This is a genomic window from Shewanella sp. SW24, from assembly GCF_025653395.1.
Taxonomy (GTDB): Bacteria; Pseudomonadota; Gammaproteobacteria; order Enterobacterales; family Shewanellaceae; genus Shewanella; species Shewanella oncorhynchi.
On record NZ_JAKKSH010000023.1, the window covers coordinates 1 to 57,671 of the forward strand.

A 57,671-nucleotide genomic window follows, 5' to 3' on the forward strand; every position below is an offset into this window, starting at 1 on the left:
GACGAACCGCTGGTGTTCGGGTTGTCATGCCAATGGCATTGCCCGGTAGCTACGTTCGGAATCGATAACCGCTGAAAGCATCTAAGCGGGAAGCGAGCCCTAAGATGAGTCATCCCTAGGAATTTAATTCCTCTAAAGAGCCGTTCGAGACTAGGACGTTGATAGGCATGGTGTGTAAGCGTTGTGAGGCGTTGAGCTAACATGTACTAATGACTCGAGAGGCTTAACCATACAACCCAGATGGGTTTTGCTAAGCGAACTTAGACAGAATATCGACACTTGATAAAGTTAAAGACTCAAAAAATCAGCTTTCCGAATTATTATTAGCGTGAGCCAGCGATGGACACGGTAATAAACAGAATTTGCTTGGTGACAATAGCCTTGTGGAACCACCTGATCCCATCCCGAACTCAGAAGTGAAACGCAAACGCGCCGATGGTAGTGTGGGGTCTCCCCATGTGAGAGTAGGTCATCGCCAAGCGCCTAATTATCTCATTGAGATGCAACGAAGCCAGCTGAATAAGCTGGCTTTTTTGCGTCTGCAATTTGTAAAATCGTCATTTAAAGACCAATGCTATATAGCATTATTCTATTCATTTTAGTTTTGGTTCTTCTGCTAGTTCTTTACATTTTTTCCTTCCTTTATTTCAGACTTTTATACTCTAAGTTGATTATTTACATGAAGATCTCGCTTAGTTTGATAAGTCCTTTTGCTTAGTGGTTAGTTTCCCGTTAGCATACAAAAATATTAATTTTTTTGTTAACGGCCATCTGTTGCCTATGCTTCGTAAGCTTTCGCTCGCGGTACTGCTTCCTCTTTGTATGCTGACCCTATATTTAGTGTTGGTTATAGGCGAGTACCTGTTCGAAAGTGACCAAGTTAGGGCTGAACTTGCGCAGCGACAGTCGGCTTTGATAAAGCAACAGTTGTTCCGCATGCAGAATGTGGTTCAATCGGCGCAAGCTTTACAGGATGTAGAGCGGATTGAGCAGGAAGTTTCCTTAGCTGCGCTGGATATGGGCACTATGGTGTATATCTTGGTTGATGCTGAAAGCCGTATTCGTTTTGCTAATCATACTGTGTGGCGTGATAGCAATGCGACTCAAGTCATCGATGGTTATGATGCAGACCTTCACCGCTCTGTGGTTCAAGCTTTTCTTCCGCAGATACTCGTTAATCTCGAGCGTTTAACTATTCAAGCATATTATCCCGTTCTTCCCCAGTATGGTGGGGCTGTTGATTTGATTTATCTTGAAGCCGATTTAGCCCCTTTAGTTGCCGAAGCTTCTGCTAAGTTGCAGCAACGTTTTATGCGGGTTTGGGGCCTTGGCGGATTATTGCTGATTGGCTTTACCTTTATTTTATATTTCCTGCTGATCCGCCCATTCCAAATGTTGAGCGAGGCAGCTAAGCAGGTAGGTACTTCTTCCTTTTCGACATCGATACCTTGGAGTTCATCTGAAGTTTTATCTTTGCAAGCCAGTTTGCAGCAGGCACATGAGCGTTTAAGTCGGGCAGTTAAACAGCTGAATGACAGTGAATTGCGTTGGTTATTTGCTGTGGAAGGTTCGCGTAACGGTATTTGGGATTGGGACATCAGTACGGGGGAGGTTTTTCTTTCTGATCGCTGGAAAGAGATGATTGGTTATGCGCCTGATGAATTGGCTGGAGTATTCCAGACATGGGAGACGCGGCTACATCCCGATGATAAGCAGATTGTGTTAGATGCTTTGCAGGAATACGTTAGCGGAAAGAGTAAAGAATTTGAAAGTGTTCACCGCTTACGCCATAGAGATGGCCATTATGTGTGGGTGTTAGACCGCGGTATGTTAGTTGATTGGGATCCCCAAGGGCGCCCGACTCGCATGATAGGCATTCATATGGATGTGTCAGAAAGCGCGAAGAACCATGCTGCAATTACTGAGCTTGTAGATCAATCGGTTGTCGGTCGCAAGATGTTGCCCGATGTCTTTATGGGGCGCTTATCGCAATTTTTAACCCAAGGTAATAGTTCGGGGCAATGGGGAGCATTGCTGCTCGTTGAGGTGGATCGCTTAGGATTGGTCGCCACTTTACATTCCCATGAATTAGAGCGCTTGTTAACACAAATCGCGGCCCGTTTATCGAGTTATTTCACTGAAAATATAACGGTCGGTCGATTAGAGTCTGGTAATTTCGTTTTGCTTGCTAAAGATTTAGCGGCAGATGCGTCAGCCGCTGCTCGTCGTGCTTTAGCCCTTGCGAGTGAGTTAAGGCAAGTGATTGCTCGACCATTCCATTACGGTAATCATCACTTTGAGCTTAGCGCGTGTGTGGGGATCTGTTTACTCGATAGTATAGAAACCTTAGATCCTGCTTTAGTCATGCGTCGTGCCGAGTTGGCAACGTTAAGCGCTAAGCAAGCAGGTCAAGCTGGGTGCGCTTTTTACCATGCTGAAATGGACTTTCGCCAGAGCCGTGATGAGCTGTTGCAACAGGAATTACAAACCGCATTACAACAAGATAGCTTAACGTTAATGTTCCAGCCTGTGATCAATGCGACCAGTGAACTTGTCTCTGCTGAAGTGCTCACGCGTTGGTATCGTGCTGATGGAGAGTTTATTCCGCCAGCTGAATTTGTGGCATTAGCAGAACAAGGGGGAATTATTGCTGAGCTTGATCTTTGGGTGGCTAAGCGGGTGTGTCTGTTTATTCAGAAATCGCGGGCTCAAGGAAGAAGTTTGCCTCCTTTGACTCTCAATATCAGTGCATTCTCATTTGGTCAGGCAGATTTTGTTGATGCATTCGTTGGGTTAGTTAAGGAGCATGGTATTGTGGCTAATCAACTGGGTATTGAGCTCAATGAGGCCGCATTTTTAATGCAACCACAGTTTGTGGATGAGCGTGTCTCTAAGTTAGTTGAAGCAGGTGTAGGTATCATCCTCGATCATTTCGGTTCGGGCTTGAGTGCCTTGAGCTGCTTAGCTAATCAGCCATTAGTTGCGGTTAAATTGGATATGAGTTGTATTGATTCATTAACCACAATGCCAACAAAAGTGAATGTACTTATTACCTCTGCGCGGCAATTCAATTTGAGCGTTGTCGCCAAAGGTGTCGAATCATCCCAACAATATCAAGCTTTTGTTGAACTTGGCTGTGATGGCTATCAGGGCTATTTATTCAGTCGAGCCTTAAACCAAGCGGACTTTATCCAGCTTGTTTGTCCTCGTCCTTTATTGCGTAGCGTTTAAAGAAGTCGAGAGCATAGTTTAAGGCTTGGTTTCGGCAGGCGTCTTTTTCCATAAAAATCTCATGGGCGGCCCCAGCGATTACTTTCAATTGGCAATGGGTACTCACGGCGAGATTCTGGGCCGCATTATCAACAATCTTATCTTCACTCGCTTGCAGTATCAGTATCGGAGTGCGAATTTGTGCCGTTGCCAGTACGCAAGTATCTGCCGCATCTAAAGATTCAGTCAACCAACGGTTAGTGGGTGAACCGAGTTGTAACTTAGGAGCAGCATCATACAATTCTCGGTAGGCTTGGTATCGGCTTTGGCTGTGAGTTAGCTCATTCCCTTTGAATGGAACAGGTTTATAGTTTTGTCCTGCAAGTACATAATTAGGCTCGCCACCATTGAGTGTGGTATCGAGTTTACTGGCTAACCAGCGTACGAACGCTTTTGGCATAGGTAATTTAATGCCATACATGGGCGCTGAAAATGCCGCGGCGGTAAAAATATCGGGATGCTGTTTGAGATACAAAGTGCCAATCGCGCCACCCATTGAATGGCCAAGTAGCATGAGTTGTTTGTCGTTTTGTGGTAACACTATCTTCTGCATAAATAGTGCAAAATCATCAATATAATCATTGAATCTTCGCACATGGCCCATGTGTGGATTGATTGTCATACGATCTGACAGCCCTTGGCCACGGTGATCTATGGCATAAACAGAGTAACCTTGTTGGTATAAGTCGAAGACCAATTCTTGATACTTTAAATAGGACTCGACTCGGCCACTGCTGAGAACGATTGCGGTATGCGCTTGGGGATGTTTGACCATCATATAGGCCAGCGTGACGCCGTCGGCAGAGGCTAGCGTGTCTTGAACAACGCTTTGCCAGAAGGCTTGCTGCTCTGAGGTATTTAAATCGTGTTCAGTCGAAAATGTCGCTTTGGCTTGGCTCATACTCAGTCGCAAATCATTTGGCTTGAATGGTTTGTTAGAGTGTAACAGACAACCATGGGAGTCTGAAAATACCGACTCCCATGAATTTCATTAACTTAGCGTGTCGCCTTTTTCGCTTCAATAAAATCATTGATTTGCTGTTCGAGGATCGACATAGGTACAGAGCCATTTTCGAGCACAGCATCGTGGAATGCACGAATATCAAATTTGTCGCCGAGTTCCTGTTCTGACTTGGCACGTAATCGTTTGATTGTTAACTCACCAATCTTGTAGGACAAGGCTTGTCCTGGCCACGAAATATAGCGGTCAATTTCGGTAGTGACATTGTGCAGTGATAGTGCGGTATTGCTGGCCATAAAGTCGATGGCTTGTTGACGACTCCATCCTTGGGCGTGCATGCCAGTATCTACGACTAAACGGGCCGCGCGCCACATTTCATAGGTTAAGCGCCCAAAGTTACTATATGGATCTTGGTAGAAACCCGCTTCTAAACCTAAATATTCGCAATATAACCCCCATCCTTCACCAAAGGCAGATATATAGCCATAACGACGGAAATCTGGGAGTGAGGTTAGCTCAGAGTTGAGTGATATTTGCACATGATGACCAGGTACGGCTTCGTGCAAGGTTAAGGCTTCTAGCTCGTAGAGTGGGCGCTTATCCAATGCATAAGTGTTGACCCAGTAGTAACCGGGTTCATCATCGCTGTTCGATCCTGAATATCGCCCAGTGGTGTATTTCGGTGCAATTTCGGCGGGCACTGGCGCTATACCATAGGGTTGGCGTGGGAGTTTGCCGAAGTACTTAGGTAGCATGGCATCGGCTTTTTTGGCAATAAATGCCGCTTCTTTGAGTAACTGCTCGGCACTGGTGGTGTAGAACTGGGGATCGGTCCGCAGGAAATGTAAGAAGTCGGCAAAGTTGCCTTTAAAGCCAACGGACTTGATGATTTGCTCCATTTCTTGGCGGATACGTTGTACTTCTTTTAAGCCCAGTTCATGCACTTGCGTCGACGTCATATTCAAGGTCGTATAATAACGTACCCTATTCTCATAAAATTCTGCGCCGTTAGGTAAACTACTGGCCGCGATATTTTCCCGTGCATTGGGAATGTACTCTTTAGTCATGAAATCATAAAAGTTTTGGTACAGAGGTAGAACTTTTTGCTCAACTAAAGCGCGGCCTTCTTGGGTCAGCTGAGTTTTTTGTGCCTCAGTGAAATAGCTGGGATATTGAGTAAAAGGTTTGAAATAACTGCTCTTTTCAACAGGGACGATATAAGCACTGATACTGTCTTCAAAGCCATTGAGTGTTACTTTTGGCGGCGTTATTCCCTCGGCTAATCCTTGTTTTAGCCAGTGGGTTTGCTGGGCGAAATAGGTAGGGAGAGTATTGAGTTTGGCAATATAGTTGCGGTAATCCTCAAGGGTGCTGAATCTTCCCTGTGCGATTGACGTGATATAAGCGTGGAAGCCGCTTTCCGCCGTAATGGGCAGGTAATAATCCTTGAAACGATATAGGTCGACATCGTTTTGGATCTGATCTTCCAGTATTTGAGCGTTAATCTTATCTTCTTTACTCAAACTGCTGCGGTCGAGTACTTTGAGCTGCGCTAGTACTGCGATTTGACCTTGATTAAGCTTAGCGAGCGCGGCTGGCGAGAGATCCGCTAATTTTCCTGCTGCACTGGCATCGCCCATGCTGTAAGCCATTTCAGGACTCGCACTGAGCTGTAATTGCCAGCTTTGGTCGATAATCGCTTGCAGCGCGGGAGCGATTGGCTCAACTTGCGACTGTGCTGCTGATATTGTCTGTGCCGATGGGGTTTGAATATTTTTTGTGGTTTGAGTGGCACTGCAGGCGCCTAATGCGCATATCAATAAACTGGGGGTTAAGAGTTTATGCATGTTAGATCTCTGATATTTTCTTTGTTATTGAAGTCATTATGCCTGATGAATGCGGCCGTTCCTTGTATGGATATTAAGCAGAATTGTGACTGAATGTGAATTTAAATGCGTTTAGCGCATAAATGCCCCCGAAAATGCGTGTTAAACTTAGTGTCCGCCCGCGACCAAATAACAAAAGCATTGGCTGGGTAGTTCAAATAGGGGTTAAATATGATTGATACATCCATTCCATTGGTGGATCTGCATCGTCACCTAGACGGTAATGTGCGGGTAAATACCATTTGGGAACTAGGACACCAACACGGCATTGCGCTACCTGCCGATTCTTTAGAGACGCTCGCACCTTTTGTGCAAATTCAGGGGAAAGAAACTAGCTTAGTCGCCTTCTTAAAGAAGCTCGATTGGATGGTTGCCGTACTCGCAGATTTGGATGCGGTTAAACGCGTCGCCTATGAAAACGTTGCCGATGCGGCGTTATCTGGCTTAGATTACGCTGAGTTACGTTTTAGTCCTTACTATATGGCGATGAACCATAAGTTACCGATTGAAGGCGTAGTTGAGGCGGTAGTTGACGGCGTTAAAGCTGGCTTAAAAGACTATAACGTGAAGATCAATTTGATTGGCATTATGTCACGTTCATTTGGTCAAGCTGCTTGTACTCAAGAACTTGAAGGCTTACTCGCCCATAAACAACATCTCGTGGCTATGGACTTAGCCGGTGATGAATTAGGCTTCCCTGGCGAGTTATTTAACGATCACTTTAAACGTGTTCGTGATGCTGGCCTTGCGATTACGGCTCACGCCGGTGAAGCTGCGGGTTCACAAAGTATGTGGCAAGCGATTCAAGAACTTGGCGCAATTCGAATTGGTCATGGGGTGAATGCGATTCACGATCCTAAGCTGATGGAATATCTTGCTAAGCACCGTATTGGCATCGAATCTTGCCCAACCAGTAACTTGCATACTTCTACAGTCGCTTCTTACGCTGAGCATCCTTTCAGAACCTTTATGGATGCAGGCGTGTTGATAAGCCTAAATACCGATGATCCCGGTGTGAGCGCTATCGATATTAATCATGAGTATCGTATCGCCAAATCTGAACTCAAGTTAACCGATGCTGAGTTAGCGCAGGTGCAACGTAACGGCGTTGAAATGGCATTTTTATCGGACAGTGAGCGCAAAGCACTCTATGCCGCTAAGGCATAAGTCGATTCTGAGTCGTTACTAAAAATAGCCAGAAATAAAAATCCGACTCTAGAGTCGGATTTTTTGTGAGCGTTTGCTAGTGCAGCAATAAGCGTTTTAGATCACGCGTGAGAACTGTTGCTGACGCGCTTTTTGACGATAGTAAAGATCGAAGCACATACAGATATTGCGGATCAATAAACGGCCTGTAGGGCTGATAGTGATCTGTCTGTCGACGATTTCAACTAACTTATCATCGATAAATGTCTGCATTAACTTAAGATCTTCCGCGAAATAGGTTTCGAAGTTAATCCCCAGTTTCTCATCAATTTTCGCCATATCCAGTTCGAAGTGGCAAATCAGCTGTTTAATCACTACACGGCGGATTTCATCGTCACGGTTTAGGCTGCAACCTTTCCACAAAGCATGGCCTTCCTTATCTATGGCCTCATAGTAAGGGCGGATATCTTTCTGGTTTTGCGCATAGCAATCGCCAATCTGACTGATGGACGATACGCCAAGACCTAACAAATCGCATTCTTCTTGGGTGGTATAACCTTGGAAGTTGCGGTGCAGTCTGCCTTCGCGCTGCAACTTGGCTAACTCGTCATCGGGTTTAGCAAAGTGGTCCATGCCGATATATTGGTAACCAGCGCCAGTTAAGGTCTCGATAGTTTGGTGCAGCATTTCGAGTTTTTGTTTTGGCGAAGGTAAATGCTCGTCTTTGATCTTACGTTGAGCGGCAAAGCGCGCAGGTAAGTGAGCATAGTTAAATACCGACAGACGGTCAGGCGATAAATCTAAAACGCGCTGCATAGTGACGGCAAAGGTTTCTGGCGTTTGGTGTGGCAAGCCATAGATTAAATCTATGTTGGTCGATACAAAACCCATGGCTTTCGCTTTGGCCATTAAGTCGAAGATAAATTGCTCGTCTTGTTCGCGATTAACGGCAATTTGCACTTCTTTATTGAAATCTTGTACGCCGATGGAGATCCGGTTAAAGCCCGCTTCTTTCAACGTGTCGAGCATTGACAGCTCTATCTCGCGAGGATCGACTTCAATCGAGTACTCGCCTTCTTCCGCAAAGTTAAAGTTAGCTTTAATCAATGACGTAAGTTTAAGAATCTGCTCAGGATTTAAGAACGTAGGTGTACCGCCGCCCCAATGCATTTGGGTCACACTGTAATGTTTGAACAGGGGCGCACGTTTGATAATTTCTTGGCTTAAATATTCAATGTACTGATCGGCTTTGTGTTGGTGGCGGGTGATGACTTTATTACAGCCGCAGTAATAACAAAGCTTGGCGCAGAACGGGATGTGAATATACAGCGACAGTTTATCGCTTTTGCTATTTTCAATGGCCGTCAGCAGGTTTTGTTCGGTGAATGTGTCATCGAACTCTAATGCCGTTGGGTAAGAGGTATAACGGGGACCGCTGTAGTTATATTTTTCGATCATCGACTGATCCCAGCTAATCTGAGTGGGCTGCTTCAAGGCGTGTCCTCCGTGGGTAAATTAGCAACAAGCGAAGTATGCAAGGTTCTTAAGTAAATAACCTTGATCTAGGTTGTAAAAATGACGTCTGTCTTTTTAGAAGTTACGCAATATCTATCAAAAAAGTACGCTTGTCTGTCGATATTTGGTGGTTTTGTGCGCAGGCTCACGGGAGTAAGGAGGGTAAGATTAGTACGGGTTTTATCGAGATGACCTCAAAACCACAATATAAGTGGTCTTGAGGTATAACAATGAGCGGGTTTAATGCATCGCTTTGGCTTGGTAATCCGCCAGCTTTTTCGCATCATCACTAATGCCTTGCTCTAATGCCGCTTCGGACTTCATTCTGATCAAGTCTAACTTCATCCTTTCTTGCTTAGGCAAGGCTTGGCGAGCATCCATGATGGGATGATCTTTAATTAGCTCAAAGTGTTTGAATAATGAAGGGTAATCGGGAGCCACACGCTCACTTAATGACAGGATTTCAAATAATCGCCCAATCCTGACCACGCCTTCAGAGATCTCACAGCGGTCTTCAATCATGGCAGTGGCGATATAGCGGATATCATCTAAAACTTGGGCACGTTTTGCATTCGCCGTGACTTCACGCTCGGTTTGTTCGGCCTGCTGACGCTTTTTTTGCTGCTTGAGTTTTAGGATTAAGAAGGTGGCGTAGCTACTAAGCGCTACTATGATGATAAAACCGAGAATAATGATAGTCGTAGACACAAAGACTCCTTATATGAATGGCATAAGGAGCCACAGCTAAAAACTGAGTTCCCTATGCCTTAGCACTGAGAGGTTAGAACTTGTCTTGATAATCTTTTAGTAAGTCAGCGCCTGATTCGAACTTGTCGAACAACTCATCGTCAGACAAAGACTTAGCAGGTGATGAAGGTGTGTCATCATCCATATCGTCGCTAATGCCCAGTTTAATCATCAGAGCTTCAATCTTATTTAGCTGTTGATCTAACCACTTTTGGTCAACCTCGTTGAGGTCGCGGCCTTCTTCAAGCATATCTAACAGCTGATTTAGTCTTGGATCTTCTTCCAGTTTCAGCAGTTTTTGCTCGTCAGTCAGCTTAGCTTGTTTTACTTTTGGCTGAGCGGCTTTATCTGTTACCACTGCCGCAGGAATTGCTAAAGCCACAGGCTTTTTACTGCCATGACGCGGGTCTTTTTTCTTAGCGGCCTGCTGTTGCGGCGCTTGCGCTAAAATTAAGCTTTCGTTATGACGACTACCTGATTTATTGCCAGAATCTTTACGTTTGCCAGTCGCTACAGCGCGATCTTGCTTCTTCACTCTTGGCTGTAACTTAGGGCTGTTCTCGCCGCCCTTGCGTGTTTTCTTGCTACGAGACATGGTCTTCTCAATTATTTACAACGTATGGCCTTGCAGACTAAGGGTGAGCTTGTCTACAAGGTGCGAAATTAGGCCGAGTGTTATACCAGATTATGATGTTTTTTGCATCAAAACGAGGTCCTTTGCGGCAAATAATAGTTCAAAATCGCTATTGTTTGCGAGGTACTCGAAGGTTTGTCGCTGATAAAAGCTCACATGGGTGAGGTTGTTCTTATAATGCCACTTAGCAAAACCATCTAATTCAGTCAGTAATGGTGTGCTTATCGCTAACCAACCACCAGAATGCAGTAGCCGAGAGAGCAAAGTCCACTCTTTTATAGGGTTTTGAAAATGCTCAAATACCCGATAACAGCAGATAAAATCATACTCTAGCTTTAACACGTCATGATTAGGGGCAAAAAAGGGATCATATTGATTTAACTTGTGGCCCGCATTTTCTATGGTCGTCAGGCTCTCATCATCGAGTATGCGGCCAAAATTCAATCCTAATAAACAGCCCGCTTGTTGCTGCTCTAATTGCGCTAACAGCGGCAAAATAAATTGCGATAACTGTTTTTGCTTCGACGCTATGCGGGAACGACCGTATCTTTGCTTCTCTGCCGCGGGGGGTAAATGGCTATTCGCATCCGCAAAGGTTAACTCACATGTCTTGCAAACATAAAAACTCCGCTTTTTATCTTGATGAAGGAGTCGTGTCTGACTGTTATGACAAAGAGGGCATCTGGGCATTGAGTCTGCTGAAGTGGTTATTAAGGCTTTGATTGTACCAATTATATTGGTTGAGTGCACATTTTAGACACTAATGGGGTGTTACAAAAGAAAAAAGGCGGCAGTTAAACTGCCGCCTTACAAAGGGTGCTTTAGCACCTTATCCTGATTCCAAGTATCCATACTTGCTATGCGACTTTCCCGGTCGGTATCCTTCTTTTTTTTACTGCTTTCCCTGCATTATTTTTGTTAATGGTCTTCCAGACACTTTATTTTTTTCTGTCGCCATCCTGACTACAGTTTCCGTAGATGGTCTCGCGACACATCTTTTAAAGCATCGTCATCATTGACGTCGAGTTAACCATCCATGTTACTTAAGTACCTTCCTGTGATAACAAGCATCCAGCTAGTGCATCCTAAGCTTATCGCTTCCTTTGCTACAGATTACATCATGTAAACTATGTCCTGATGGGGCAAGTTACCCTGAGTGTAAGGTGTTTTGCTAGAAGCAAATTGGCGTTATCGGCCATCCCTTACAAAATTGTGCTGACCTGGATTTCAAGTGGAAATCACGACTCTTGTTATTATTAGAGAGTGGTCTTAAGTATATTATTGTTATTGAGTATCTTTATTCTTATATCTTGAACGTTAATTATACCGAAACCTGTAAGTTATTATTAATCTTTTTGTACAAACAGATGGGTTTATCTCGGTACGGGGCTTATTAAACCGAAATCTGTGATCTATGTCAAGCACGAATCTTTGCAGTTTACGTCCACGTCAACTTTGGGGTGTAAAAAAAGGGTGACAATACACCCTTCTTTTCACTCGCGAAGATTACTTCAGGCTAGAAAGATACTTTGATAGCGCGTCGATATCGCTATCATTTAGTTTTTTAGCCACATCTTGCATCATGCCATTCAAGTCATTATGGCGGCCCGCTTCACGGAATTTTGTCAGCTGGATCTTGATGTAGTTTGCGTGTTGGCCTGCCAGCGTTGGAAAACCTGCAAGCTCAGCGCCTTTACCATCTGGGCCATGACATGCCATACAAGCGGTAATGCCACGAGAAACATCACCACCCTTGTAAAGTTTAGCGCCTAACTCAGGAACATCTTTTGCTTCAGCCACTTGGATTGCTTGGCTAGAAAAATATGCGCTAATGTCGAGAATATCCTGATCGCTTAGAGGCATTGCCATGCCACTCATGATAGGATCCATACGACCATCTTTACCGCCAGTTTGTGCTGCGCTACGGAAATCATGTAGTTGCTTTTGGAGGTAAGTGGCGTGTTGGCCCGCAATTTTGGGGTACATATCGATCATACTGTTACCGTCCATACCGTGACAGGCCGAACAGACAATGATTTTCGTTTTTCCCGCTTCAGCATTACCTTCAGCAATCGCAGGTGAAGATATGGCGGCAATTACAACAGACAGCGCAAGAGCTAGCTTTTTCATGGCGTTCCAACTTCTGGTTAAATTATTATCCTGAGCTTACTAGGGTGACCCGCAAGCGTGGTAAAATATGATTAATGTGATCGGAGTAATATTTTACACGAAAACGTGGGAAAGTAAGTAATTCTTCATAAATTATGGTATTGCGTAGAAAAATTTCGGAGTAAATAGTGACTGAATCTCGTATAGATTTTCGTAGGGCAAAGTTTTTAATCAGTGCACCTGACATTGCACATTTGGATCAATATCTGCCCGGCGATGTTGGAGTTGAGATTGCATTTGCTGGCCGCTCTAATGCAGGAAAGTCTAGTGCACTCAATGCATTAACTGAGCAAAAAAGTTTAGCAAGAACCAGTAAAACACCGGGCCGTACTCAACTAATTAACGTATTTGAGTTAGATGCTCAGCGTCGTTTAGTTGACTTGCCTGGTTATGGCTTTGCGCAAGTCCCACTTGCGTTGAAAAATAAATGGCAGCAAGCATTGGGTGAATATTTGCAAAAACGCGCTTGTTTAAGTGGCGTGGTTGTCTTGATGGATATTCGTCATCCATTAAAAGATCTCGATATGCAGATGATTGAATGGGCAGTTGCTAGTGAAATTCCAGTATTAGCTTTGCTAACGAAATCAGACAAATTAGCCCAAAGTGCTAAGATGAAAACCGTAAATGAAGTGCGTCTCGCACTAAGTGAGTTTGGCGACTGGGTGCAAGTTGAACCCTTCTCATCACTTAAAGGAACCGGTAAGCCTAAAGTGTTGGCAATTCTTAATGAATGGTGTCATCCACAGTGGTTGACTGATGAGTTAGATGCAGCGAATAACGCTGAATAATATCGCCTGTTTTGGTGTACATGGTAGAATTTGACTGTGTATACCTCCTCTTTGTTTTTACTGCAATTTTTTCTCTTTTGTTCAGTCTCATTCCCATCGGTTATTCGTTAATCTCAGGCAAAAAAATAGCCGATGATATTATCATCGGCCAAAAATATTAGCTCTTTTGGGGAGAAGCTAAATTCAACAAGACTCAAGCACCATCAAATTAGCTTCAATGGTTCTCAATGAAACTAGCATACAACCAATTCACTCCTTATTAAAGTAAATACTCTAAAATTTACTTTAAGTCTGAAAAAAGAGCAAAAAAAAGCCTCAGCAAACAAGTTGCTGAGGCGCCAGAATTTGGCTCATCACTATAAGTGAAATAAAGGTCTGAAAGATAGAACATCTTAACCTCTGTACCCTACGCAGAGAATATTACTCTATTTATCTTTAAATGGAAAACAGTTTTTTCAAAAAAGAGGTAATTATGTGCGCTTGATCTCAGGTTGTGAGTGATAAAACATCTCAAATTGATCCTAAAATTTCAGTGAAAATGGTTAATTGGCTGATTTAAAGAGAAAACTCGAAATTTATATACAAAAGTGATCAATATTTGAGATTTGATTTTTTACTCTAATCCTGACCTAAGATTTTGGTGTACGCGTGAGAGAACAACCGTTATGGCATTCTTGAGCATATATGGCTGACTTGAATGCAGTTTCAATTCGAGTAAATCACACCTTTTAATATCCATCTGCTGTGGCAGTGTATCGATGAACTCTACTGCCAAATGTATCAGGTAAAGATTGTTTGGCTGTGAGTGAATCATTTTCTGCCGATGAAGTTTGTCTAACTTAACGAGCTTATTTGTATTGTGAAAGGGTTATTTATGCTGAGTGATGAAAAGGACTCTGTATTGATGTTCTTAGAGGCGATTAAGACGGGAGAGAGCTAATCTGAGCTCAAAATATTGAAGTCAGATTAGCTTTATTTTCAGTTAAATCATATTGATAGTGTTCTTCTGGATATTACTGAGATTAGTGGGCTTCATCCCAGTTATCACCAATGCCTGCTTCGGCAAGCAGTTCAACATCGAGATTAGCTGCTTGCGCCATCAAGGTGCAGATTGTCTTTTTAAGTGCTTCAGCTTTATCCGCATCGACTTCAAACACTAATTCATCGTGAACCTGCATGATCATAGTGATTTCGCCTTGGGTTTCTGTTTTGATCCACTGGGCAATATTGATCATGGCCTTTTTGATGATGTCGGCAGCCGTACCTTGCATTGGAGCGTTAATCGCCGCACGCTCAGCACCTTGGCGGCGCATCGCATTTCGATCACGGATTTCGGGCAAGTAGAGGCGACGACCAAACAGAGTTGACACATAACCTAAGTCAGCAGCACCCGCCCGCGTTTCTTCCATATAACGTAATACGCCAGGATAACGGGCAAAGTAGGTATCGATATAGGTTTGTGCTTCATGGCGTGGGATATCAAGCTGACGCGCCAAACCAAAGGCTGACATGCCATAAATTAAGCCGAAGTTAACCGCTTTGGCACGGCGGCGTTGTTCTGTGGTGACTTCATCAAAGTCGGTACCAAATACTTCTGCAGCAGTGGCTCTATGAATGTCTTTGCCCTCGGCGAAGGCTTTGAGTAAGCCTGCATCTTGGGATAAATGGGCCATGATCCGTAGTTCGATTTGCGAGTAGTCGGCGGCCAAAATTTTACGGCCTGCTGGGGCGATAAAGGCTTGGCGAATACGGCGACCTTCTTCGGTGCGAATCGGAATATTTTGCAGGTTAGGTTCGCTTGACGATAAGCGACCTGTTGCCGCATTAGCTTGATGATAGCTAGTGTGTACGCGACCCGTTTTGGCGTTGACCATCAGTGGCAGCTTATCGGTGTAAGTACTCTTTAACTTAGATAGACTTCGATGCTCGAGGATCACCTTTGGCAGTGGGAAATCTAAGGCTAATTCGACTAATACTTCTTCCGCGGTCGATGGCGCACCCTTTGGGGTCTTTTTGGTGATCGGATAACCTAGCTTTTCATAAAACAAGACTTGCAGTTGCTTAGGTGAACCAAGATTGAATTTTTCACCGGCAATGTCGTAGGCTTTTTCTTCTAAGGTATCGATTTTACGCGCCAGTTCATCGCTCTGTTGGCCGAGTAACATACTGTCGATTAATACCCCTTGACGTTCAATGTCCGACAACACTTGGATTAGCGGTAATTCGACTTCGGTAAACATGGCGGCAAGTTCGGCTTCTTTCTCGAGTCTTGGCCATAAATGTTGGTGTAAACGCAGTGTGATGTCAGCATCTTCTGCTGCATAAGGTGCAGCCGTCTCTAGCGGGATTTGGTTGAAGGTCAGCTGTTTTGCACCTTTGCCAGCAATTTCTTCAAAACTGATATTTTTATGGCCTAAATACTTGAGTGCTAAACCATCCATGTCATGGCGCGAAGCCACTGAGTTGAAAACATAGGATTCGAGCATAGTGTCGAAAGCGACGCCCTGTAGTTTGATCCCTGCATTGGCTAAGATACTGATGTCGTACTTAAGATTTTGACCGACTTTCTTCAGTTTCGGATCTTCAAGCAACGGGCGTAGTTTTTCTAGCGCGACGGATTTATCGATTTGAGTCGGCGCGCCAACGTAATCATGGGTCAAAGGCAGATAAGCGGCTTTTCCTGTCTCAACGGCGAAGGAAATCCCGACTAATTCGGCCACCATGTAATCTAAGCTGGTGGTCTCAGTATCGACTGCCATTAAGTCGGCTTGTTTAAGCTTAGCAATCCAAGTGTCTAATTCGGCTTCGGTGAGAATGCAGTCGTACTGTGTTTCAATCGCTTCGACTGGAGATGAGTCTTCTTGCGTTTCTGTGGATGCCGCATCAATTGAGGTATTTGCCGTCATTTTATTATCTAAGACTTCGGCTAACCAACGTTTAAACTCCATCTCGCCGTAGCATTTTATCAGTTCATCTTTGTCTGCTGGCATGATGGTAAGTTCGTGCCAATCTTGCTCAAGTTCGACATCGGTTTTGATGGTGGCGAGTTCGTAAGAAAGCTTGAGCATGTCGGCATTTTCAATGATTTTCGCCGCCATGGTTTTAGAACCTCTAAAGCCGAGCTCGGCGACTTTTTCGGGTTCCGCTAATAAGTTACTCACACTGCCGGCTCCCGTGAGCATAGCGAGCGCCGTTTTCTCACCTACGCCGGGTAAGCCTGGAATGTTGTCGGCCTTGTCGCCCATCAGCGCGAGTAAATCTATGATACGGTCTGGACCGACACCAAATTTGGTGACGACTTCTTCTGGGCCCATTATGGTGTCTGTCATGGTGTTGATGAGCGTAACGTTCTCATCCACTAATTGCGCCATGTCTTTATCGCCTGTGCTGATAAGTACGGCACGGTTTTCTAAGCTGGCTTGGCGGGCAATAGTACCGATCACGTCATCGGCTTCGACGCCGGAAATTGAAATCAGTGGTAAACCTAGTGCGCGAATAATGCGATGCAAGGGTTCGATTTGCGAACGTAGATCATCAGGCATAGGTGGGCGCTGTGCTTTGTATTCGCTGTACATGTCATTGCGGAAGGTTTTTCCCTTGGCATCGAACACGACTGCGATATGGCTTGGTTGATAACGGGTCAGCAAGCTGCGTAACATATTCACTACGCCATAAACGGCACCGGTTGCTTCGCCCTTTGAGTTTGTCAGGTGAGGAGGCGCATAATAGGCGCGATACAAATAAGAAGATCCATCCACAAGCACAAGTGGGTTTTTAGCGACGGTTGGCATAGGTATTTTTCGTTTATCGATGACTTAGATGGCGCTAAGCATGCCACAGAAGCACTATTTCAGCCATGGCAAAATGACTCCCAGCCTGTGGATAAGTCTGTGAGTGAAAAAGTCAACTGAGAATAATGGCGATGATTACGGCTTAGTGCGATTTTTTTAAGTTGTTGTTTTTTATGTTTATAAAAGATTTGTGTGAGTTCAATACTGTTTCTTAAAAAATCTTCCCAATTTGTGGATTTTTTATTGACTCCGTAAAATACATCTAAGGATTGGCTTAATTTTCGGCACTCGTCAGATTCGACGAATTAAGTTAGCACGATTTTTAATCAGATCAACTAGTTTGTTTATGGTTTGTTAAAACTTAATGACATAAGAAGGATATTTTTAATGAGAAAAGTCGCAGTGTTACTGAGTGGATGTGGTGTTTTCGATGGAACAGAGATACATGAATCGGTTTTAACGCTTTTATGCTTATCCCGATCAGGGGCTCACTACCAGTGTTTTGCACCTGATATCAAACAGATGCATGTGGTAGATCATCTCACTGGCGAGGTCGATGCTGCCGCAAGTCGTAACGTGCTGGTGGAGTCGGCGCGTATCGCCCGTGGCGAAGTCAAAGCGACTACAGAATTAGATATCGCCGAATTTGATGCCTTGATCATTCCCGGTGGCTTTGGTGCGGCGAAAAATCTGTGTAACTTTGCGACGAATGGCAGTGAGTGTGAAGTGGAACCGCTGGTGACTGATTTTATCAATGAGTTCATTCTGGCGAAAAAGCCCGTTGGTTTTATCTGTATTGCTCCTATGATGATCCCGCGTTTATATCCCCAGGGTGTAAAAGGCACTATCGGTAATGATAGCGATACTGTCGCAGCGTTTAATTTGATGGGCGGTGAGCATCAAGTTGCGACAGTACATGAGATAGTCGTGGATGAAGCGAATCGCATTGTCAGCACTCCCGCTTATATGTTGGCTGGTAATATTGCTGAAGCGCATTCAGGCATCGAGAAGCTAGTCGTTAAGCTACTAGAAATGACTGATCAGAGTTAGTTTGAGCTGTTTGTAGAGGAGTGAAGCGAGTCATGAACCAAGATAAATTTCAGGATTTATCTTGGTTCACAATATTAGATTGAGTTATTAGATTGAGCTCGAGGATTTGCGGCTATCAAATAAACCTTGGGCTAAACCTATGAGTAAGCCGCCAATGTGGGCACCATTAGCAACCGAAACCCCTAGAATATCTGTGAATCCCAATGCCAACCATATCATCATAAAGCCCATATATGATGGTGGGAAATCTATTCCTGCTGCGGGTTTACGTATACCCATGATCCAAGTGTAACCCACCACTGCATACACAACGCCGGACAGCCCGCCAAAGTTAGGTCCACCGACATAATATTGGATAACGTTTGGCAGAGTTCCTGCGACAAACAGCAGGATGAGTAATGGTGCAGTACCGATACGGGTTTCGATTTTACCGCCTAAATACCACCACCAGAGCAAATTAAAGATGACGTGCATGGCTGAAAAATGCAGCAGGCTCGGTGTAAAAACACGCCAGAACTGGCTGAACTCTGAATGAGGTACTGCCCCAAAATAGGACAGTGCTTCGTAGGTTTGGTTGGCGAATCCTAAGTTCATCGCCGCAAAAATGAGTACGCAAACCGCAAATACGATCAGCGTGACTGGGCCTGCGCCAGTAATAAATTGGGTGAACAACTGCAGCGAAGGGGCACCATAATCGAGTTTGGTTTGGGTATCGCCGTGTTCCCATGAGGCTTGCAGATATTTATTGTCGTAAGGGTGAGCAATAAAGTGGGCAAACTCTTTGCGTGCTTGCTCCACATCTTTGTCATGGATAACCAGAATGGCGACGCCTTGCTCCAGCGGCTCAATTTGGCAGTCAATGTCTTCCCCTTTGAGGTAATCGACAAATGCCTGCGCGGCTCTGCTGTTGGGGAGTCTGCCAATTTCTATCATGCATTCGCCTCATGCCAAGCGCTATAGCCACCGTCTAGGCTGTAAACGTCATCAAAACCTTGTTCGCATAAATATTGCGCCGCATTTTGGCTGCTCATGCCGTGATAACAAACCACCACGAGTGGGCTATCCATATCGGCTTGGCTAATAAATTGCGCTAGGTTTTCGTTATTCAGGTTAGTTGCACCTGCAATATGGCCGTTGGTGAAGCTATTGCCATCGCGGATATCGACGATTTGCACTGGCTGTGCTTCGGTCATTTGCAGCAATTGATTAACGCTTAAGTGTTTAAAGGAAGACATAATAAAACCTGACAAAGCTAAGAGATGGAAATCAAGATGGGATAAGTGTGCAACAAGGGGCTGCGAGTGTACAGCCCCTATCTAGGTAATGCTCTGGAGGATTAATCCCAGCTGAGGATCACTTTACCCGATTGGCCCGAGCCCATAGCGTCGAAACCTTGTTGGAAATCATCAATCTTGAAGTGGTGAGTGATGATAGGTGAAATATCTAAGCCTGATTGGATAAGACTGGCCATCTTGTACCAAGTTTCGAACATTTCACGGCCGTAGATGCCTTTAATGACCAAACCTTTGAAGATCACTTTGCTCCAGTCGATGGCCATTTCACCACTTGGAATACCGAGCATCGCGACTTTGCCGCCGTGGTTCATGGTATCTAACATGGCGTGGAAGGCCGATGGTACGCCAGACATTTCTAATCCAACGTCGAAACCTTCGGTCATGCCCAGTTCTTTCATCACGTCTTTTAGGTTTTCTTTTGACACGTTCACAGCGCGCGTGGCGCCCATTTTACGGGCCAGTTCTAAGCGGTATTCGTTGACGTCGGTGATCACCACATGGCGAGCACCTACGTGACGACATACTGCTGCCGCCATTATGCCGATGGGACCTGCGCCGGTGATCAACACGTCTTCACCGACTAAATCGAAGGATAATGCTGTGTGCACAGCGTTACCAAAGGGGTCAAAGATTGAGGCTAAATCATCGCTGATATCATCAGGGATTTTAAAGGCGTTAAAGGCAGGGATAACTAAGTATTCCGCAAATGAACCTTCACGATTGACACCCACGCCAGAGGTGTTACGGCATAAATGGGTACGGCCTGCGCGGCAGTTACGGCAGTGGCCACAGGTAATATGACCTTCGCCAGACACTCGGTCTCCAATCTTAAAACCACGAACTTCTTGGCCTATATCAACCACTTCGCCTACATATTCATGACCAACAACCATAGGGACTGGAATGGTTTTTTGTGACCATTCGTCCCAGTTGTAGATGTGCATGTCGGTGCCACAAATCGCAGTTTTTTTAATTTTGATCAGCAGATCGTTGTGGCCCATCACTGGCTTAGGCGCATCGACTAACCAAATACCTTTTTCGGCTTTTAACTTGCTTAGTGCTTTCATTGTCTTAAGTCCTAAATAATGCCCATTTCTTTGGCAATACGGGTAAAGGCGGCGATCGCTTTGTCGAGTTGCTCACGGGTATGTGCCGCTGACATTTGCGTACGGATACGGGCTTGTCCCTTAGGAACTACTGGGAACGAGAAGCCAATAACATAAATATGTTCTGCTAATAAGCGGTTAGCAAAGTCGCCCGCCAGTTTCGCATCACCAATCATCACAGGGATAATCGCGTGGTCGGCGCCGCCTAGGGTAAAGCCTGCTGCTGACATTTGCTCACGGAAATAACGGCTGTTTTCCCATACGGCTTCGCGCAGGGCTTGGCCCGATTTGAGCATTTCTAACACATGGATAGATGCCGTCACGATTGATGGCGCTAATGAGTTAGAGAACAGGTAAGGACGTGAACGCTGGCGTAACCAGTCGATGACTTCTTTTTTACCCGAAGTGAAACCGCCCGATGCGCCGCCTAAGGCTTTGCCTAAGGTGCCTGTGATGATGTCGACTCTGTCCATCACATTGCAATATTCGTGCGTGCCACGGCCGTTTGCGCCAATAAAGCCTACCGCGTGAGAGTCATCGACCATCACCAGTGCGCCGTATTTATCGGCTAAATCACATACGCCTTGTAGGTTAGCAATCACGCCGTCCATCGAGAATACGCCATCGGTGGCGATCAAGATGTTACGGGCGCCTGCTTCTTTCGCGGCGATCAACTGAGTTTCTAAATCGGCCATGTCGTTGTTGGCATAGCGGAAACGCTTTGCTTTACATAAACGTACACCGTCGATGATAGAAGCATGGTTTAACGCATCAGAAATAATCGCGTCTTCTGCATCTAACAAGGTTTCGAATAGACCTGCGTTCGCATCAAAACATGAAGAGTAAAGAATGGTGTCTTCAGTGCCGAGGAATTCGCTCAGGCTAGCTTCTAGCTTTTTATGTATGTCTTGGGTACCGCAAATAAAACGTACTGATGCCATACCAAAGCCGTGGCTGTCTAAACCCTGTTGGGCGGCTTTGATTAGCTCGGGGTGATTCGCTAGGCCTAGGTAATTATTCGCGCAAAAGTTAACAACTTCTTGGTGATTAACTTGAATGGCAGTCTGTTGTGGTGAGGCAATAACACGCTCGCTTTTATATAAGCCTTCGGCTTTGATGTCTGCAAGCTGTTGATTAATCTGTGCGTAGAATGAGGTAGAGGCCACCTGATATCTCCTTAGTTAACTTTATTCTGATTTTGGGAGTGGCGGCATTCTAACTCTAAACCTAATCGGCCTACAGCCTTTTTTTCATGCAGGTTCGTAAGATAAACGAGTTTAGGGCTAAAGTGGTTTTTACATTATAAAAACTAATGTGCAACATAAGCTTGCCACTGTTTGACTGAGTATTCTTTTAAGCGTTGTAGAGCTAAAACGGGTTCGCACTCAGTACTATAATTGCTTTGAGTTTAGTACTGAATGCGAGTTCCCAACATAGGCGTTTGGGATGTTGTTATAGGGATTCTTGACTCGCTAGCGCGTGGTAATGTTGCTCTAGGCGAGTAAAAGTCGCAACGGAAGTCGGGGTTGCATAGGCTTTGAAAATCATCAGCACCCTTAAAACGCCTTCATAAAGTGTCGCTTTAGTAATGGTTGACGTGCTGGATTGTGTGAGTTGATAACCAATCCAAAAGCTGACGATCATCTTAATGGTATCCGCCAGTGGCGTGATTTTGTCAGCATTGACACACAGAAATCCATCTTGTGTGAGTTTATGCAGCACATGGCTTGAACGCGTTAAGACTTGCTGCTGTGCGTGCAAATAGCGTTTTTTTAGTTCTTCATCGCGAGCGAGAATATCCGCAAGATTGGCGTACATGAAGCGGAATTGCCACAAGGTATAGAACATAGCATCGAAGTAGCCGATTAACAGTTCTACATCCACTTGCTTATCTTCATAGGGTTGGAAACCCGATTCGAGATGATTCTCATAGAGACTGAAAATACAGCGGATAATGTCTTCTTTATTGCGAAAATGGTAATAAAGATTCCCGGGACTCATATTTAAGTGAGCGGCAATGTGATTGGTGGTGATGTTTCTTTCGCCATGCTCGTTGAACAGTTCAAGACTGGCATAGATTATTTTGTCGCGGGTTTTCATAAGTTATCCAAATTGCTAGTGAACGCCACATAATTGATCAAAGAAAGCTAACCAACGACCGCCGAACTGCTGGTAAATTATCCCTAATTTGGTGCATATGCTAACATTGCCGCTATTCATCAGGCAAAACTCATAAGCACGTTTTTAATGAATCGTTTTCTCTATTCCACGATCTTATATTTATTATCCCCTTTGCTAATCGTCTATTTAGCATTTCGTGCTATTAAAAGCCCTGATTACCGCGGTCGTTGGGGGGAACGTTTTGGATTAACCCGACTTAAATCGACGGATGTACTGGTCCATTCTGTGTCTATGGGTGAAACGCTTGCGGCAATCCCATTGATCCGTTTGATTATGCAATCACACCCTGAGTTAAGCATTACGGTTACCACAACCAGCCCAACAGGGTCTGCCGAAGTGCGTAAAGCCTTTGGTGACTCAGTGCAGCATTGTTATTTACCCTTTGACTTACCTTGGTGTGTGCGGCGTTTCTTGCGCCAAGTCTCACCTAAATCTTGCATCATTATGGAAACCGAACTGTGGCCTAACTTGGTTGCCTTAGCGGCCAAGCGAGGTGTGCGCTTGATGTTGGCCAATGCACGTCTGTCGGCCAAGTCGGCGGCGCAATATGCTAAGCGTCCTAAACTCAGTCGATCTATGTTGCAACGACTCGATGTTATTGCGGTGCAGACTCGAGTAGAAGCGCAGCGTTTTATCGAGTTAGGTGTATCGCCAGATAGAGTGACAGTATGCGGTAGCTTGAAGTTTGATCTCAGTATTACGCCTGAGCGTTTAGCCAATGCCAAGCTGTTGCGTCAGACTTGGGGGCGTGAAACCTCGCCGATTTGGGTCGCAGGCAGTGTGCATCCTGGAGAATTTGACGCCATGCTCACCGCCCATAGGCAATTATTGGCTCAGTGGCCCGATGCCTTGCTGATTATTGCACCGCGTCATCCTGAGCAGTTTTCTGCTGTTGCTGAGTTTGTTGCCAGCCAAGGTTTTGAATCTGTTCGCCGCAGCGGTAATTTTCCTGTGGCGGCCACGACTCAAGTGCTGGTCGGCGATACCATGGGTGAACTTCTGACCTTTTATGGCGCCGCAGATCAAGCTTTTGTCGGTGGCACGCTGATCAATAATGGTGGCCATAATCCCTTGGAGCCTGTTGCTATGGGCGTGCCTGTTATGGTGGGACCGAACCATTGGGATTTTGCTCAAATTACGCAGATGTTGGCGGATGCTGGTGGGTTAAGGGTTGTCGCTTCGGCGGATGAACTTGCCGCTAACTTGATTGAGTATTTTGCTAAACCTGAGTTACGCCTGCAGGCGGTGAACGCGGGATTGGCTGTGGTTAAGGCTAATCGTGGTGCCTTACAGCGACAATTTCTTCTCGCGCAATCTTTAATAACCGCTTAATTTAACTGGATAATTTGTTTAGTGGTTCAGGCGCTTTGCATCGCCGTTTGGTAGCCCTGTATCAGTGATGACCAGTTATCAGCGGTGAAGGCAAGGTTTGGTAGCTTGCCTTGTTCTTTATTAAAGGAACGTAAAAGTCTGTCTAGATTCGATTGCTGCCATTGCGGGCTCGGTGTTTTTAACTCACCACGGTCGAAATCGATAAGATAAAACCGCTCTGGCGTTAAGGGTTCAGTTTGTGCGGGCTGGAACAGAATATTCTTGGCATTGAGGTCGGCGTGGTACACACCGCGCTGGTGGAATTGGGCGATAGTTGCTCCCAACGCTTGCCATTGCTCAGTGCTCATGACCCCTTTGCCGAGTTTAGCGACTAAATCTTCGGCGCCTTCGACCCGTTCGATAATGATATCGGCGCGGTAAAATAATCCATCACGCACTATGTTGGCGGCAATCGGTTTAGGTACAGCAAAATCTTCGCGATACAAAATGTCTAATAAGCGTAACTCACCCATGGCGCGGGTATTTTCGAGGCCAGTATAAACGTAAGCATCTTTGCTGAATTTCTCCATTAAGCCGCCACGCCAATAATGACGCAATACCCAATGACTGTGCTCAAATGCCACAAACCAAGTGGTGTAGCGGCCTTTGGATGAACCGACGACAGCATTTTTAGCCCGCCAAAAATCCACCGAGAACCACGCGGGATCGATATATGTTGGCGTATCTTGGCAAACTGCCATGTGACCTTGGGCGGTTTTTATGAGCTGTATCTGAGCATTCATCGGAGATTTGTTGACTTAAGCGTGGCACCTAGGGCCATTCTACATTAAGATCCTTAGCTTGCGCCAAATAACCTTAAGAGCTTTTAGCTTCAATCCCAATGAGTTTAAATCCCAATACCATGAATTCTCTTTGTTTGCTTCGCTTATCCGCTATCGGTGACGTCTGTCATGCCGTGGCTATGGTGCAGGCGATTCAGCGGCAATACCCCGAGCTCAAAATCACATGGGTGATCGGTAAACTCGAATATCAATTGTTGAAGCATTTACCCGGCATTGAGTTTGTTATTTTCGATAAATCTCAAGGATGGCGCAGCTATTTTAATTTGCGTAAGGCCTTAAAAGGCCGACATTTTGACGTGCTGCTGCATATGCAGGTTGCGCTGCGTGCTACCTTGGCTTCATTAGCCATTTCGGCAAAGGTGCGCATAGGCTTTGATCGTGCCCGCGCTAAAGAAGGTCAGTGGCTAGTGACAAATCACAGGGTTGAGCCCTTGGCCAAGCCCCATGTGCTCGAAGGATTTATGGGATTCGCTAAGGCGATTGGCGTTAACGATCTCACTCCTCAATGGCATATTCCTGTGCCAATTGCGGATACTGAATTTGCCCAGACGCAGATTAAAGACAATGAAAAAGTCTTTATCATTTGCGCTGCAGCCAGTAAGGCAGAACGTAACTGGTTACCAGAGCGTTATGCCGCCGTTGCGAGCCATGCGATTGCGAAAGGATTTAGAGTCATGCTTTGCGGTGGCCCAACTCAGCTTGAGAAGGATTTAGCCGAGCAAATTTTGCAGGCGTGTCCTTCTAAAATCGATAATTTAGTGGGCAAAACCAGTCTGACTCAATTATTGGCGCTGCTAAAACGCGCAAGATTAGTGTTAGCTCCGGATACTGGCCCTGCGCATATGGCGGTTACCCAAGGTACCCCTGTCATTGGTTTATATGCCCATTCCAATCCTGGACGCACAGGTCCGTATTTATCGCAGCAATATGTGGCGAGCGCCTATGATGAGGCGATAGCATCCCAACATAGTGGCGAAGTTAAGTGGGGAACTCGAGCCAAAGGCGAGCATTTGATGGCTTTGATCAGTGTTGAAGCTGTGATTGAGAAGTTTGAGTTAGTGGTTCAGCAGACACTCAGTTAAGGCTTGTTAGTATCGTGCATTCTTGTTCAGCACTCTTGAAATATCGCTGCATTAGCGGTGGGTATTCAGAATATCGTTTAGGAGATAAATCATGCGGATAGCCATTGCCATTGACAGTTTAGCGGGTGGCGGAGCCGAAAAGGTCATGATTACCTTAGCCAAGCAATTTATTCGCTTAGGGCATGAGCCGCATTTTTTAGTCATGGAAGATAATCGCTATTATGAAATCCCAGATGACTTACCCATTCATCAATGTTTTGTCCCTAAGGATAAAGATTTCGACCATTTTGGGCGATTGAATGCTTCGGTTAACAAACTCAGCGCAAAAATCGCGGAAATTGAATCTCAAGTGGGCAAGTTTGATTTGTTTTTATCAAATTTAGATAAAACCAATTCAATGATGACCAAAACTGGTGTTTCACCGCTTTATGTCATAGTCCATTCTTCTGTAGAAGAAGAGTTGAGCCGCCAATTTAAACTGGGACCGTTTGCTTATTTCAAGAAGCTAAAATCCAAAAAAGCGCTCAATGGCCAGCATTTGATTACTGTCTCAAATGGCATAGCAAAGGAGATTAAAGATAAAGGTCGTTTGCATCCAGCATCTATGCAAACTATCTATAATCCATTTGAATTTAACGAAATCACATCTCAATCACAGCAAGATAATCCGCAAATCCCTCAGGGAGATTATCTTATTCATGTCGGTCGCTTTGCTAAGCAAAAGCGCCATGATGTGTTGTTTGAAGCCCTCAAACTCACGCAAAATCAACTTCCTGTCGTGCTCTTGTGTCATAACCACAAAAAAGCGATAAAAGCAGCGAAAAAGTTTGGTATTGAAAAGCGATTAATTATTCCCGGTTTTCAAAGTAATCCTTTTCCATGGATTAAGCAGGCTAAGGCATTAGTGCTCAGCTCTGATTTTGAAGGTTTACCGACAGTCTTGATTGAATCTTTAGCTTGTGGGACTCCTGTTGTGAGCACTGATTGCCCACATGGACCCAGTGAGATTTTAACGGGTAATTTAGTGCCTTATCTCGTGCCGCGTCGTGATCCCAAAGCGTTAGCTAAAATGATAGACGAGGTTGTTCGCTTGCCGCCATCCCTCGAGCAGGTTGAGATTTTGGCCAAAGTCGATGCGACCTTAATTGCCGAACAATATTTAGCGTTGGCAAAATAATTTATTCGTTTGTGTTTTAGGAGCATGCTTGTGGAAGAAGCCAAACAAGCCAAAAGACGTTATTTATTTTACATAGCGCAAAACTATTCCTATGCGATGTTAAGGCCACTTCAACAAGTCATTTTGGAAAGAGGTGATGAGATTAGCTGGTTCTTAGAGGGAAATGAGGTCGATCCTAAGTTTTTAAAAACCGATGAACTGCGCTTGCAGAGCATCGATGCTGTGAAAGCGTGGAAACCAGATGCGGTATTCGTCCCAGGGAACGTTGTCCCTCGTTTTATTCCTGGGGTTAAAGTGGGCGTATTCCATGGATTTAATGCGGGGAAAATGAATCATAAGGGCCGAGAAGATCACTTCGAAATCAGAGATTGTTTTGATTTGTATTGTACCCAAGGCCCTGCGACGACTCTGCCCTTTCTGAAACTAGAGAAAAAGTTTGGTACTTTTACTGTAGTTGAAACGGGATGGCCTGCGCTCGACCCCCTATTTCTTGAGAATAAAGATAATCCCTATATCAAAGCTGATGACCCAAGGCCAGTAGTACTCTTTTGCTCAACATTTTCCCCAAGTTTGACCTGCGCACCTGTGGTATTTGAGCAGATTAAAGCCCTGTCGCAAAAGAGCCAATGGCGCTGGTTAGTGCAATTTCATCCAAAGATGAACCCTAAAATTGTTGAGCAGTACAAGGCTTTAGAAAACGAGAATTTACAGTTTGTTGAAACTGATAATGTGATCCCTTTGCTGCAGGCGGGGGATGTGATGTTGTGTGACACTTCATCGATTCTGTTGATGTTTTTAATGCAGCGAAAACCAGTGGTGACCTTTAAAAATCAGTCACCGAAAGATCATTTAATCGATATCAGTCGGGTTGAGGATATTGAATCTGCATTAACGCGAGCACTGAGTCGTCCTGATGATTTGATGGTGCACATCCATGATTATTGCAATCAAATTCACCCTACGGGCGATGGTCAATCTAGCCAGCGAGTTTTAGCCGCAACAGATGCTTTGATTGATAAAGGCACTGATTGGCTAAAACCTAAACCATTGAACTTGTTGCGCCATTTTAAGATGCGGCGCAAGCTAGGTTATTGGAAGTTCTTGAGCTAAACACTTGGATTCAGTGTTTTCTAACGTTGATATTTTTGAGCTCAAATTCCGATGTTCATCATAAGTACAGAATATTTTCTGTTATTATATGATATTCTAAATGTGGGGGGTATTTTTATAGTATTTGATTGTCTAGTCTGTCGTTGAAACAAAAGTATATTAGGATGTTAAATAAAAATGGCAGTAACAAAAATGCAACCTATAATATCTATTATTATTCCTGTCTATAAGGTTGAGAGGTTTTTGGCAAGGTGTTTGGATAGTGTGTTAGCTCAAACATATAGTGATTTTGAGATTATTTGTGTCAATGATGGTTCGCCAGATAATTGTGGCGTTATTTTAGCTGAGTATGAAAAAAATGATAATAGGATAAAAGTAATAAACCAAGTTAATCAAGGCTTGTCTGTTGCACGTAATACTGGTTTGGATTTTGCTAGAGGTAATTATATATGTTTTGTCGATTCTGATGATGCCATACAGCCGCAAACATTAGAAATAGCTCTCTTTTGGGCTGAAAAAAAACAAGCTGATTTAGTCGTATGGCAAAGTGTTTACTCTGATGGTTTTGAGAAGCCAGATAAATTATTTGATATTGAAAAAATAGATGTGATTATAGTGAATGAGCCATTATATCATAAGAATAAGCGGCCTAATAAAATAGGTTCTGTTGTATGGAATAAACTTTATAAGAAAGAGCTGGTTGAAGATGAGCGTTTTATTCCTGGAGTGCATTATGAAGATATTTCATACAGCTTTTCTATTATGGAAAAACGTCCAAAAACGGTAGTCATTCCAGCTGAATTATATTTGTATACAAAGTTTGAAGAGTCAATAACACAGCAGAGGCCCACTTTAAAACTTATTAAAGACTATCATATAGCAATAAATTCAATCTATAACTCTTATAAAAAAAATATGATTAGCAAAGAATTAAAGCATATAAGACACAATTTACTGCGGCCTCTTTTAAGTAATCAATTTAAAAAGTGTATGCAAGCAGATCAAGACCAGAGAGTTGTTATGTTACAAGCTTTTGCTGAAGAGTTAAGAGATCTAGATGCTAAAGGTTTATTAACATGGCGTGGGCATCGTATTTATCTGTACATAGCGTATAAAAAGCTAATGAAAACAGTTTAGCTACAATAAAATCAATCTTAATAGCTGTCGTATAGTAGTTCACGGCACTCATGCAGTTTCTACAAGTAGTATTGAGTTTGTATCGTGATCTAAGTATTGCAATATAAGGCTCTGCTACCCGATTGTGGTAACGCTTTACACTGCAAAGTTTTTGGCAAAATGTAGTACTATTAGGATCAGTTATTTAGTTAGCTTCAAGTCTACATTGGTATTGGTTTTTCTAGTCTCATGACTTTAATAACGTGATTTTTAGGCTGAAATGTATAAGTAATGCCCCCCTAAAATTCACAATACCACTACACACAACTACGATTCCTTTAATACCAAAGTTTTTCGCGATTCATAGTCCTATACAAACGTTAAGTTCGTGGCTTTTTGTTCTCTTTTTATATGCATTTCAGGTTCGTTAGGAAGTAATCGTTTGGTTTAATCCTTACCCAATTTAATATACTGTAGAGCAATACTTTGACTATCTACGGCTTTAAGAATAGCAAGGTCTTCAAGCGATGGAGGCGATGCCAGACATTCCAGAGCCTTTTGTGCCAACAATGCAGGTTGGCGAACGGGAACCAAATATTTAGCTAAATGTCCGGTAAGGATTTCATTCGGGCCGTGAGGGCAGTCAGTGCTTACGACGGGGGTGCCACAGGCCAATGACTCAATGACTACCGTTGGCAAGCCTTCAAAATCTGAGCTCAGTAGCATTAATTCTGCGTTGGCAATCCAAGCATAGGGATTATGTTGAAAACCGGGTGTGATAATTCGGTGCTCAACACCGTATTTTTTGGCTAATTTACGCGCTTTATTTGGTCGATTACAGAGAAGCACGAGTTTAGGTGCTGTCGGCATATCCCTCAATGCTTTGAAGAGAATGTCATGGCGCTTTTGACGAGTGACTCTACCCACATGGATCATATAAGGCTCATTGGGAATTTCGGCGATAACTTCTTGAGTCTTAATTTTTATTTCTTCTAAGCGAAAAGGGTTGTAGATGGTTTGCACGCTCTGGGGTTTTAACCAAGAAGTGGCTCTGAGTTCGTCGGCAATACCATTTGAGACTGTGATGATTTTTTTGCCGATCAGGGCCTTGGCTTTTTTCCATCTGCGCCAGAAGTGTACTGGACCGCGTTTTAACTCCATCAATAACTCTTGTTTTAACGCACAATGACAGAAGTAGTAGCAAGGATCGAAATGACAGCCGGAAACAACAACATCGCAGTCAGTTGAATTACTGAGAAAGAGTGAAAACTTACCCGTTTTTTCGGCGGCGCTCACTTTAGCTTTGAGTTGTTGTATCTGCTCCTGTAGCGAAGGTTTTTGACCCGCTTCAAACAGATAATGAATGGTCACATTTTGCGGAGGTATAAAATCGCCTTCCCTGTGAAACACAAACAAATGCACATCTTGTCCTGCTTCCTGTAACACTTCTGCCTGCGACAAGGCGACTTTCACTGTGCCGTTGGAGAAAAAGTTATGGCAAAAAATCGCGATTTTCTTCATATATGCTCTTCTGCGTGTCTTCAAACGTCGTTTTTAAACCTAACACTGCTCAGTGTATATCGTTAAATAGGGGATCAACATTGTATGTGGTCGGTTTTAATTTCGTGCAACATTATACCTGTTCGTGCCTTTACATGGGCTTAATCAATAGCGTTCTTGCTTATTTTTAAGTTTTTTATCGGTATTTAAAGTCGTTTTTGCTGCGATTATTCACTCGCTTGGCTAAAACGAGTAGACTGGCGAGCAATGATTTTTGGCATCCATGTGAGTTGAGTCAGCAAAGTGCATACAAGAGCAATTTACCCAGGAACTTTCGATCCTATCACCAATGGTCATGCCGACTTGATTGAGCGTGCGGCTAAACTGTTTAAACATGTGGTGATTGGCATTGCGGCTAACCCTTCCAAGCAGCCTAGATTTACCCTTGAAGAGCGAGTTGAATTGGTCAATCGGGTAACTGCTCATTTGGATAATGTCGAGGTGGTGGGGTTTTCTGGGTTGCTAGTGGATTTTGCCAAGGAGCAAAAGGCCAGTGTACTTGTGCGTGGGTTACGCGCGGTATCCGACTTTGAATATGAATTCCAATTAGCAAATATGAATCGCAGATTGAGCCCTGATCTGGAAAGCGTGTTTTTAACGCCTGCCGAGGAAAACTCATTTATCTCTTCAACCTTAGTAAAGGAAGTCGCTTTGCATGGTGGCGATGTGAGCCAGTTTGTTCACCCTGAAGTAACGGCTGCATTGGCGGCAAAGCTTAAGTTGGTTAAACCTTAGATTTTACCTGCGAACTAGATAGTTTTTACGTAGGAGTTTTGTGTTAACTTTGAGGCATTTTTGCCTTGTGATGATACTTAAAAGGATGTTATGAAGGCTTTTTTTTCCCCCACGATCCTTGCTACTAGCATTGCCTCTGGCATATTTTTTTCTTCAATGCTTGCTGCTGCACCTTGGGTCGATGCCTCTGATATATATCTTAGAGCTGACATTCAAGCACTTGCTGATGCGGGTGTGATCACTGTGCCAGTGAATACTTATCCATTGATGTGGTCAGGCATTGGTGGTGATTTAGCGAAAATTGAGCCAGAGCTGCTTTCTCCCTCTTTAGTACAAGCCTTTGCACGGGTTAATTTTTATTATCAAAATGCTGTCGATAATCGTGGTAATGCACGGATAAAAGTATCGGCAGCATCTGATCCTGCTCGCTTTCAACATTATGGTTCTGACTATCGCGAGAAAGGTGAAGTGCTGGGCTCCTACGAGTATTTAGGATCGCGTGTTGCTTATAAGGCGACTGTGGCAGAAACCTATGATCCGCAAGATAATAAAAACTTCCGCCTTGATGAGTCTTATTTTGCCATCATTTTTGGCAATTGGATCGCAACCTTAGGCGCGGTTGAGCAGTGGTGGGGACCGGGGTTTGACTCGGCTCTACATCGTTCTAATAATGCCCGCCCTATGTCATCGTTAACCTTGAGCCGTAACAATGCCGCGGCTTTTGAAACACCTTGGTTATCTTGGATTGGCCCTTGGACCTTTAAAACCGGATTTAGCTTAACGGAAGTTGATCGTGCTGTGCCTAAAACGGCTGAGTGGGATATGCGCTTAAGTGCAAGACCGATTAAGCAGCTAGAAGTGGGTCTGTCGTGGTCGACATTGTTTTGCGGAGAGGGCCAAGATTGTAACTTCAATTCTTGGTGGGATTCGGTTGCCAGTAATTCAGTTTGCCTCGATGGTACAAGTAATTGCACGCCAGATGAGCGCCGCGATGCAGGCCATAGAACCCAAAGTATCGATATGCGCTATACCAGCTCTTTGCAGGATATTCCTGTGGGATTATATCTCGAACATAGTTGTGAGAATGGTAGTGACTGCGGCTCACTTTGGGGGATTGATACCCATTTTGGCACATCGGGTAAGCAGTTTAAGCTGTTTATGGAATATTCAGATACCTATGTAAAATGCGATGGCGATAGTGCCAATTGTTTCTATGAAGATCCTGTCTATCTAAGTGGTTCTCGTTATTATGGCCGTGCTTTAGGCTCAACCTATGATAGCGATGCTCAAACGTTTGTGGTGGGATTAGTCGGCCAGTTTAGTAACAGCCGAGGTTTTACCTCTTTATTGCGTTATGCGAAGTTGAATAAAGATGGCACTAATGTGGCGAGCACTTGGGCGCCACAACCACCGAAGGAAGATTTGTTGATGCTTGAGCTTTCTTACCGTATGCCTGTATGGAAAGGCATGTGGAGCTTAGGTGGAACGGTATCGAGATCGGAATTTGATGTTCAAGAAAATGATACTAATGCCACGCTCTTCAGTAGTTTTGAGTATCGCTTCTAACATTCATGACTAAAGCAAAGGCCTGCATTCTTGCAGGCCTTTTTGTTTGGCTTTTGGGCGCTAACTTATTTGTTATAGAACTGGCGATACCAGTCCACAAATTGTGCGACCCCAGTATTAATATCCATCAATGGCTTATAGCCAACGGCATCAAATAGGTCACTTGTGTCGGCCCATGTCGAATGCACATCGCCCGGCTGCATCGGTAGCAGGTTCTTGTTCGCTTTAATGCCTAAGGCATCTTCTAGCGCTGTAATAAAGTCGAGTAACTGCACTGGGCTACCATTGCCAATATTAAAGACGCGATATGGTGCGCTGCTGGTGGCCGGCGTGCCAGCTTCTACTGTCCAGTCCGTATTTGGGCGAGGTGGTTTGGCTTGTACCCGAATGATTCCCTCAACAATATCATCAATATAGGTAAAGTCTCGACTGAGGTCGCCATGGTTATACACATCGATCACTTCACCTGCTAGTATGGCTTTGGTGAATTTAAATAAAGCCATATCGGGACGGCCCCAAGGGCCGTAGACGGTAAAAAAGCGCAGACCTGTCGTCGGTAATTGATATAAATGTGAGTAAGTGTGCGACATCAACTCATTGGCTTTCTTCGTGGCGGCATAGAGTGAAATGGGATGATCTATGCTGTCTTCAGTGGAGAAGGGCATTTTCTGATTTAACCCATATACAGACGAAGATGAGGCATACACGAGATGCTCAATTTTATGGTGGCGACATCCTTCTAAAATAGTGAGATGGCCAATTAAATTACTGTCGGCATAGGCTAACGGATTGTCGAGCGAGTAACGTACTCCAGCTTGAGCCGCAAGGTGGATAACACGTTGAAATGCATGCCGCGCAAAAAGCGCAGCAATACCTTCTCTGTCTGCGAGATCGAGTTTAATAAAATGGAAATTATCTAAAGTTTGTAAAAGGTCTAAACGTGCCAATTTGAGATTGACGTCGTAATAGTCATTGAGGTTATCAATGCCGATAACTTCATGGCCAAGCAAGCAAAGGCGTTCACTGACTTTGGCGCCGATAAAACCCGCAGCGCCTGTGACTAAGTATTTCATTTATGACCTTTATTTAAAGTGTATTAATCATGGTGAAATAGATCTCGGGTATAGACTTTATCCGCAACATCATTGAGTTCATCAACCATACGGTTGGAGACGATCACATCACATAGTGACTTAAATTCAGTTAAGTCTCTCATCACGCGAGATTTGAAAAAATAATCTTCTTTAAGTACAGGCTCAAACACGACGACTTCAATGCCTTTCGCTTTAATGCGCTTCATCACGCCTTGCACTGCTGAGGCGCGGAAATTGTCTGAATCGGCTTTCATGATCAAACGATAAATTCCTACACATTTTGGCTGCTTACGGATAATAGCGTCGGCGATAAAGTCTTTACGTGTGGTGTTTGAGTCGACAATGGCACTGATTAAATTGTTTGGGACATCATTGTAGTTAGCCAGTAATTGCTTAGTGTCTTTCGGAAGACAGTACCCGCCATAGCCAAAAGAAGGATTGTTGTAATAATCACCAATACGCGGATCGAGGCTAACCCCCTCAATAATCTGGCGAGTATTTAATCCTCGACTCTCTGCATAGGTATCGAGCTCGTTAAAGTAGGCGACCCGCATGGCGAGAAATGTATTAGCAAATAACTTAATCGCTTCAGCTTCGGTGCTATCGGTCAGCAAAATAGGAATATCTTGCTTGATTGCCGCCTTGGCTAAAAGGTCTGCAAAGACTTGGGCACGCGCCGAGCGTTCACCGACGACGATCCGTGAGGGATGAAGGTTGTCATACAAGGCTTTACCTTCGCGTAAAAACTCTGGAGAAAAGAGTATGTTGTCGCTCTTAAACTTGTGCCTTAATGCTGCGGTATAGCCGACGGGGACAGTCGATTTGATGATAATCGTCGTATCAGGATTAACAGCGAGTACATCACGAATGACGCTTTCAACCGAATGGGTATTAAAATAATTAGTCTGAGGATCGTAGTCTGTTGGAGTCGCAATAATCACAAAGTCAGCCGATTGAAAGGCCACATTTTCCATTGTTGCAGTTAAATTCAACGGTTTGTTTTGCAGATAGTCTTCGATTAATTCATCGACCACAGTGGATTTACGCTCGTTAACTTGCTTGACACGTTCAGGAACTAAATCAATTGCAGTGACTTGGTTTTGCTGCGCCAATAAGACGGCATTTGATAGGCCCACATAGCCCATCCCCACAACAACAATATTCATAGATTATTTTAAGGTTATGCGTTTTGCTTAATAAACTAACACTTATTTTATCGATAAATATGTCCATACTATGAAATCCACAGTTCCAAATTAAGTGCTGTTTCTTTATTGTTTGGCCAGTTTATAATTCTGAATTAGTGTTTTTTTTGCCAATCATCCCTATTTTTCCAGATTTTAATTTTGCAATAATTATGTGCTACCGTATTTTTTGTCATAAAGTTGTGGAGCGTTGAATTGATCTCTATTGTGATCCCCGCTAAAGATGAGGTGGGCAATATTGGCCCCCTGATGGAAGAGATATGCCAAGCCCTCCAAGGTTTGACTGAGTTTGAAATCCTTGTCGTAGATGATGGCAGCCAAGACGATACCTTTGGTGAAGTGATGCGTACCGCAGCTGAACAGCAATGTGATGCGAAAGCGATTCGCCATGAGCGTAGCACAGGGCAGAGTACCGCCATTTCGACTGGCGTTTTACATGCGCGCGGCAAATATATTGTGACCTTAGATGCCGATGGTCAAAATGATCCCGCCGATATTCCGGCCATGTTTGCCCAGTTGCCTCAGATCCAAGCCGAGCACTTCTGTATTGCGGGCTACCGTAAAAATCGTAAAGATACGGCCTGGAAGCGATTCCAGTCTCGCTTTGCGAATAAAGTTCGCGATGCGCTTCTGCACGATGGCGTGCCTGATACGGGCTGCGGCCTTAAGTTAATTCCCCGTGAAACCTTCCTTCGCTTGCCCTATTTCGACCATATGCACAGGTATATTCCTGCTTTAGTGCGGCGTATGGACGGTGAGATTTTTATTTCGGTGGTGAATCATAGGGATCGTCAAGTGGGTATCTCTAAGTACACGGCTTGGAATCGTGTCTGGGTTGGTATCGTCGATATTATGGGCGTGATCTGGCTTGGGCGCAGAGCCAAAGTCGCCAAGATTGCACGCAGTGAATCGAGCTGGCGCGACTAAGATGAAGCGACTCTATAAGGCGATATTTATCGTATGTATTTTGCTGGTATTGATGCTTGCCGCCCAACAGGGATTATTCGAGCACGTTACTGATAGCAACTGGGTCGCGCATTTTATTGCTGATAAAGGCAGGTTTGCATTTTTAGTGTTGTTAGCTATTGGAGCCTTGTTTACCGCTGTGGGTGGTCCAAGACAAGTCATCGCGTTTGTTTTTGGTTTTGCTTTGGGTGGCATCTATGGTGGGCTGTTTTCGACTCTAGCTGCCTTACTGGGCTGTGTATCGGCCTTTTATGTGGCGAGATTAACTATCCGCAGCAGTTTACAGCGCCGCTTTGGCCGTAGGTTGCAAAAGTTTGAAGCTCTTATCAGCGACAAAACCTGGTTGAAAGTGCTGATGATACGCTTACTGCCCGTCGGCAGTAATTTACTCACCAATCTATTTGCTGGTGCAACTCATGTTCCTGCGCGTGGCTTTATGCTGGGCAGCGTATTAGGCTATTTGCCGCAGATGTTGATTTTTAGCTTTGCGGGCGCGGGTATAGGTTTATCGGATCATCATCAGCTAGGGATCAGTATCGGATTATTTATCCTATCAAGCGTGATTGGCGCGTATTTGTACCGTTCTAGCCTGCGTAAACAGGTTGATGAATTGGAAACCGAAGCATAAGGATTCAGGATGGAAGCTCTTAGTCGCCGTTTCAATCGTCAGGATTACTACCAAGTACTCTGGCCTTTGCTCTTGATAAGCTTGCTGGTTTTGCTGGTAGGAGTGGGTTTTAGATCCCCTTGGCCTGCAGATGAGCCGCGGTTTGTGGAAGTCGCACGGGAAATGGTGTCTTCGGGGCAATGGTTATTTCCTACCCGTGGCGGCGAGTACTACCCTGATAAACCGCCGGTATTCATGTGGGCTATCGCGCTATTTTACCAGCTGACGGGTTCCCTTAAGCTCGCTTTCCTCCTCCCTAACGCCTTGTGCGGCCTGCTGACTGTGTTCCTGGTTTACGATCTTGGCGCCAGATTGTGGAATGTACGTGTTGGCCGCAATGCCGCCCTGTTACTGTTAATTGTGCCGCAGTTTTTAATGCAGGCTAAAAATGCCCAGATCGATGCCATGGTGATGTGTTGGATCACTGTGGGATGCTACGGCTTGATCCGCCACTTTATGCTCGGTCCCCATTGGCGTTGGTATTTTGTTGGCTGGGCATTTATGGGGCTAGGGGTGATTACTAAGGGCGTCGGCTTTTTGCCTTTATTAATGCTGATCCCTATTGGTATTTATGCAGTTAAAGACAAAAGCCGTTTTCAAGGTCGTTTAACTTGGTTATGTCTTGCTGGGCCTTTGGCTATGCTTGCCGTGATTGCCTGCTGGTTGGTGCCCATGGTGCTGACAGTGCAAACCCATGGCACGCCCGAACTTGTTGCTTATCAAAACAACATCTTGTTTAAGCAAACCGGTGAGCGTTATGTCAACGCTTGGCATCATATTAAGCCTTGGTATTTCTTTGTCTTAAGTGTCATTCCTTGGATGTGGTTCCCTATTTCGCTGCTGGTGGTTGCTTACTGGAAACAATGGGTGCAGAAGGTGAAGGCCGATCCTACTATTGCAATGTTGTTGATATGGGTGGCACTGGTTGTGTTGTTTTTCAGCATCAGTCCGGGTAAGCGTAATGTGTATATTCTGCCGGCTTTGCCTATGTTGGCGCTGGCGGCCTCAGCGGTGTTAACGGGTGTTGCGCCTAAAGTGTGGTTTGAAAAACTCGTCAGCGGATTACTGTGGTTTTTAGGTGGAGTGGTCTTGCTGGCGGGTGTGCTTGCGCTTATTCACCATCCCGCATTAGTCAAAGCCCTTGCCGACTATACCGATGATTTAACGGGTATTGGCTACCTATTTATCCTGCTTGGTCTGCTCTGGTTCCTGCTGCTTTGGCTCGCCCGTAAACAGTTTGCTCTCGTTAAGATGGGGATTGTCTCTGCCTTAGGCTGGGTGCTGATCAGTACTTGGGGGTATTCTATGCTCGATGAAATGCGCACTCCTAGAAGCTTGATGCTGCATACGGCGGAGGTGATTGGCGAAGACGCTGAGCTAGGCCTAGTGAACTTTAAAGAGCAGTTTATTTTGTTCTCTCCCATGAGTGTGACGCACTTTAGTTATCTTGCTTCGGTTGAGGAACAAGAGCGTAATGCATGGCAATGGATGCAGGAAAATAAACAACGTTATTTATTAGTGCCGAGCGGGGCTGAGCTGAGTTGTTTCGATATTAAAGGCGGCAAGAGCATGGGAATGGCCCATCGTGATGAGTGGATTTTGTTATCTGCCACTGAGCTAAAGCCGCAGTGCGAAAAGCCTAAACGCGAATATCGTTACTTTACCGATCATCCTGGGCGCTGGTTAAAAGAGTAACCAATATAATGAATAAAATGCCTGCAATTGCAGGCATTTTTACGGCTATTAGCGAGTGATAGTTAGCGTGTCTGGCAAATGCCACAGAATACTGTGGTGCGCTGGCCTAAACGGATCTCACTCAGTAGGTTACCGCAGCTGGTGCAGGTTTCACCGCCGCGACCGTAGACATGCAGTTTTTGGGCGAAGTAGCCCGGCTTGCCATCGGCATTGGTAAAGTCTTTGAGCGTAGTGCCGCCTTGCTTAATGGCGTGGGCTAAGATTTGCTTCACTTCGGCAACTAAAACGGTCAAACGCTCTATATCTATTTTACCTGCTTCGGCCTCTGGATGAATGCCCGCCGCAAACAGGGCTTCATTGGCGTAAATGTTGCCCACTCCCACTACGATATGATTATCCATCAGACAGAGTTTGATCGCTTTTTTCTTGCCCGTTAAAGCTGCTGCTAATTGTTTGACATTAAAAGCATTAGTCAGTGGCTCTGGCCCCAGTTTGGCAAGTAATGGATGCGCTTCTTCTGGGAGTTCACACCATAGCCAAGCACCGAATCGTCTTGGATCGTTAAAACGTAAAATGCGGCCGTTGGCGAGCACTAAGTCGATATGGTCATGCTTTTCCACTGGGGTATCGTGGGGCAAAATCCGTAAACTCCCCGACATGCCTAAATGCACTATGCTAGTGCCCGCATCAGTGTCGATTAACAGATACTTAGCACGGCGTCGCACTTGGCGTATAACTTGACCGATAATCTGTTTGGCGATGTCAGGCACAGGCCAGCGCAAAGAGCCATTGCGGATCACAAGATCTATTACGGTTTGCTCGACAAGGTAGGGGGCAATACCCTGACGGGTGACTTCAACTTCTGGTAATTCCGGCATGGATTCTTTCTTATCTTAAGTAAAATTGGGTGACATTAAGTTGCGGGTTTCGCATCGAGGATCGGTTGCAGTTTAGCTCTTAAACTCGGTGGTACTAAATACCAATTACCTGCGGGAGACTTTAAGGCGCCTTCATTGGGAAAATAGATCCACAGTTGAGCATCGCGGATATCTGCAATCTGGATGACTAATTCTTGTGGATTATCTGTGGTTTCTGGCGCGGCGGTTAAGGGGGATACCCGTATGGTTTGCCACGCCTTTGCCCATTCATCACAGTTGAGGACTTTAGTGTCGCACTCCCATTGTGATGCTTGCTTGTGCAGCCATAACCCGTCGAGTTGCAGCTGTGAAAGCGGTGCATTATCGTCAAACAGTCGCTGAGCATCACTCGGAACATTATTGGTATTGTTATCCATAAAAGTCAGCACGGCGACCATAAAGGCGCAGGCGACTATGATGATGTTATTCCATTGCTTACGAGTTAATGCCATAGAAATGTGTAACGCTAAGTATGGGGTGATGCTTCGAGTTTATCACGGCCAAATTGAGATGCTAGCCCTTAAGCGATGGAGTGGTGATGCTTAACCGCCAGTGGCGTTCATAAAGCGTAGGATTTGTACCTCATTATTGCCAAAGTCGTGTTGCTTAGGCTTGAGATTAATTCCCGCGAGAATAGCGACTTTTAATCTTTCAATATCAGCCGGAAATTCCCGGACTATGCTTTTGAGATCAACGGCATGTTCATTGCCTAAACACAGCAATAATTGGCCTTCGACTGTGACGCGCACGCGATTACATTCGTGGCAGAAGTTGTGGCTGTGGGGCGAGATAAAGCCGATATGGATTGGGCTGTCAGCCATAGTGTAATAACGTGCTGGGCCGCCGGTACGTTTGTTGGAAAGCTGTAGCGGATAGTGACTATTGATGATGGCTTTTACTTCATCGCTGCTGCAATGACGGGCGCGTTTCCGCTCATCCATTTCGCCAAGTGGCATTTCTTCGATAAAGGCGATGTCTAAGTTACGGCCACGGCAGAAATCAACTAAATCAATAACTTCATTATCGTTCTGCTGTTTTAAAATCACCGCATTAATCTTGATACGTTCAAATCCCGCCGCAATAGCCGCATCAATACCATCTATGACTCTGTCTAATTTGCCGTTACGCGTTAGCTGAGTAAACAGTGTGGGGTTTAAGGTATCTAGGCTGATATTGAGGCGCTTTAATCCTGCATCAAACATGGGTTTAGCGAATTTTGTCAGCCTTGAACCATTAGTGGTCATGGATAAATCCGTCAGCCCAGGCAGTTTGCCAAGCAGACCCACTAGCTGGTCGCAATCGGTGCGAACTAAGGGCTCACCGCCGGTCAGGCGAATTTTAGTCACACCAAGCTCGGTAAAGGCTTGGGCAATCCAAGCTAATTCTTCGAGGTGGAGTACGTGGTCCTTTGGCAGAAAACAAGGATCTTCCGTCATGCAATAAACACAGCGAAAGTCGCAGCGGTCGGTGACCGAGAGCCGTAAATATTCGACCTTACGGCCAAAGGAATCCACAATTAGACTCATAAAAACTCACTGGATCTTAAAGCAGATCCGCAAAGGGTTGAATAAACACAGTTTCACCTGCATTCACGGCTTCTGCATCATCCCCTATGATGATGAGGCAATTCCCTTTAACCATTGAACTTAACATCCCAGAACCTTGGTTGCCCGTGCTACTCACGTGTAGGCGTCCATCTTTACCAAGCTGATAAATCCCGCGAATAAATTCGGTGCGGCCTTGACGGCTTCGTAGAGTTTCATCACTTATTGCAGGGAATAGCTGCGCTTGCCAATTCACTTCACCTGCTAATTTTCGTAAAGCTGGCTGCACAAATTGCAGGAAAGACACCATGACGGCCACAGGGTTGCCAGGCAGTCCGAAGAATAAGCTATCACCGATTTTACCAAAGGCGAGTGGCCGACCCGGACGCATGCTAATCCGCCAGAAATCAATTTTTCCGAGGCGTGCAAGCACGGTTTTGATGTAGTCCGCATCGCCGACAGATACACCACCCGAGCTAATGACGACATCGGCAAGGTCGGCGGCTTTAGCGAGAGTTGCTTCAAGGGCGGCTTCGGAATCTTCGATAATGCCTAAATCGATAACGTCACAACCGAGACGTTTTGCCATCGCTTTGATGGTAAAGCGGTTTGAGTCATAAATGCAGTTAGCTTTGAGTACTTCGCCAGGCTGGCTCACTTCATCGCCGGTGGAGAATACTGCAACAGTTGGGCGGCGATATACACTCACGTGATTGAGCCCGAGTGAGGCCAGTAAACCTTGTTCGGCGGCGCTTAGGCGAGTGGCTTTTGCGAGTGCGACTTGGCCTTGAGCAATATCTTCTCCAGCGAGGCGAACGTGTTGGCCAGAAAGAATGCGGCCTTCAAAGCTAACAATGCCATCGACTTCCTTGGCAAGCTCTCGGGGCTGCACAGTATCGGCACCTGCAGGCACTGTTGCGCCCGTCATGATACGCACGGTTTCGCCGACTTTAAGCGTGGCCGAATATTGATGACCGGCAAGAACCTCTCCCACCAATTTTAAGGTGGTAGGCATTGGGTCTTGATAGACAAAGGCGTAGCCATCCATCGCCGAATTAGTTTGTTGTGGCACGTCGACGGGAGAAATGCTGTCGCTGGCCAGTACGCGGTTATCTAAGGCATCTAACTCAATGTCTTCAATCTCTGCCACAGGTGATACATGGGATAAAATCTGCGCTAAACCTTGGCTGACGCTGAGGTTTTTGTTGTCGCCTATGGCGCAGGCATCCACGGCCGAAATGGGGTATTGGAGTGGCGCTTCCCAGTTTTGGGCGTACTCCATCACAAAATCGGCAATCTGGCTGATATTGTTGAGATCGAGTCGGCGCAGCTCACTCGGGAGTGCGTCGTTTGGCAACTGAGTATCATCGCAACAGGCGATGGCGAGGATATTCTCATCTTGGGTGTAGATAAAAGGTTTGCCGTGGGCGGCGCGGTGCAATTCAATTTTAGGTAATGCGAGCTTTTTAAAGCCTTCGACGAGGACGATATCGACTTTGTCGGCTTCGATTTGCTTGAGTAAATGGACTAACTCAGGATCGCCATCGCGCGCGTCTTCTGTCATCAGCGCCCAGCGTACATGGGAGGCGACCAGCATTTGTCGTGCGCCCGCTTTACGCATTTCGTAACTGTCTTTGCCGGGAATATCTACGTCGAAATTATGGTGGGCATGTTTGATTACGGCTAAGCGTAGGCCACGTTGATTTAATTCGGGGATCAATTGCTTGAGTAAGGTGGTTTTCCCCGTGCCACTGTAGGCACAAAATCCGAGAACGGGAATGGCGAGCGGATTGACGAAGGGGTTACTCATTTGCACCTCTAATTTGGGTTATTGGAGCCTTTTTAGCTATTGGGTGATTTTTATCGCTAGTCGTTGTTTTTGTTCTGGCGTATTTACATTCACAAAAGCATTGGGCTGGTCGGCGAATGACGCTACGACGAAGTGATGTTTGATATACCAAAAGTCCACTTTACGCTCACCCGCCTCAAGAAACGCTTTCATCGAGTCACGTAAGCTAGGTTTTAAGAGTAAAACAACGGGTTGTTCATACTCACCGTCACTGGCGACAGCAATCTCGGCTTTTTCTGCTTCAATTGCTGCCAACATACGCGGAACAAGGTCGAGTGGCAGGAGTGGACAGTCGCAGGGTACTACCAATAAGTAGTCTGCATCTGTTTGGCCCATAGCGGTGATCATACCCGCTAAAGGTCCGAGGAAACCACTATGCTCGTCACTTATCACCTTAAAACCGAACTCAGCATAACGTGTTTGGTTACGATTTGCGTTGATCAGGATCTCCTTAACCTGAGGTTTTATTCTATCTATTGTGTGCTTAATCATGGCTTCGCCGTTTAATTCGACGAGACCTTTATCGTCGCCACCCATGCGACGGGCCATACCACCGGCGAGAATAACGGCATCAATTTGCGATGACATACAAAGGCTCCTGTGCTGGCAAAGATTCTGGCTGTTGATAAGAGGTCATCACGCGCTCACCTTCTATGTGCCACTGTTGTTCGCAGATGGCGGTTAGCGCGCAATTCTGATGGCTACTCAGTAACATTCCTGTGCCTTCGTGTTTGAGTTGTTGGATCATTTTTAATACTAGCTCTTGGGAATCCTTGTCCATATTGGAGGTGGGTTCATCGAGCATTAATAGTTTAGGTTGTAGGATCCAAGCGCGCGCAATCGCGAGGCGCTGTCTTTCGCCGCCAGAGAGATTACTGGCCCTTGCCTGCAGCAGCGACCCTAGCTGCGCCATCTCAATTGCTTGAGTAATCCGCTGTTTCGCCTTGGCTTTTGTTTCTGAGCTGAAATTCAGCCCATAGGTGAGATTATATTCCACTGTGCCGTCGAACAAATAAGGATGTTGGTGCAGATAAACGGCCTTACCTAACAATGGATTGCGTCGCCACCAAGCATTTTGGGCAAAACCGACAGCCTCAATATGGCCTTTGGTTGGTGGCATTAAGCCCGCCAGAATTTTCATCAAGGTTGATTTGCCTGTGCCATTGTCGCCTTGCAGATAAATCACATCTCCTTGGCAGAACGATAATACGTCGGCTTTGAATAGCAGGCGCGCGCCAAAGGACATTTCTACGTCACGGGCGATCAGTTTGACCTTAGTCATTGCTTAGTGGCTCCTTGGCATGGCTTTGCCGCGTAAACTACCTAAGGCAAAGTTGAGGATCAAGGCCAAGATTAGCAGCACTAGCCCGAGGGCGATAGCTTGGGCGAAGTCACCTTTGCTGGTTTCAAGTGCGATTGCAGTAGGAATATTACGGGTTACGTTTAAAATATTGCCGCCGACCATCATAGAGCAGCCGACTTCGGTCAGAATGCGACTAAAGGCCGCGACAATCGCCAGCAGTAAGGGCATGCGCAGTTCTCGGCAGACTGTCCACACTGCACGGCACCAAGAGGCGCCTAAGGTGCGTGAGGTTTCCCAAGCTCTGCGATCAACGCTAGTGAATGCGGCTTGGCTCATTGCAATTAGTACGGGGGCACAGATGAACATTTGCCCGAGAATCATTCCTTCTTGGGTAAATAACCATTTTAGATCGCCCAGAGGACCGTTGCGTGTTAGCAGTAAATACACGAGTAGACCGATAACCACTGTGGGGATTGATTGCAGAGTTTGAACTAAGTTAGTGACTATCCATTTGCCGCGAAATGGCGCAAACGCCAATACAAAGCCGAGCACCATGGAAGGAACAAGCGTGATCAGCAGTGCCGCGAAAGAAACCGAAAACGAGATCGAAATGATGGACCAAACGTCAGGGTCTAAAGAAAACAGCAGGCTTAACGCCTGCTGTAATAGTGCTAGCCAGCCGTCGTTCATTCGCTATAAGTTGCCTTGAACAATTGCTCGCCTTCGACTTTGAAGTTGTTGATCATGCTTTGACCTTCTTTGCTGATCAACCAGTCGCTGAATGCTTTAGCGCCTTTGTGGTTCAGATCTGGGTATTTAGCAGGGTTGATGAGAATGACTTGGTATGGGTTGGCTAAGGTTTTGCCACCATCGAAATCAACGGCAAGATCGAGTTTAGTTTTATAAGCCACGAAAGTACCACGGTCAGACAGAGTGTAACCTTGCATTTCGTTTGCCATCAGCAGGGTTTTACCCATGCCTTGACCGACTGAAGTATAACCTTTGAAGTTAGGAGTAACATTTGCCGCTTTCCATACTTCTAACTCTTTGATGTGAGTGCCTGAATTGTCACCACGAGAGATAAAAGGCACGCCTGATTTTGCCATTTTAACGAAAGCTTCTTCGGCCGTTTTGCTGTCACGGATTTTTGCTGGGTCGTTTTTAGGGCCAAGTACTACGAAATCATTTTCCATAATGCCACGGGGCTCAACACCAAAACCATCGGCTACGAATTTAGCTTCGGCGCTAGGCGCGTGAGTCATGACTAAATCCACGTCACCTTGCTCACCTAGTTTCAGGGCTTTACCTGTACCAGTGGCGATGACTTGAACCTTGTAGCCTGATTCACTTTCGAACTTAGGTAACAGTTCTTTCAATAGGCCTGAGTTTTCTGTGCTGGTGGTGGTGGCTAACTTGATAATTTCAGTCGAGTGAGCGGGTAAAACAGTGAACATACTGGCTGCAACAACCAGTCCCAGTAATGACTTCATATGAGATTTCATGTTTAGCATGGGTACTCCTTGGCGGAAAATAGGATTCCAACTCAAATGCCTACTGAGTGGAAGGTCTCGTAAATTGTAATACGTTCGGTTGAAAGCAAGTTAGATGCCAAGCTGAGAATGCGGTCATTTTCTTCACAGCTTAACCTAATTTGTGAGCTTGATCCCAAGCTTAACAAATACTCTACAGACAAATTGTCTCAGGACAAACTTCTGATGGTTCATAGTGACCTATTCATCTATTTTCAGTGCTAGAATTGGTCGCAAATGAGTCAAAATGTCCAGAAGCAGACAATATGAGCCAGATAGATAATAACCTCAAGCCTCTTCCATCGGCAGTATCGGTACTGATTGTTGATGATGAACCCGGAATGCGGAGTTTTTTAAATAAGGCACTCTCGAAGAAATTTGCCTTAGTCGAAACGGCGGGCAGTATCGAAGATGCGGAGCAGCTGCGTAGCCGTTGCCATTTCGATTTGCTTATCGTCGACATTCGTCTGCCTGGTCGTTCGGGTATCGAATGGCATGAAGCGTTGGATGAGCAGGGGCGTCGTTCGGACATCATATTTATGACTGGCTATGCCGACATGGAAGTGGCGATTACCGCGCTACGCGCGGGTGCTTCTGACTTCATCATGAAACCTTTCCATCTCGAACAGATGATGACTGCGGTCGATCGCTGTATCGAACGTCGCTTGCTTAAACGTGAAAACTTGATGCTGCGTCGTGAGGTTTCAATCGGTTATTCATCGACCATTATTGGCAGCAGTGAAGCCATGAAGTCGGTGAAACATATCATCGAACGTGTGGCGCCGACCAATGCCGTCGTCTTGATCCAAGGTGAGTCGGGCACGGGTAAGGAATTAGTCGCACGGCAATTACATTTGCTTAGTGGACGTCAGGGACCTTTTGTCCCAGTTAACTGTGGCTCTATCGCCCCTGAACTGCTCGAAAGTGAATTGTTTGGCCATACCGCCGGTGCCTTTACGGGTGCGAAAGGCAATCGTGAAGGTTTATTCAGTTTTGCTTCTGGCGGGACGATTTTTCTCGATGAAATTGGCGAAATGCCACTGAAAATGCAAACGGCATTGCTCAGAGTATTAGAGCAAAAAGCGATTCGTCCTGTGGGCAGCGAGAAAGAAGTTAACATCGATGTGCGAGTGATCGCGGCCACTAACCGTACTCTGATTGATGAAGTGGATGCAGGGAATTTCCGTCGAGACTTATATTATCGGCTGAATGTGCTCGATATTTTAATCCCGCCATTACGTGATAGACCCGAAGATGTCGTGGAGTTAACCCATCATTTCACTCGCCAACTTGCCGCTGAATTAGGGGTAAGAGAAGTCGTGTGGAGCCATGAAGATATGGTGAAACTACAGCAACACGAGTGGCCTGGTAACATTCGTGAACTGCGCAACATGATTGAGCGTTGTATTTTGCTGGGTAAACCGCCTGCGGAATATTGGAAGCAACAGCTGAAGAGTGAGTCTTTATCCACATCGGGTTATCCATTGGATTGGCCATTGAAAGACGTGGAAAAACACCATGTGACCAGTGTTGTGGACTTACATTCTGGCAATAAGTCTGCCGCGGCGAGGGATTTAGGCGTATCGCGTAAGACCTTAGATCGCAAGTATAAAGAGTGGTTTGATTTTAGTGGCGAACAGGAGTCATAGGGTGTCATTCTTCACTCACTTTTTTGGTGTCAGTTGGCAGCAAATGCAGGCCAAGGTGCGCTATCGCATATTAATCCTGACATTACTGCCTATTTTGCTGACACTGGTGAGTTTAGTGTTTATCACAATTTACTGGAACATCAGTTATACAGGTAAGCAGCTGTTTATGAAGGTTAAAGCTGACTTATCTGTTGCCGAAAACACTTTGCAGCAAGTGCAAGTACGCCAAGAAAAACAACTTGAACGTGTGGTGACGTCTTGGACCTTTCAAAATGACTTTAGGCCACTTTTCAGTGGTAAAGAATTAAGTGGCGAAGTCAGCTACCGAGCCAGTATTGATGCTTTTCTTCTTGAACAGAAAAAACAGCTAAATCTCGATTATCTGCGTTTAGTCAGTGTTGCCGAAGCGGCCGCAGACCCCGATTTACGCCAAATCCTTCCTAAGTTAGACGGTTTATTACCTTACTCCGGCTTGATGGTGCTGCCGCCCGAGCGTTTAGCACGTATCGATCCCGAATTGGCTATCACTGCGAGCATTCCGATAGTTGCAACCTTGCGGGCGCAGAGCCCCGTTAAAACCGTTGAAGAACGTGGTTTATTGAGCCGTAGCCTATTGCCCGTCCCTGATATGGAAGGCAAAGTGGCTTGGTATCTCGATGGTGGGATCTTGTTTAATCGCGATACTCGAATTGTCGACCACATTCGTGATCTGGTATACGACAAAGGCACCTTGCCCGAGCGTTCCATTGGTACTGTGACCATCTTCTTAGATAACATCCGTATTTCCACCAACGTGCCGCTGCATTTTTATCCCACAGGTAATGAGACGCTGGGCCGCGCGCTTGGCAGTTTAGTATCGGAGGAGGTGAAAGACAAAGTGTTAACTCAAGGCGAGCAGTGGGTCGATCGCGCTTTCGTATTTAACGATTGGTTTATTTCCGCTTATGCCCCCTTGGAAGATGTTCGCGGCCAACGTGTCGGTATGATCTATACCGGCTTTTCTGAATCGCCATTTATCCATAATTATTTACTCAATATCATAGAGCTAGGCACGATTCTAATGTTAGTGCTGTTGGTCTCTGGCCTGCTGGTTTATCGCGGTGCTTATAGTTTATTGCAGCCAATTGAACGTATTCACCATGTTGTACAAGCTGTGCAGTCGGGGCGCAATATTCGTATCGGTGCCTTAGGATTAGATCGGGATAACGAGTTATCGAACTTAGCCGAGCAGTTTGACAGTATGCTTGACTTGCTACAGCGTCGAAATGCCCAAATTCAAGCGGCGGCAGAACAGCTTGAAATGAAGGTTGAAGAGCGTACTCGTAGCCTGCAGGATAAAACCTTAGAGCTGCAACGTAACGTGGCATTACTAAACGAAACGCGTCAACAGCTCGTCACTAACGAGAAGCTCACTGCTCTTGGCGAATTGACCGCAGGTATCGCCCATGAAATCAATAATCCGACTGCCGTAATCCTCGGCAATATGGAGTTACTGCGCTACGAGCTTGGCGACAATGCAGAAGTAGTGAAAGAAGAAATTGATCTAGTCATTCAACAGGTTGGGCGGATCAGCACTATCATCCGTAGCCTGTTGCAATACAGCCGACCTGGCGAATTCAACGCACCACTAGAAATGCATCCGATGACTCCTATTATCGAAGAAATGTTGGTGTTGGTGCGACATTCGATTCAAAAACAAGAAGTCGTGCTGATCACTGAGTTAAACGCCAGTTGTCCAGTACAGGTTAATCGTCCGCAGTTGCTGCAAGTCTTGATTAATCTTGTAGTGAATGCGGCGCATGCGATGGACGGTAAAGGACGTATTTGGGTGCGAACCTATGACTGGGTGCAGCAGGATATGCCGATTGGCGTCAAAATCGAAGTGGAAGATGAAGGCTCAGGGATAGCGCCAGAGCAGCTGGGACGGATTTTCGACCCTTTTTATACCACACGTAAGGATGGCACTGGTTTAGGTCTTTCGCTCAGTTACGGCATTATCAAGCGGATTGGTGGCACGATAGAAGTGAGTTCAACTTTGGGTAAAGGGTCTTTATTTACCATAGGTTTGTATCATGAAGCGAAGGAAGATCAGCAAAATAATCCCTACGATGGCTTACACTTTGCGGGCAACTACAGCGATATGTCTGCAGATTAGTCTTATCCCGTTAGATAGGCAGTGTATTGTATTTGGCTGATTAGGTTTGAATTAAAATATGTCGAGCGATTGCTAGCTTTGTATTATGTGGCTTTGCATTACTGATTTTTAGGCAAAAAAAAGCCGGATGATGAGTCCGGCCACAAAGAGTGTGTGTGAGCAATGTCGTGCTTGCAAACTCAGGAGCTCCATAACAACGTCGATTACCAGTCATCGTTGTTAAAGATGAGTTTTGGAACGCACGTTAACGATAATCATTCTCAATTGTGTTTGCAAGCTATTTATTGCAAAAAGTGCACATCTTTACAAATATCGTTTTGCTCTCATCCATTAACGGTTTAGATCGACTTGCACAGATACAGTTTATGATCGACTAAGCTTTTAGGATCGGCTGTCAGTTCAGTAATTAAATATTGATTACTGATCAATAAATTAAGCATCGCAGGGAAGCGGTTCAGCGTCTTCACTTGAATATGATTATATCCTTGGCGGCGCGCCCAAGTTTCTTGATATTCGAGTAGACTCTGCGCTAAGCCTAAACGTCTAAAGTCGGATGCAACGCCACCTAACCAGCTATAAAATATGGCTTCTTCTTGCTCGTAACCCAGTTTAAACCCTGCCAATTCACCTTCTACATATGCGACTAAGATCAAACATGTCTTGCCCTGTAAGCGCTGGTCCAACACTTCGTTTGTGAGTGGGTGATCGAGCTCAGGGATTTGTTGGCTAAGTTCGATAAGCTGAGCGGCTAACTCGGGAGTCAAACTTGACTCTGCTTTAATTTCAATAGAATACATAGTTTACTCTCATAAAAAATCAGCCCCACTCGCGCGTTAACAGGAGCAGGGCAGAGCTATTAACTGGTTAAATTATAACAGGTCTGGCCAGTTGGGTTAATTAGGAAATTGATTCTTGCGGATTGGCTCGCAAAATCTTGTCCTGTAAGACTTTTAGCAAAACACCGTATGCCGGTAGGAAAAGGCCTAAGCTCACGATTAGCTTAAAGCCGTAATCGACTGTAGCGATTTCGGGCCAATTGGCTGCCATAAAGCTATCGGAAGAGGCGTAAAAGGCGATACTGAAAAAGACTAAAGTATCGACCAGATTTCCAACTAAGGTGGAGGCTGCTGGGGCGACCCACCAAGAGCGACTGGCTCGAATACGGGCAAAAACCTTAATATCCATCAACTGACCAATCAAATAAGCCGCGAAGCTGGCAAAGGCAATTCGGAACACAAAGGTATTCCACTGTGCAAGTGAATCAGCACCTTGAAAGCTGCCTTGATGGAACATCACTCCCATCACGTAGGAAATCATCAAAGCGGGAATCATAGCTTTGAGTATGATGCTGCGTGCGGCTTGTTGGCCAAAAATACGGACAGTGAGATCTGTGGCTAAGTACACGAACGGAAAGCTGAATGCCCCCCAAGTTGTGTGGTAGCCAAACAGTTGAAATGGCAATTGTACTAAGTAGTTGCTGACGCAAATAATCAGTATGTGAAATCCTACTAATAGGAATAAAGCGCGGCGAAGCTGCGCTGTGGTTAACATTAACATATGTGGCCTTTTTAGTTGTGTAGGGCGGGGTGAGGGAACCCGCTAATATTCAATTTATTATGTTTACGACTTTATTGCCGGTGACAGCGTGCTGAAATCGGGTCGCCATTATAGTGGTCGAGTTTTAAGATGCAAGTCTGCTGTTTAAATGTGCACATAGAATGAAAACTCTTCTACACTTTGAATACGTCGAAGGAGGATAGCCATGAGACGATTTTTTGCTACTTTTTGCTTATTTTTAGCTGTGTTACCTGTGTCTGTTTCCGCCGCTCAGCCGATAGTGGTCGATGTAGCAACGTCAACTTGGGAGGGATTTGCCAATCGTGATAAAACGGGTTACTACTTCGAGTTACTTCAGCGGATTTTCCCTGAGCCAGAATGGCAACTCAATGTGCAGTTTATGCCTTTTGCCCGCAGTTTATATCTTGTTGAGCACAATCGTACCGATATCACGCTCAGCGTTTACAAGGGTGATATTAAAAAGGGGCTATTAACAGAGAATATGGTTGAAGTGGACTCTATCGATGTGGCTGTTACTGCTGAGGTGGCGGCAGGATGGACTGGTATTGAAAGCCTATCCCACAAGAAGGTTCAGGCCATGCTGGCCTACAGATACAATATGCTGACACCTGTGCCTATGTATTACGAAGAAAGTAGCGATATGTTGACTATGCTCAATAGCTTAAATGCTGGACGTATAGATGCCGTGCTAGATTACAAACCTAATTTACTTACGTTTGTTCCTAAATTAAAGGCGCCACAAAATTTTGTGATTATTCAAGGTGTACTCAAGGCCGAAACCTATTTTGTTTTCGCTAACACCGAGAAAGGCCAGATGTTGAAACAACATTTTGATCTTGCACATAAGCGCTTAATCGATTCGGGTGAACAGGACAGGCTTTACCTTGAAACGATTGAAAAACGAAGGGCTGACGGCGCTGAATAGTCTTAATGTTTACTAGGCTTATTACATTTCGAATAAAATCGACATTATGGTTGCGAGTTTATTTTCAAGCTCTTGCCACTCAGCTTCGGGCTCAGAACCTGCAATAATTCCCGCACCCGCAAATAGGTTAATCCGACCGGGTTCGATCAGCGCACTGCGGATCGCTACCGAAAACTCACTCTCATATTTATTGAAATAGCCGCAGGCACCGGCGTACCAACCACGAATATAACCTTCACGTTGACGAATAAAGTTTAGCGCTGAATATCGCGGCAAGCCGCCAACTGCAGGAGTAGGATGCAGGGCTTGCAACAGTTGGAAATCATTCACGCCCGGCTTCAATTCGGCTCGAATTGCACGGTGTAAATGTTGAATATGGTTCAGTTTAAAAATAGTCGCTAATTCATCGGCGCCAACATAATTGCTCAGCGGCGTGAGCATATTCACTATGTGGCTACGAACAAGTTGGTTTTCAACGCTATTTTTGTTGTCTTCTAATAAAGCGTTCGCCAGCGCAATATCTTCTTCTTGATTGAGACCGCGTACCGTTGTACCAGCAAGTGCCTCGGTAAATAGCTCCTGCTGACGGCGGCGGAATAAACGCTCTGGTGAGCAAGAGATAAAAGTGCGATCTGGGCTAAATTGAAAGCCAAACTGGAAACTATTGGGATTACGGCCCTGCCAGCAAGCCAGTACCATCCAAGGATCGATAGGTTCGTTGACTTCAAGTTGTGTTAAGCGGGATAACACGACTTTTGGGGTATCTTGATTGAACTTAGGATCCACCACTTGCTCGACTAATGTCTTCCAACGTTCAAAATTGGGCTTGTCACTGCGCCCAAGTGGAACGATCTTTTTAGGTGGCGAGAGTGGCTTAGCTGGCATGACGGCTTCGATAGCGCCGATGGCCTTATCTATCTCGCTATGGTGATCATTATCAGCAAAATTAAGATTCACTAATAGGCTAAATTTGTTACCACTGCGTCTAAATTCAATGCGCGGCAGGATAAAGCGGCTATTACCGAACTCAGGCCAAGACTCTATAGTGCGATCGAAGGCAACACCGCCATAGTAGCGAATATTCTGATTCGTCGATAAGGCTCGCTGCTCTTGGTAGGCCATGGCCAGTTGCTGATCATTGATTCCGGTTTCAAATCTAAAGTCTTTGCACGCCCCTATCGCCGCGACTTCTTCGATTCTGTCGCGCCCATGCCAGTAGATCCTTGGGTAATGAGCCTGGGATGCCAGCCATGAAATTAAAGGCATAGCGACAGTGTTTAGTGACAACTGCACTATCGGTTCCGTCGGTGGAACTTGCTTTAATTGAATGAGTTTGTCGATGAGAGACTTAAGGTCTTCAGACAGGGCATGAACGGGCAAATAGAACTCCAAAGATAACGGATGAAGGCGAAAGCTGAAGGTCACTCTGTCAGCGTCAGTAAATTCGACTCAGGTTAATGTCCTCTTTTACAAGCCATTTACCTGTAGTGATTTTAGTCTGTAAATAAGAATCTTTCGCTCAAATTAAAGGCCACGGTCGAGTGTGTCAAGATGTAAGGCCCTATCGTGTGACTTTCGCCATAGTCTCATTTTACGCTGATAAAAAATGTGACTTGAGTGGGTCTTTTTGTCGGGCAAGTCACCCTCGGTGGACATTTTGTCTCTTAGTCGCTAAATGTACTTTCCCTTTGTCGTAATTAGTCGATCTAGGTTGGTTTTTAAACGTTTTTCGGTTGAGACAGAATAATCGCGGTCCACAATAGCTGGCACATCTTAAATTTTCTACGTGACAACAATAATATGATTACCACGAATACCCTCTTTAGAGTGTCATCTTTAGCCTTAGCTATTGGTCTTAGTTTTACTGTTCAAGCCGATGAAATCGCCCGTGATCCGCGACTCAATATCAATGAAGTGATCGTCGTGCATGGTGACGGCGGAGAAGCCAGTGAAATGGCGACGACCCATTGGAGCATTAGTGAAGAAGAGATCCGTGCAACCGGAGCGCAAAGTCTAGATCAAGTCTTAAAGAATGTGCCGGGTGTGTACATTCGTGTTGGTGGTGACGGAACACCAAGGGTTGATATTCGTGGTTTTAAAACTCGCCATGTGACTTTGTTGGTCAATGGTGTGCCTATGAGCAGCGCCGACGATGGTCAGTTCGACCCGAGTATCATTCCCACAAGCCAAATCGCCTCGGTAGAAGTGTCTGTCGGCCCGACATCTGTGCTTTACGGTCCAAGTGGTGCGGGCGGCGTGATCAACATTATTACTAAACAGGGCAGTACGGCGCCAGCACTGGCGGGGCGCCTCGAAGCCGGCAAAGACAATACATTTAATGGCGATATCAGCGCCGCAGGTTCGGGTGACGATTGGCAAGGTTTGGTCAGTGTCAGTCGGCAGCAAACCGATGGTTTCCCTATGTCCAATGACTTTGAGCCGACACAATACCAAGATGGTGAGCTGCGCGTTAACTCGGATAAAGAAGTCACTAACGTTTATGCCCAAGGCAGTTACTGGTTATCCGACAAGACCCAATTGATTGCCAATATGGCGCTGCGCAGTGGCGAATGGGGAAAACCTGCCCGTGACGGTACTGGGAGCGGCAAGTTGAAATTCGAACGTACCGATGACTATGACGCCCATACTTTCCAACTGGGGTTAGCGCATCAATTTGATGACACTTTCACCCTACGTGGCTTTGGCTATCACAATCAAAGCGATACCTTAGAAGCCTCCTATGCCGATGAAACCTATCAGGCTGTTACGCTGTCGCAAGATGGGCGCTCGGTTGTGCAAGGCGTCAATCTGCAGTTAATCACAGACTTGCATACCGCGGGTTTATTCACGACCTCAGTCATTGCCGAGAAACAAAGCTGGAAGTCAGTCGTCGATACTTATACGGCTAATACAGGCAGCAATAATGGTGGCACTACCGGTTCTGGCGGCGGAACAGGCACAGGTGGTGGAACTGGCACAGGCGGTGGAACAGGCACAGGCGGTGGAACAGGTTCAGGCGGCGGAACAGGTTCAGGCGGCGGAACAGGCACAGGTGGTGGAACAGGTACAGGTGGTGGAACAGGTACAGGTGGTGGAACAGGTACAGGTGGTGGAACAGGTACAGGTGGTGGAACAGGTACAGGTGGTGGAACAGGTACAGGTGGCGCCGAGAACTTAAATGATTCCGCTTGGCTATATACGGCCGCGGCTGAGTATCAGTATCAATCTGAGCTGCAGTACGGCTTTACCTTAGGTGGCGCTTATCATTCACTCGACACTGCAGATAGTACCGATGGCAACTATTCGGCCATGGCCTCCAGTTATTGGCAGGCGGCGCAGGATTCTCGTTTAAGTTTAAGTGTGGCACGTAAAGTGCGCTTCCCCTCTATGGTGAACTTGTATTCACAGCTATCTGGTAATCGTGATTTAGAAGCCGAAGAGTCTAAGCATGTGGAGCTGGGTTTAGAGCAGAATCTGCCGGCGAGTACCGATTTCTCCCTTTATGGTTATTACACGGATGCGAAAAATTACATCGCCAAAGATGTCGATGGTTTCTACCAAAATATGGGGCGTTATAAGTTCAAAGGGGTCGATTTCCAAATCAATAACCATGCGATCGAGCACTTAGATCTGAGCTTCTCCTATAGTTTTCTCGATTCAGAAGAGATAGACGGCGACGATACCTTAGATGCCTTGCAATATCGTCCACGTCACCAGTTACGTTGGCAGATGAGTTACGAGTTTCCCTTCGAGACTCAAGTTCACCTCAACGTGGAGCGTATTTTAGACCAAGTCTATGCGACGCAGGTGAAGGTTGGCGGTCAGACCCAATATCAACAGCAGTCGTTAGACAACTACACCTTAGTGGACGTAAATCTGGTACAGCCATTAATTCGTGACAAGTTAGATGTTTACCTACGTGCGACTAACTTGCTGGATGAAAACTACTACCAGAGTGAAGCTCTGCCACAGGCGGGACGACAGATCTTCATCGGTGTGAACTGGCAGATCTAAGATGAAACTCCTAGCGCTCGAAGGCGTTAGCTTCAACTATGGTAGCCAGTTACCGACTGTATTGCAGGAGGTAAACTTGGCCATTGGCACTGGCCAATGCCATTGCGTGAGCGGTCCTACGGGCTCTGGGAAATCGAGTCTGCTAAACCTACTGGCGGGCGTGTTAAATCGCCCGCATGAAGGCGACATCTGGCGTTACCCACAACTGGTTACGGGTCTGGTGATGCAGGACCCGCAAACTCAGCTACTTCGGCAAACCGTTGGCGCCGAAGTGGCTTTCGCGCTAGAAAACCTCGGCATTCCCGCTGAGCAAATGCTGCCTAAAGTGCAATTGGCTCTGCGACGCGTGGGCTTGTATCTGCGTCTCGATACCCAAGTCAGCACGCTTTCCCTTGGTCAAAAATATCGTTTAATGATAGCCGCTCAACTGGTGTGCGAGCCGCATTTACTGCTGCTCGATGAGCCTTGGGCACAACTCGATGATCACGGTGTGAGTGAGCTGCTGGTCGTGCTCCGCAATCTTATCCAAGATGGCATGGCGCTAGTGTTGGTTGAACATAACGCCTCGGCCTTCGCTGAGATTATTCAGCATTACTGGCAGTTAGAGGCCGGCAAGCTATCCGAAGGCGTCTATACCGTGACCGATGCGCCGCAAACTGAGGCGCCTGCGTGGCGTAATCAGCCTAAGTTTGAGCACTTAGGTAAAGTCTTGGTCAGCGCCGAAGCCTTTGATTTTGGGTTCGATGCTTGTCCCACATTATTTGCGTGTCCGCAGGGATTTCAACTGCAGGCGGGTGAGATAGTGACCTTAGTGGGAGATAACGGCTCTGGTAAAACGAGTCTATTGAAAACTATAGCGGGCGTGCACAGTTTAAGGCAGCGTCTTCCCCTTAAAGTGCTAGGGCGAAGGCCTAAATTGGGGATTTATGGCGCTGAGCTGGGTCTGCTGATGCAAAGACCGAGTCGACAATTATTCGAGACCAGCGTGCTGGCCGAAATGCAGTTTAGCCTTAGGCGTTTTGAACTCCCCAAAGAACGCGCGGCGCAGATGTTGGATGAATTGGATTTATTTAGCTTAGCTCAGCTGTCGCCCCACAAATTATCCTACGGTCAACAGCACTTGATTGCCTTAGCGTCACTTGCCTGTTTACGCCCTAAGGTGCTGCTTTTGGACGATCCATTGGCGGGGATGGATAAGCATTACTACGGCAAAGTGTGGTACTTGCTGAAGCGGTTAAGCTCGCAAGGTTGCGCTATTTTGCTTAGCAGTCACAGAAGCATTGAACACAGCGCTGTATCACGGCAATTGAGTTTGCGTAATGGTCTATTGGTGGAGGAATTGATTGAAACAGGAGAGCGTTATGTGGGCTAGTTGTCGGCGCCTACGCGCGCTGCGGCATTGGAGTTATGAGCGGCGGGAAACGGCACTCTGTGCGTTGTCGCTGCTATTGGTGTGCGTGCTCTCAGCCTGTGCTTTTGTATTGCCCGCTGCTTTACTCTTGCCATTAGCTGGACTTAATGG

Annotated in this window: 48 protein-coding genes and 2 rRNA genes (1 of these 50 running past the window's edge); 22 read left to right on the forward strand and 28 right to left on the reverse strand. The window is 45.6% G+C overall.

The window, feature by feature from the left end; all coding sequences use genetic code 11:
- From L5M17_RS16825 to L5M17_RS16835, 3 genes are all read left to right on the forward strand, one after another.
- Window positions 1-231, forward strand: a 23S ribosomal RNA gene (locus L5M17_RS16825); the annotation flags it as partial.
- Between the two features lie 134 nt (window positions 232-365).
- Window positions 366-481: ribosomal RNA gene (gene rrf, locus L5M17_RS16830) — 5S ribosomal RNA — on the forward strand.
- Between the two features lie 299 nt (window positions 482-780).
- A complete protein-coding gene (locus L5M17_RS16835; protein WP_263148602.1) occupies window positions 781-3,231 on the forward strand; it encodes a GGDEF domain-containing phosphodiesterase in 2,451 nt (816 codons plus the stop codon).
- Here L5M17_RS16835 and L5M17_RS16840 read toward each other — a convergent pair.
- Complete coding sequence (locus tag L5M17_RS16840; protein WP_198573810.1) at window positions 3,188-4,171, reverse strand: alpha/beta fold hydrolase; 984 nt, start codon at window positions 4,169-4,171, stop codon at window positions 3,188-3,190. The genes L5M17_RS16835 and L5M17_RS16840 overlap by 44 nt on opposite strands.
- 95 nt (window positions 4,172-4,266) lie before the next feature.
- Entirely contained in the window at window positions 4,267-6,078 is a 1,812-nt protein-coding gene (locus L5M17_RS16845) for a DUF885 domain-containing protein (RefSeq protein WP_263148603.1), read from the reverse strand.
- A gap of 210 nt (window positions 6,079-6,288) precedes the next feature.
- Here L5M17_RS16845 and add point away from each other — a divergent pair, with 210 nt between their 5' ends.
- Window positions 6,289-7,284, forward strand: coding sequence for an adenosine deaminase (gene add / locus L5M17_RS16850; RefSeq protein WP_263148606.1), 996 nt, complete (start codon window positions 6,289-6,291; stop codon window positions 7,282-7,284).
- Between the two features lie 96 nt (window positions 7,285-7,380).
- On the opposite strand, the gene hemN is transcribed toward add, so the two are convergent.
- The 5 genes from hemN to L5M17_RS16875 all read right to left on the reverse strand — a co-directional run bounded on the left by hemN (window position 7,381) and on the right by L5M17_RS16875 (window position 12,289).
- A complete protein-coding gene (gene hemN / locus L5M17_RS16855) occupies window positions 7,381-8,757 on the reverse strand; it encodes an oxygen-independent coproporphyrinogen III oxidase (protein ID WP_006084752.1) in 1,377 nt (458 codons plus the stop codon).
- 261 nt (window positions 8,758-9,018) lie between these two features.
- Window positions 9,019-9,486 (reverse strand): DUF2489 domain-containing protein, encoded by a 468-nt coding sequence (locus L5M17_RS16860; RefSeq protein ID WP_263148608.1) that lies wholly within the window; start codon window positions 9,484-9,486, stop codon window positions 9,019-9,021.
- Between the two features lie 73 nt (window positions 9,487-9,559).
- A complete protein-coding gene (gene yihI, locus L5M17_RS16865; protein ID WP_105250763.1) occupies window positions 9,560-10,120 on the reverse strand; it encodes a Der GTPase-activating protein YihI in 561 nt (186 codons plus the stop codon).
- 90 nt (window positions 10,121-10,210) lie between these two features.
- Window positions 10,211-10,849: a class I SAM-dependent methyltransferase gene (locus L5M17_RS16870; protein ID WP_198573806.1), complete on the reverse strand. Its 639-nt coding sequence runs from the start codon at window positions 10,847-10,849 to the stop codon at window positions 10,211-10,213.
- 816 nt (window positions 10,850-11,665) lie between these two features.
- The gene (locus L5M17_RS16875) at window positions 11,666-12,289 is read right to left on the reverse strand and encodes a c-type cytochrome (RefSeq protein ID WP_105250761.1); all 624 of its coding nucleotides are present in this window, start codon (window positions 12,287-12,289) and stop codon (window positions 11,666-11,668) included.
- A 167-nt stretch (window positions 12,290-12,456) separates the two neighbouring features.
- Here L5M17_RS16875 and yihA point away from each other — a divergent pair, with 167 nt between their 5' ends.
- The gene (gene yihA / locus L5M17_RS16880) at window positions 12,457-13,116 is read left to right on the forward strand and encodes a ribosome biogenesis GTP-binding protein YihA/YsxC (RefSeq protein ID WP_006079362.1); all 660 of its coding nucleotides are present in this window, start codon (window positions 12,457-12,459) and stop codon (window positions 13,114-13,116) included.
- Between the two features lie 1,022 nt (window positions 13,117-14,138).
- Here the strand turns inward: yihA and polA are convergent.
- Window positions 14,139-16,907, reverse strand: coding sequence for a DNA polymerase I (polA, locus tag L5M17_RS16885; protein WP_263148609.1), 2,769 nt, complete (start codon window positions 16,905-16,907; stop codon window positions 14,139-14,141).
- A gap of 387 nt (window positions 16,908-17,294) precedes the next feature.
- On the opposite strand from polA, the gene elbB reads away from it, so the two are divergent.
- Entirely contained in the window at window positions 17,295-17,957 is a 663-nt protein-coding gene (elbB, locus tag L5M17_RS16890; protein WP_263148611.1) for an isoprenoid biosynthesis glyoxalase ElbB, read from the forward strand.
- Window positions 17,958-18,044: 87 nt separating this feature from the next.
- Here elbB and glpG read toward each other — a convergent pair whose 3' ends face one another.
- From glpG to L5M17_RS16915, 5 genes are all read right to left on the reverse strand, one after another.
- The gene (gene glpG, locus L5M17_RS16895; protein WP_219235134.1) at window positions 18,045-18,890 is read right to left on the reverse strand and encodes a rhomboid family intramembrane serine protease GlpG; all 846 of its coding nucleotides are present in this window, start codon (window positions 18,888-18,890) and stop codon (window positions 18,045-18,047) included.
- Window positions 18,887-19,192: a thiosulfate sulfurtransferase GlpE gene (glpE, locus tag L5M17_RS16900; protein WP_006084745.1), complete on the reverse strand. Its 306-nt coding sequence runs from the start codon at window positions 19,190-19,192 to the stop codon at window positions 18,887-18,889. Before glpE ends, glpG begins: the two co-directional genes overlap by 4 nt.
- 101 nt (window positions 19,193-19,293) lie before the next feature.
- A complete protein-coding gene (gene tdh, locus L5M17_RS16905; RefSeq protein ID WP_012090660.1) occupies window positions 19,294-20,319 on the reverse strand; it encodes an L-threonine 3-dehydrogenase in 1,026 nt (341 codons plus the stop codon).
- Between the two features lie 11 nt (window positions 20,320-20,330).
- Window positions 20,331-21,524 (reverse strand): glycine C-acetyltransferase, encoded by a 1,194-nt coding sequence (locus L5M17_RS16910; protein WP_263148614.1) that lies wholly within the window; start codon window positions 21,522-21,524, stop codon window positions 20,331-20,333.
- Window positions 21,525-21,810: 286 nt separating this feature from the next.
- Window positions 21,811-22,458 (reverse strand): TetR/AcrR family transcriptional regulator, encoded by a 648-nt coding sequence (locus L5M17_RS16915; RefSeq protein WP_263148616.1) that lies wholly within the window; start codon window positions 22,456-22,458, stop codon window positions 21,811-21,813.
- 147 nt (window positions 22,459-22,605) lie between these two features.
- Here L5M17_RS16915 and waaA point away from each other — a divergent pair, with 147 nt between their 5' ends.
- Complete coding sequence (gene waaA / locus L5M17_RS16920) at window positions 22,606-23,871, forward strand: lipid IV(A) 3-deoxy-D-manno-octulosonic acid transferase (protein ID WP_263148617.1); 1,266 nt, start codon at window positions 22,606-22,608, stop codon at window positions 23,869-23,871.
- A 26-nt stretch (window positions 23,872-23,897) separates the two neighbouring features.
- Here the strand turns inward: waaA and L5M17_RS16925 are convergent, their stop codons facing one another.
- Window positions 23,898-24,653, reverse strand: coding sequence for a 3-deoxy-D-manno-octulosonic acid kinase (locus L5M17_RS16925; RefSeq protein ID WP_263148620.1), 756 nt, complete (start codon window positions 24,651-24,653; stop codon window positions 23,898-23,900).
- Between the two features lie 98 nt (window positions 24,654-24,751).
- Between L5M17_RS16925 and L5M17_RS16930 the strand changes: the two genes are divergently transcribed.
- The 4 genes from L5M17_RS16930 to L5M17_RS16945 all read left to right on the forward strand — a co-directional run bounded on the left by L5M17_RS16930 (window position 24,752) and on the right by L5M17_RS16945 (window position 29,219).
- Window positions 24,752-25,795: a glycosyltransferase family 9 protein gene (locus tag L5M17_RS16930; RefSeq protein WP_263148622.1), complete on the forward strand. Its 1,044-nt coding sequence runs from the start codon at window positions 24,752-24,754 to the stop codon at window positions 25,793-25,795.
- A gap of 91 nt (window positions 25,796-25,886) precedes the next feature.
- Window positions 25,887-26,972: a glycosyltransferase gene (locus L5M17_RS16935; protein ID WP_263148623.1), complete on the forward strand. Its 1,086-nt coding sequence runs from the start codon at window positions 25,887-25,889 to the stop codon at window positions 26,970-26,972.
- Window positions 26,973-26,996: 24 nt separating this feature from the next.
- Window positions 26,997-28,082 carry a CDP-glycerol glycerophosphotransferase family protein gene (locus L5M17_RS16940; RefSeq protein ID WP_411568944.1) on the forward strand — a complete coding sequence of 362 codons (1,086 nt, stop codon included), beginning with the start codon at window positions 26,997-26,999 and terminating at the stop codon, window positions 28,080-28,082.
- A gap of 177 nt (window positions 28,083-28,259) precedes the next feature.
- Window positions 28,260-29,219, forward strand: coding sequence for a glycosyltransferase family 2 protein (locus tag L5M17_RS16945; RefSeq protein WP_263148625.1), 960 nt, complete (start codon window positions 28,260-28,262; stop codon window positions 29,217-29,219).
- Window positions 29,220-29,645: 426 nt separating this feature from the next.
- On the opposite strand, the gene L5M17_RS16950 is transcribed toward L5M17_RS16945, so the two are convergent.
- Window positions 29,646-30,719 carry a glycosyltransferase gene (locus L5M17_RS16950; protein WP_263148626.1) on the reverse strand — a complete coding sequence of 358 codons (1,074 nt, stop codon included), beginning with the start codon at window positions 30,717-30,719 and terminating at the stop codon, window positions 29,646-29,648.
- A gap of 282 nt (window positions 30,720-31,001) precedes the next feature.
- Between L5M17_RS16950 and coaD the strand changes: the two genes are divergently transcribed.
- Together coaD and L5M17_RS16960 are read left to right on the forward strand one after the other, a co-directional pair.
- Window positions 31,002-31,493 carry a pantetheine-phosphate adenylyltransferase gene (coaD, locus tag L5M17_RS16955; protein WP_105250747.1) on the forward strand — a complete coding sequence of 164 codons (492 nt, stop codon included), beginning with the start codon at window positions 31,002-31,004 and terminating at the stop codon, window positions 31,491-31,493.
- A gap of 90 nt (window positions 31,494-31,583) precedes the next feature.
- Entirely contained in the window at window positions 31,584-33,059 is a 1,476-nt protein-coding gene (locus L5M17_RS16960; protein ID WP_011787481.1) for a capsule assembly Wzi family protein, read from the forward strand.
- Between the two features lie 65 nt (window positions 33,060-33,124).
- Here L5M17_RS16960 and L5M17_RS16965 read toward each other — a convergent pair whose 3' ends face one another.
- Window positions 33,125-34,132: an NAD-dependent epimerase gene (locus tag L5M17_RS16965; RefSeq protein WP_011787482.1), complete on the reverse strand. Its 1,008-nt coding sequence runs from the start codon at window positions 34,130-34,132 to the stop codon at window positions 33,125-33,127.
- 23 nt (window positions 34,133-34,155) lie between these two features.
- On the reverse strand, window positions 34,156-35,319 hold the full coding sequence (locus tag L5M17_RS16970; RefSeq protein ID WP_011787483.1) for a nucleotide sugar dehydrogenase: 1,164 nt from the start codon (window positions 35,317-35,319) through the stop codon (window positions 34,156-34,158).
- 234 nt (window positions 35,320-35,553) lie between these two features.
- Here L5M17_RS16970 and L5M17_RS16975 point away from each other — a divergent pair, with 234 nt between their 5' ends.
- From L5M17_RS16975 to L5M17_RS16985, 3 genes are read left to right on the forward strand one after another with little or no spacing between them, the layout of a single operon-like run.
- A complete protein-coding gene (locus tag L5M17_RS16975; RefSeq protein WP_011787484.1) occupies window positions 35,554-36,285 on the forward strand; it encodes a glycosyltransferase family 2 protein in 732 nt (243 codons plus the stop codon).
- Window position 36,286: 1 nt separating this feature from the next.
- Entirely contained in the window at window positions 36,287-36,952 is a 666-nt protein-coding gene (locus L5M17_RS16980; protein ID WP_011787485.1) for a TVP38/TMEM64 family protein, read from the forward strand.
- Between the two features lie 9 nt (window positions 36,953-36,961).
- Window positions 36,962-38,686 carry an ArnT family glycosyltransferase gene (locus L5M17_RS16985; protein WP_011787486.1) on the forward strand — a complete coding sequence of 575 codons (1,725 nt, stop codon included), beginning with the start codon at window positions 36,962-36,964 and terminating at the stop codon, window positions 38,684-38,686.
- A 62-nt stretch (window positions 38,687-38,748) separates the two neighbouring features.
- Here L5M17_RS16985 and mutM read toward each other — a convergent pair whose 3' ends face one another.
- The 8 genes from mutM to L5M17_RS17025 all read right to left on the reverse strand — a co-directional run bounded on the left by mutM (window position 38,749) and on the right by L5M17_RS17025 (window position 45,810).
- Window positions 38,749-39,564, reverse strand: coding sequence for a bifunctional DNA-formamidopyrimidine glycosylase/DNA-(apurinic or apyrimidinic site) lyase (gene mutM, locus L5M17_RS16990; protein WP_011787487.1), 816 nt, complete (start codon window positions 39,562-39,564; stop codon window positions 38,749-38,751).
- Window positions 39,565-39,599: 35 nt separating this feature from the next.
- A complete protein-coding gene (locus L5M17_RS16995; RefSeq protein WP_011787488.1) occupies window positions 39,600-40,055 on the reverse strand; it encodes a hypothetical protein in 456 nt (151 codons plus the stop codon).
- A 90-nt stretch (window positions 40,056-40,145) separates the two neighbouring features.
- Window positions 40,146-41,129 (reverse strand): GTP 3',8-cyclase MoaA, encoded by a 984-nt coding sequence (moaA, locus tag L5M17_RS17000; protein ID WP_011787489.1) that lies wholly within the window; start codon window positions 41,127-41,129, stop codon window positions 40,146-40,148.
- Between the two features lie 16 nt (window positions 41,130-41,145).
- Complete coding sequence (locus L5M17_RS17005) at window positions 41,146-42,957, reverse strand: bifunctional molybdopterin-guanine dinucleotide biosynthesis adaptor protein MobB/molybdopterin molybdotransferase MoeA (protein WP_011787490.1); 1,812 nt, start codon at window positions 42,955-42,957, stop codon at window positions 41,146-41,148.
- 36 nt (window positions 42,958-42,993) lie between these two features.
- Window positions 42,994-43,584: a molybdenum cofactor guanylyltransferase MobA gene (gene mobA, locus L5M17_RS17010; RefSeq protein WP_011787491.1), complete on the reverse strand. Its 591-nt coding sequence runs from the start codon at window positions 43,582-43,584 to the stop codon at window positions 42,994-42,996.
- The gene (locus L5M17_RS17015) at window positions 43,568-44,278 is read right to left on the reverse strand and encodes an ATP-binding cassette domain-containing protein (RefSeq protein WP_011787492.1); all 711 of its coding nucleotides are present in this window, start codon (window positions 44,276-44,278) and stop codon (window positions 43,568-43,570) included. Before L5M17_RS17015 ends, mobA begins: the two co-directional genes overlap by 17 nt.
- A gap of 3 nt (window positions 44,279-44,281) precedes the next feature.
- Window positions 44,282-44,989, reverse strand: coding sequence for an ABC transporter permease (locus tag L5M17_RS17020; protein WP_105250740.1), 708 nt, complete (start codon window positions 44,987-44,989; stop codon window positions 44,282-44,284).
- Window positions 44,986-45,810 carry a substrate-binding domain-containing protein gene (locus L5M17_RS17025; RefSeq protein WP_105250739.1) on the reverse strand — a complete coding sequence of 275 codons (825 nt, stop codon included), beginning with the start codon at window positions 45,808-45,810 and terminating at the stop codon, window positions 44,986-44,988. The genes L5M17_RS17020 and L5M17_RS17025 overlap by 4 nt, the downstream gene beginning before the upstream one ends.
- Window positions 45,811-46,094: 284 nt before the next feature.
- Between L5M17_RS17025 and L5M17_RS17030 the strand changes: the two genes are divergently transcribed.
- Window positions 46,095-47,477 carry a sigma-54-dependent transcriptional regulator gene (locus L5M17_RS17030; protein WP_105250738.1) on the forward strand — a complete coding sequence of 461 codons (1,383 nt, stop codon included), beginning with the start codon at window positions 46,095-46,097 and terminating at the stop codon, window positions 47,475-47,477.
- A 1-nt stretch (window position 47,478) separates the two neighbouring features.
- Window positions 47,479-49,632 carry a cache domain-containing protein gene (locus L5M17_RS17035; RefSeq protein WP_105250737.1) on the forward strand — a complete coding sequence of 718 codons (2,154 nt, stop codon included), beginning with the start codon at window positions 47,479-47,481 and terminating at the stop codon, window positions 49,630-49,632.
- A gap of 338 nt (window positions 49,633-49,970) precedes the next feature.
- Here L5M17_RS17035 and L5M17_RS17040 read toward each other — a convergent pair whose 3' ends face one another.
- Both L5M17_RS17040 and L5M17_RS17045 read right to left on the reverse strand, forming a co-directional pair.
- Window positions 49,971-50,429, reverse strand: a complete 459-nt coding sequence (locus L5M17_RS17040) for a GNAT family N-acetyltransferase (RefSeq protein ID WP_173497811.1) — start codon at window positions 50,427-50,429, stop codon at window positions 49,971-49,973.
- A 100-nt stretch (window positions 50,430-50,529) separates the two neighbouring features.
- On the reverse strand, window positions 50,530-51,189 hold the full coding sequence (locus L5M17_RS17045; RefSeq protein WP_105250735.1) for a 7-cyano-7-deazaguanine/7-aminomethyl-7-deazaguanine transporter: 660 nt from the start codon (window positions 51,187-51,189) through the stop codon (window positions 50,530-50,532).
- A 205-nt stretch (window positions 51,190-51,394) separates the two neighbouring features.
- Here L5M17_RS17045 and L5M17_RS17050 point away from each other — a divergent pair, with 205 nt between their 5' ends.
- A complete protein-coding gene (locus tag L5M17_RS17050; protein WP_105250734.1) occupies window positions 51,395-52,135 on the forward strand; it encodes a transporter substrate-binding domain-containing protein in 741 nt (246 codons plus the stop codon).
- A gap of 21 nt (window positions 52,136-52,156) precedes the next feature.
- Here the strand turns inward: L5M17_RS17050 and L5M17_RS17055 are convergent, their stop codons facing one another.
- Complete coding sequence (locus L5M17_RS17055) at window positions 52,157-53,515, reverse strand: isochorismate synthase MenF (RefSeq protein WP_263148633.1); 1,359 nt, start codon at window positions 53,513-53,515, stop codon at window positions 52,157-52,159.
- A 420-nt stretch (window positions 53,516-53,935) separates the two neighbouring features.
- Here L5M17_RS17055 and L5M17_RS17060 point away from each other — a divergent pair, with 420 nt between their 5' ends.
- The 3 genes in view from L5M17_RS17060 to L5M17_RS17070 are tightly spaced (at most 1 nt apart) and all read left to right on the forward strand, a layout consistent with a single transcriptional unit that may run on beyond the window.
- A complete protein-coding gene (locus L5M17_RS17060) occupies window positions 53,936-56,149 on the forward strand; it encodes a TonB-dependent receptor plug domain-containing protein (RefSeq protein ID WP_263148635.1) in 2,214 nt (737 codons plus the stop codon).
- Between the two features lies 1 nt (window position 56,150).
- A complete protein-coding gene (locus L5M17_RS17065; protein WP_113940175.1) occupies window positions 56,151-57,521 on the forward strand; it encodes an ATP-binding cassette domain-containing protein in 1,371 nt (456 codons plus the stop codon).
- Window positions 57,511-57,671, forward strand: partial view of an energy-coupling factor transporter transmembrane component T gene (locus L5M17_RS17070; protein ID WP_006079414.1) — the 5' portion only. The gene runs 520 nt beyond the window's last position; the window shows 161 of its 681 coding nt (coding positions 1-161); the start codon lies at window positions 57,511-57,513; its stop codon lies beyond the right edge, outside the window. The genes L5M17_RS17065 and L5M17_RS17070 overlap by 11 nt, the downstream gene beginning before the upstream one ends.

Bases quoted from the DNA above. Each gene is read 5' to 3' on its own strand.
- L5M17_RS16835 (WP_263148602.1), top strand. From the start codon at position 781: ATGCTTCGTAAGCTTTCGCTCGCGGTACTGCTTCCTCTTTGTATGCTG.
- L5M17_RS16840 (WP_198573810.1), bottom strand. From the start codon at position 4,171: ATGAGCCAAGCCAAAGCGACATTTTCGACTGAACACGATTTAAATACC.
- L5M17_RS16845 (WP_263148603.1), bottom strand. From the start codon at position 6,078: ATGCATAAACTCTTAACCCCCAGTTTATTGATATGCGCATTAGGCGCC.
- add (WP_263148606.1), top strand. From the start codon at position 6,289: ATGATTGATACATCCATTCCATTGGTGGATCTGCATCGTCACCTAGAC.
- yihI (WP_105250763.1), bottom strand. From the start codon at position 10,120: ATGTCTCGTAGCAAGAAAACACGCAAGGGCGGCGAGAACAGCCCTAAG.
- L5M17_RS16870 (WP_198573806.1), bottom strand. From the start codon at position 10,849: ATGCCCAGATGCCCTCTTTGTCATAACAGTCAGACACGACTCCTTCAT.
- L5M17_RS16875 (WP_105250761.1), bottom strand. From the start codon at position 12,289: ATGAAAAAGCTAGCTCTTGCGCTGTCTGTTGTAATTGCCGCCATATCT.
- polA (WP_263148609.1), bottom strand. From the start codon at position 16,907: ATGCCAACCGTCGCTAAAAACCCACTTGTGCTTGTGGATGGATCTTCT.
- elbB (WP_263148611.1), top strand. From the start codon at position 17,295: ATGAGAAAAGTCGCAGTGTTACTGAGTGGATGTGGTGTTTTCGATGGA.
- glpG (WP_219235134.1), bottom strand. From the start codon at position 18,890: ATGATAGAAATTGGCAGACTCCCCAACAGCAGAGCCGCGCAGGCATTT.
- glpE (WP_006084745.1), bottom strand. From the start codon at position 19,192: ATGTCTTCCTTTAAACACTTAAGCGTTAATCAATTGCTGCAAATGACC.
- tdh (WP_012090660.1), bottom strand. From the start codon at position 20,319: ATGAAAGCACTAAGCAAGTTAAAAGCCGAAAAAGGTATTTGGTTAGTC.
- L5M17_RS16915 (WP_263148616.1), bottom strand. From the start codon at position 22,458: ATGAAAACCCGCGACAAAATAATCTATGCCAGTCTTGAACTGTTCAAC.
- waaA (WP_263148617.1), top strand. From the start codon at position 22,606: ATGAATCGTTTTCTCTATTCCACGATCTTATATTTATTATCCCCTTTG.
- L5M17_RS16925 (WP_263148620.1), bottom strand. From the start codon at position 24,653: ATGAATGCTCAGATACAGCTCATAAAAACCGCCCAAGGTCACATGGCA.
- L5M17_RS16930 (WP_263148622.1), top strand. From the start codon at position 24,752: ATGAGTTTAAATCCCAATACCATGAATTCTCTTTGTTTGCTTCGCTTA.
- L5M17_RS16935 (WP_263148623.1), top strand. From the start codon at position 25,887: ATGCGGATAGCCATTGCCATTGACAGTTTAGCGGGTGGCGGAGCCGAA.
- L5M17_RS16940 (WP_411568944.1), top strand. From the start codon at position 26,997: ATGCTTGTGGAAGAAGCCAAACAAGCCAAAAGACGTTATTTATTTTAC.
- L5M17_RS16945 (WP_263148625.1), top strand. From the start codon at position 28,260: ATGGCAGTAACAAAAATGCAACCTATAATATCTATTATTATTCCTGTC.
- L5M17_RS16950 (WP_263148626.1), bottom strand. From the start codon at position 30,719: ATGAAGAAAATCGCGATTTTTTGCCATAACTTTTTCTCCAACGGCACA.
- L5M17_RS16960 (WP_011787481.1), top strand. From the start codon at position 31,584: ATGAAGGCTTTTTTTTCCCCCACGATCCTTGCTACTAGCATTGCCTCT.
- L5M17_RS16965 (WP_011787482.1), bottom strand. From the start codon at position 34,132: ATGAAATACTTAGTCACAGGCGCTGCGGGTTTTATCGGCGCCAAAGTC.
- L5M17_RS16970 (WP_011787483.1), bottom strand. From the start codon at position 35,319: ATGAATATTGTTGTTGTGGGGATGGGCTATGTGGGCCTATCAAATGCC.
- L5M17_RS16980 (WP_011787485.1), top strand. From the start codon at position 36,287: ATGAAGCGACTCTATAAGGCGATATTTATCGTATGTATTTTGCTGGTA.
- L5M17_RS16985 (WP_011787486.1), top strand. From the start codon at position 36,962: ATGGAAGCTCTTAGTCGCCGTTTCAATCGTCAGGATTACTACCAAGTA.
- mutM (WP_011787487.1), bottom strand. From the start codon at position 39,564: ATGCCGGAATTACCAGAAGTTGAAGTCACCCGTCAGGGTATTGCCCCC.
- L5M17_RS16995 (WP_011787488.1), bottom strand. From the start codon at position 40,055: ATGGCATTAACTCGTAAGCAATGGAATAACATCATCATAGTCGCCTGC.
- moaA (WP_011787489.1), bottom strand. From the start codon at position 41,129: ATGAGTCTAATTGTGGATTCCTTTGGCCGTAAGGTCGAATATTTACGG.
- L5M17_RS17005 (WP_011787490.1), bottom strand. From the start codon at position 42,957: ATGAGTAACCCCTTCGTCAATCCGCTCGCCATTCCCGTTCTCGGATTT.
- mobA (WP_011787491.1), bottom strand. From the start codon at position 43,584: ATGTCATCGCAAATTGATGCCGTTATTCTCGCCGGTGGTATGGCCCGT.
- L5M17_RS17015 (WP_011787492.1), bottom strand. From the start codon at position 44,278: ATGACTAAGGTCAAACTGATCGCCCGTGACGTAGAAATGTCCTTTGGC.
- L5M17_RS17020 (WP_105250740.1), bottom strand. From the start codon at position 44,989: ATGAACGACGGCTGGCTAGCACTATTACAGCAGGCGTTAAGCCTGCTG.
- L5M17_RS17025 (WP_105250739.1), bottom strand. From the start codon at position 45,810: ATGCTAAACATGAAATCTCATATGAAGTCATTACTGGGACTGGTTGTT.
- L5M17_RS17030 (WP_105250738.1), top strand. From the start codon at position 46,095: ATGAGCCAGATAGATAATAACCTCAAGCCTCTTCCATCGGCAGTATCG.
- L5M17_RS17040 (WP_173497811.1), bottom strand. From the start codon at position 50,429: ATGTATTCTATTGAAATTAAAGCAGAGTCAAGTTTGACTCCCGAGTTA.
- L5M17_RS17045 (WP_105250735.1), bottom strand. From the start codon at position 51,189: ATGTTAATGTTAACCACAGCGCAGCTTCGCCGCGCTTTATTCCTATTA.
- L5M17_RS17050 (WP_105250734.1), top strand. From the start codon at position 51,395: ATGAGACGATTTTTTGCTACTTTTTGCTTATTTTTAGCTGTGTTACCT.
- L5M17_RS17060 (WP_263148635.1), top strand. From the start codon at position 53,936: ATGATTACCACGAATACCCTCTTTAGAGTGTCATCTTTAGCCTTAGCT.
- L5M17_RS17065 (WP_113940175.1), top strand. From the start codon at position 56,151: ATGAAACTCCTAGCGCTCGAAGGCGTTAGCTTCAACTATGGTAGCCAG.